Below are 56557 nucleotides of genomic sequence, written 5' to 3'. Positions count from 1 at the left end.
TCGATACGCTCGATCCCGATGCGCGCAAGAAGAAGGTCGCTTCGCTGAAGCGCGCCGCTGGGCGCGCCCCGATCCTGCTTTCGGCCGTTACCCGCGAGGGCATCGAAGAGACGCTGCGCGCACTGATGAGCATCGTCGAGGAAGCGCGCCAAGCAAGCGGCGACGTCGCCCCCTCCGACGCACGCTGGACGAAGTAGGCCTAGAAATGACGATCCCTTCGCTGCGGACCTACAAGCGCATCACCGTCAAGATCGGCTCGGCGTTGCTGGTCGACCGATCGAGCGGCCTCAAGCGCGAATGGCTGGCCTCGATGGCCGACGACATCGCGACGCTGACCGAGGCCGGAGCCGACGTGCTCGTCGTCTCGTCGGGCGCCATCGCGCTCGGTCGTACCATTCTGGGGCTTGGCAAGCGGGCGCTGAAGCTCGAGGAGAGCCAGGCGGCTGCGGCCGTCGGGCAGATCGAGCTTGCCGGCGCCTGGTCGGACGCGCTCGGGCGCAAGGGGCTGAAGTCGGGCCAGATCCTGGTGACGCTCGGCGATACCGAGGAGCGCCGGCGCTACCTCAATGCGCGGGCGACGATCTCGACTTTGCTCAAGATGAATGCCGTGCCCGTCATCAACGAGAACGACACGGTCGCCACCACCGAAATCCGCTATGGCGACAACGACCGCCTGGCGGCCCGCGTCGCAACGATGATGGGCGCCGACCTTCTGGTGCTGCTCTCCGACATCGACGGGCTCTACACCGCACCTCCCGCACATGACCCGAACGCCAAGTTCATTCCGGTCGTCGATCGTATCACGCCCGACATCGAGGCGATGGCGGGGGCTGCCGCTTCCGAGCTGTCGCGCGGCGGCATGCGCACCAAGCTCGATGCCGGCAAGATCGCCACCGCCGCGGGCACCGCGATGATCATCACCGCCGGCACGCGGCTGTCGCCGCTGATGGCGATCGAACGTGGCGAGCGTGCCACCTATTTCCGCCCGAGCGGCAATCCGGTGAAGGGCTACAAGACCTGGATCGCCGGCCAGCTCGACCCGGCCGGCCGATTGACCGTCGATGCCGGTGCAGTGGGCGCCCTGTTGCAGGGCAAGTCGTTGCTGCCCGCCGGGGTGAAGCTGGTCAGCGGCAACTTTTCGCGCGGCGACACGGTGGCGATCCTGTCGCCAGAAGGCCGCGAGATCGCGCGTGGACTGGTTGCCTATGACGCTGCGGATGCCGTAAGGATCGCTGGGCTGAAATCGACCGAGATCGAGACCGTGCTCGGCTACGAGGCGCGGTCGGCGATGATCCACCGCGATGATCTGGTGGTCAGCCATGCGGACGCGGTGGTGCAGGCGGAAGGGTGAGGACATGCTGAAGGCGCACGAGAGCCAGGATACGGCGCGGCTGATGGCCGAGATCGGCCACAAGGCCCGGACTGCAGCGCGCCCACTCGCCGTTGCCAGCGCCGAGCGCAAACATGCCGCGCTCATCGGCATGGCCGATGCCATCCTCCGCCGCCAGGACGAAATTCTCGACGCCAACGCCACCGACGTGAAGAACGGCGAGGAAGCCGGCATCAGCGGTTCGTTCATGGACCGCCTGAGGCTGACGCCGGGCCGCATCCGCGACATGGCTGACGGTATCCGGGCGATTGCCGATCTCAGGGATCCTGTCGGTGAAATCATCGCCGAATGGGATCGCCCCAACGGCCTGCATATCGAGCGCGTGCGCACGCCGCTTGGCGTCATCGGCGTGATCTATGAAAGCCGCCCCAATGTGACGGCGGATGCCGGCGCGCTGTGCCTCAAGGCCGGCAACGCGGTGATCCTTCGTGGCGGTTCGGATTCGCTCAATTCGTCGCTGGCGATCCATGCCTGTCTCGTCGAGGGCCTGAAGTCGGCCAACCTGCCCGAGGATGCGATCCAGCTGGTGCCTGTGGCCGACCGCGCCGCCGTCGGCGAAATGCTCAAGGGCCTGTCGGGCAACATCGACGTGATCGTGCCGCGCGGCGGCAAGAGCCTTGTCGAGCGCGTGCAGACGGAGGCGCGGGTACCTGTATTCGCCCATCTCGAGGGCATCTGCCATCTCTACATCGACAAGTCGGCCAAGCTCGACATGGCGGTGGCGATCGCAGTCAACGCCAAGATGCGCCGCACAGGCATCTGCGGTGCTGCCGAGACGCTGCTGGTCGACCGCGCGGTCGCCTCGACCCACCTGGTGCCAGTGCTGGAAGCGCTGCGGGCGGCAGGTTGCGAAATCCACGCCGACGAAGACGTGCTCGCCGCTTTTGCCGACGCACAGGCTGCGACCGATGCCGACTGGTCGACGGAATATCTCGACGCCATCATCTCGGCCAAGCTGGTCGACGGCATCTCGGGCGCCATCGAGCATATCGAGACATTCTCCTCGCACCACACCGAGGCAATCGTCGCCGAGGATGCCAAGGTAGTGGAGCGCTTCTTCAACGAGATCGACTCGGCGATCCTGCTGCACAACGCCTCGACCCAGTTCGCCGACGGCGGTGAGTTCGGTATGGGCGCCGAGATCGGCATCGCCACTGGCAAGATGCACGCCCGTGGCCCGGTCGGAGTGGAGCAGTTGACCTCTTTCAAGTATCGCGTGCGCGGCAACGGACAGCTCAGGCCGTGATCAGGCATATCGGGCTGGTGTGACGGCTTTGCGCGCAATCACCCCCCTCTGCCCTGCCGGGCATCTCCCCCTCAAGGGAGGAGATTTGTTGACATACCTGCTTTCGCCAAACTTTGGCGTGGATGTTGCTGAGGTAACAGCCACGCTGCCGGCAGAGGGGGGCGCCTAGCACCATGCTCTCCCCACTGGATTCGCCAATTTCCCAAAAATACCTCCGTATGCCGCATGCCATGAAAGGCATGCAGGTCGGGCTGTTCGGCGGGTCGTTCAATCCGCCTCACGCTGGCCATGGGCTCGTTGCCGAGATCGCCATGCGCCGCCTGCAGCTCGACCAGCTGTGGTGGATGGTCACGCCAGGCAATCCGTTGAAGAGCACGCGCGAGCTGGCGCCTCTGGCCAGGCGCATCGAGCTGTCCGAGGCGGTTGCCAAGGACCCGCGCATCAAGGTGACCGCTTTCGAGGCGAGTTATAATGTGCGCTACACCGCCGACACGCTGGCGCTGATCAAGGCGCGCAATCCGGGTGTCGATTTCGTCTGGATCATGGGGGCAGACAATCTCCGCGATTTCCATCGCTGGCAGCGCTGGCGGCAGATCGTCATGACCTTCCCGATTGCCGTCATCGACCGGCCGGGGGCGACGCTGTCGTTCCTGTCGTCGGTGGTTGCCAAGACCTTCGACTATGCGCGGGTGGATGAGGGCGATGCGCCGTTGCTGGCGCGGATGAAGGCCCCTGCCTGGACCTTCATCCACGGGCCGCGTTCCCTGCTGTCGTCCACGGCGCTCAGGAACGGGACCGCCAAGGACAAGTCCTAGAGGTTCATGCAACTCCAGGCGGATGGTGCGATGCACTTTTCCCGGACTGACTTAGCTCTTGATCGGGATCCAGATTTCGTAGCCGCCATAGCCTGTCGCCGCGTCAAAGCTCTCCGGATAGAATTCAAAATTGGGGCCGTCGGCGGCTTCGTGCCCGGAAGCCGGCAGCCACTTGCACCACACCGTGTGGATGATGCGCCGGATCATCGAAATATGGTCGGTGGTGGCGAATACGGCATAGCGCTGTGGCGGTATGCGAAGACGCGTGAATTCTGGCGTCAGATCCGCAAAACTCTCAACCTCGACGCCCGCGATGTATTCGAAACTGTCGTCGTCGAAATTGCAGCAAACACCATATCCGAAACAGTTCTTCTGGCCCGGCACGCTGCCGAAATGAGGGCCGAAGCGCTGCCAGAGCGATGGAATCGCGAGACTGGTCTCGCTTGTGTAGCGATCGCCGAAGCCGGCGATGAGCAAGGGGCCGCCATCGACAAAGCGCGGCGGGGCCAGGTTTTCGACGAAGGTGTCGTCCATCTTGAGAAGCTCCAGGCATCGGGTCTGTGAAACGGAGCCATTGGCACGCACCTCCTCGGGGGTCTGCCCGAAGCGGTCGCGAAAGGCCCTGGTGAATGCCTCATGCGAGCCGTAGCCGGAGTCGATGGCGACAGCGAGGATGTCAGGTGCGCCTTTGGCCAGCGCGTGCGCCGCATCCATCAGGCGACGGGCCCTGATATAGCCCATGACCGAATGGCCGGTGGCGGCGGCGAAGGCGCGTGACATGTGGAAACGCGAGACCCCGCCAGCCGTGGCGATGTCGTCGAGCCCTATGTCCTTGAAGTAGTGGCTCTCGATGTACCAGATGGCTTTCTGAACAGGGGTCATCGTTGTTTCCGGCATGAGGACGCTCCCGATATGCCTGCTTGCGGGACGGCCCATTTGATCGCGCTTGCTGCCGGGGCGGTGTTTCGCACGAAAAGCCATGCCCGGAAATGCATCGGCCGCGCGTTTGAGCCAGCGCGGGCAATTTGGCAATCCAGCACGGTACATGTCGCAATTGCAGCCGTGGAAAAGCTCCGATCTGGCGACACTGGCGCATGAACAAGCGAGACGATGCGGCAGCAGCAGGCGACGAGGGCGAGCGAACGCCGGCGATCGCCGTCGCCGGCGTGATCCTGGCCATGGCGCTGGTCGCCGTCGGCAACGGCCTGATGTTTGGTTACATCCCCGTCAGCCTCGGTGCGTCCGGCTATGCGCCGGCCTGGGCGGGCACGATGCTGACCGGCCTTTCGGCCGGCGGACTAGCCGGCTGTCTGCTCACCGGAATGCTGGTCCGCCGGGTCGGCCATGCGCGCGCCTACATGGTGTTTTCCGCCCTCATCGTGCTCTCGAACGTCGCGGTTGCGGCCGGCACCTTCCCGCTCATCTGGATCGCGGCGCGTGTGCTCTATGGCTTCGCCATCTGCGGTCTGTTCATCGTTTCCCAAAGCTGGCTCAACGATGCGGTGGGCAACGACATCCGCGGCCGGGTCATGGCGATCTTCTACGTCGCCTATGTCGTCGGCCTCGGCGTCGGGTCGTTTCTCCTCCGTTTCGTCGACATCGCAACTGCGCAGGCCCCACTGCTCTGCGTCGCCTTCGCCGCCATCTCCATCCTGCCCGTAGGCCTGACCCGCCTGCGCCAGCCGTTGCCGCCGCTGGCCGCGTCGGTGGCGTTGGTGCGTGCGTGGCGCATCTCGCCTGTCGGCGTCGCCGGCATGCTCGCCGTCGGCGGCCTGTCGATGATGATCGCCGGCTTTGCCCCGATCCATGCGACGGCTAGCGGCTTCACCCAGCAGCAGGTTGCAACGCTCTTGTTTGCAATGCCGCTCGGCACGCTTCTGTTCCAGATTCCGTTTGGCTGGATTTCCGATCGTACCGACCGGCGATATGTGCTTGTGGCGGCAGGGTTACTCGTGGTCGTTGCCGGCCTTGCTGCCGGCCGGTTCGACGGCAGTGCGCTGCCGATCATGGTTGCGATCTATGTCGTGTGGAGCGGGGCAAGCGAGTCGATCTATTCGCTGTCGAGCGCGCATGCCAGCGACCGCGCTCACAAGGACGATCTCGTCGCCTTGTCGAGCAGCATGCTGTTTGCCTGGTCGCTGTCCGGCTTCATCGTTCCCGGACTCGGCACCATACTGACGGCCATCTACGGCACCCAGGCCTTCATGTATGTTGCAATCGTCATTGCCGCCGCCTACACGCTGTTCGTACTCTGGCGGTTGCGCAGGGTTCGGGCTGTTCCGGCTGATGAGACCGGGGCATTCTCGCCGAGGGCGGCACAGGTTCCGCCGTCGATCGAACCCTAGCCGGCGCAGCAATAAGCCGCCATTGGCAGGTGTTTGGCGGGCCTTGTCTTGAAACTGTCGCCCAACTCTGCCTATCTAAATGATGTCACCCGAGTCCTGGGTGATTTGGTTGTTCTTGTCGGAAAGGAAAGACACTGAGAACAGCACTACGGAAGAAGGCGGAAGTCATGCCTTCGCCGGCCGGGATAGGCGAATTCGACGCCGTTGCCCGCGCCCTCAAGACGGTCCTTGCCAGTCTGGAAGACTCCAAGGCCGAAGAAATCGTCTCCATCGACATCAGGGGCAAATCGAGCCTGGGCGACCACATGGTCATCGCCTCGGGTCGTTCGCATCGTCATGTCGCAGCGGTTGCCGATCATCTCCTCAAGGCGCTGAAGGATGCCGGTCTCGGCAATGCCCGCGTCGAGGGGCTGTCGGGCGCCGACTGGGTGCTGATCGATTCAGGCGATATCATCGTCCACGTCTTCCGCCCCGAAATCCGCGAGTTCTACAACATCGAGAAGATGTGGCAGACACCGGATCTCGAGGAAGAAACGGTTCACTGAACCGTTCGACCTAGAGGATGAAGGTCTGGATACATGCCGTGGGCCGGATGAAATCCGGCCCCGAGAAGGAACTTGCCGACCGCTATCTCGACCGTTTCGCCAAGAGCGGAGGGCCGTTGGGGCTGGACTTCGGCGGCGTTACCGAGATTGCCGAAAGTCGCGCCCGCGATGTCGATGAGCGGCGGCGCGAGGAAGGGGACAGGCTGAGGGCGCAGCTCGCGCCCGGCACGGCGCTCATCCTGCTCGACGAACGCGGCAAGAACCTTTCCTCCCAACAGTTTTCCGACAAGGTCGCCGCAATGCGCGATGGTGGCCAGCGTGGGCTGATGATCGCCATCGGCGGTCCTGACGGCCATGACGAGGCACTGCGCAACGAGGCTCAGCTGCTGATCTCTTTCGGTGCCGCCACCTGGCCGCACCAGATGGTCCGCATCATGCTGGGCGAGCAGCTCTATCGCGCTTCGACGATCCTTTCGGGGCATCCCTACCATCGGGCATGACATCGGGCGCTGCCGCAGCGGAAGGGCCGCGCGGCCCGAAATTCGACAAAAAGGCGCAGCACCGACGATCCGGGCGGCCCTCGCGACGGCACTATGGTTGATGGTTCGTTAACGATGCCGCCGCTAAGGTCGCCGATGCACAACGGGCGCTGCCGCAGCGGAAGGGCCGCGCGGCCCGAAATTCGACAAAAAGGCGCAGCACCGACGATCCGGGCGGCCCTCGCGACGGCACTATGGTTGATGGTTCGTTAACGATGCCGCCGCTAAGGTCGCCGATGCACAACCGGATCATCTGATGGCGCACATCTCCCCCCTGAAGGCGTGGCTTTGGCCATGCCGCGGCATAGCCGCGGCGGGTCTGCTTGCGCTTGCCTGCGGGGGCGCGCTGGCCCAGGAAACGCAGCCGACGCCCGATCCGGAACTGACACAATCCGAATACGAGACCGTCGCCCGCGATATCCAGGTTTCGGCCGAGCGCCGTGAGCGCCTCGCCGCTGACATCGCCCAAGTGAAGAAGGATCATGCCTCGATCACTGCGGCGCTGATCCAGTCGGCCAAGACCGAGCGCAAGCTCGCCCAGGACATCGAGGACATCGCCGGCAAGCTCGAAGGGCTGAAGGAACAGGAATCAGGCATCCGCAGTTCTCTCGCCATGCGCCGAGGCGTCTTGGCGGAGGTGCTGGGCGCGCTCCAGCGCATGGGGCTCAATCCGCCGCCGGCGATCCTGGTCAAGCCCGAGGACGCATTGTCATCGGTGCGCAGTGCCATCCTGCTCGGGGCGGTGGTGCCGGAACTGCGTTCGGAAACCGAGATCCTGATGACCGATCTCAAGGAACTGACGCGGGTTGTCACCTCCATCGAGACCGAGCGCGACCGGCTGAAGGCGGCCGTTACCGAGCAAGCCACGGAGAAGGAACGGCTGAACCTTCTGCTCGCTGCCAAGGACAGGCTGCGCACGGAATCCGAGACAGCGCTTGCCGACGAAACCAAGCGGGCGGCCGAACTTGCGGCGCGCGCCGAAAGTCTCAAAGATTTGATCGCCTCGCTCGACAGGCAGGCGGCGAAGAAAGCAGCGGACGAACAGGCCGCCCGAAAGGCTGCGGAAGCCGCAGCCAGGCAGGCCGACGAGCCGGTCGTCGCAGCGGTTCCAGAAGCCAACCAACTCATTGCTTCCGCTCCGTTTTCGCTGCTCCAGGGGCAGGTCGCGCTGCCGGTGGCCGGCCGTATCAAGCGCCAGTACGGCACCGCCGATGGCAATGGCGGCACCATGCTCGGGGACATGGTTGCGACACAATCGGGAGCCATCGTCACCGCTCCGGCGGATGGAAGTGTTCTTTATGCGGGGCCTTTCCGCTCCTATGGTCAACTCTTGATCCTCAACGCAGGCGACGGCTATCATGTCGTCTTGGCGGGGATGAGTAGAATCAGCGTCGCGCCGGGGCAGTCCGTGCTTGCAGGGGAGCCGATCGGTGCGATGGGAGAGGCCAGGGTGGCGAGCACCACGGCTTCGGAAAATGCAAATTCGACGCCGGAACTTTATGTAGAGTTCCGCAAGGATGGAAAACCCGTCGATCCGGCCCCGTGGTGGGCGGACCGCACCTCTGGAAGGACATAAATGATGCGTAAACTGTCGCTTCTGCTTGCCGGGGCGCTGATGGGCGCCTCCGCAATGAGCCTTGTGTATGGCGCACCGGGTTCGGCGGCGAATGCGGCAGGTTCGGAAACCTATCGCCAGCTGGCCATTTTCGGAGACATCTTCGAGCGTGTGCGCGGCCAGTATGTGACCCCGCCGGATGAGAAGTCGCTGATCGAGAATGCCATCAACGGCATGCTGACCTCGCTCGATCCGCACTCGTCCTATCTCAACGCGGAAGCCGCCAAGGACATGCGCGTCCAGACCAAGGGTGAGTTCGGCGGCCTCGGCATCGAGGTGACGATGGAGAACGAACTGGTCAAGGTCATCACCCCGATCGACGACACGCCCGCTGCCAAGGCCGGCGTTCTGGCCGGCGATTACATCTCCAAGATCGATGGCGACGAAGTTCGCGGCATGACGTTGAACGACGCGGTCGAGAAGATGCGCGGCCTGGTCAATACGCCGATCAAGCTGACCATTCTGCGCAAAGGCGCCGACAAGCCGATCGACCTGACCATCACGCGCGACGTCATCAAGGTCAAGGCGGTGAAGTACCGGGTCGAAAACGACGTCGGCTACATGAAGATCACCTCGTTCACCGAGAAGACCTATGACGACCTGCATGACGCGATCCTGCAGATCAAGAAGCAGATCCCCAAGGACAAGCTCAAGGGCTTCGTACTCGACCTGCGTCTCAATCCGGGTGGTCTGCTCGACCAGGCAGTGAGCGTGTCCGACACGTTCCTGGATCGCGGCGAGGTCGTGTCGACCCGTGGCCGCGACCCCAAGGACATCACCCGCTTCGACGCCCGTCCGGGCGACGAGATCGACGGCGATCCGCTGATCGTGCTGATCAACGGCGGTTCGGCGAGCGCGTCGGAAATCGTGGCCGGTGCGCTGCAGGATCACCGCCGTGCGACGGTGGTGGGCACGCAGTCCTTCGGCAAGGGCTCGGTGCAGACGATCATCCCGCTGGCCGAGAACGGCGCGCTGCGGCTGACGACGGCGCTCTATTACACGCCGTCGGGCAAGTCGATCCAGGGCAAGGGCATCACACCCGACATCAAGGTCGACCAGCCGCTGCCTGCCGATCTCCAGGGGCGCGATGTCACCCGGGGCGAGTCCGAGCTCAAGGGCCACATCAAGGGCGCGGAAGAGAACGACCAGGGGTCGGGTTCGTCGGCCTACGTGCCGCCGGAGCCGAAGGACGATATCCAGTTGCAGTATGCGCTGGAACTGCTCCGCGGCACCAAGACCGATCCGGCGTTCCCGCCGAATCCTGACAAGGCGGTGATGAACAACCAGTAAGGCCGGCAACGCTGGTCTGAAGGACAAGGCAATGCAATGCTGCCGGGACCGCAAGGTTCCGGCAGTTTGATTCGGGGATTGGCGTGGAGCGCGGTGCGTCCTGCAGGACGCACAAGAGCAGGGCACGGCTTGGTGCAGATCGACAAGGAAATCGACCGCCCGCTCGGGCAGCCGCCTCGCCGCAAAGGCGGCGGCAAGCCGTCATGGCTGAGCAAGAGGGCGGTGCTGGCAGGCCTTTGCGTGCTCGCAGTGGTTGGCGGCTCTGCGGCGATTGCCTTGCGTGACAAGCCGTTTCGCGTGCCGGAAGTGCCTGTCGTCACCAAACCCGAAGTGGTGGCCGAAGCGCCGGTTCAAGCTGCGCCCAAGCCTAAACCTGCGACGACTCAAAATGGCGGTCCGTCGATCATCCGCGTCAATCCGCCGACCGATGGCAGCGGCGTGGTGGTGATCCGCGACCCCTCGGCAGTTGGCCAGAACGAGCGTATCGCCCATCTTCCCGAGACGGCTTTGATCGAAGACAGCGCCGATGGACCGCTGCCTGCCCGTTCCGCCGACGGGCGCCGGCCGTTCGACGTCTATGCCCGCGCCTGGTCGGGTGCGCGTGGCGCGCGCGTGGCGGTTGTTATCGGCGGCCTCGGCATCTCGCAGACCGGTACGCAGGCGGCGATCGCAAAGCTGCCGCCCGAAATCACACTCGGCTTTGCGCCGCAGGGCAACAGCCTTGGCCGCTGGATGCAGGCGGCGCGGCGCGAGGGCCACGAAATCGTCATGCAGGTGCCGCTCGAGCCGTTCGATTTTCCGAACGTCAACCCCGGCCGCAACACGCTGACCATCGACGCCGGCGACAAGAACCTCGACAGGTTGCGCTGGGTGCTGTCGCGGACGACCAACTACACTGCCGTGATGAACTACATGGGTGCGCGCTTCTCGGCCGATCCGGAGGCGATGGGCGTACTCATGACGGAACTCGGCAAGCGCGGCCTCGGCTATGTCGATGACGGTTCCTCGGCCCGAAGCGTGGCGCCGGAACTGGCGCTGAAGAACGGTGTGCCCTTTGCTGCGGCCGACGCGGCGATCGACGCCGTGCAGGATCGCGGCGCCATTCTCGACAAGCTGGACGAACTGGAACGCACTGCGCGCGCCAAGGGATTTGCCATCGGCACCGGCAATGCCTTCGACGTGACCGTCGATGCGGTGGCAGCATGGGCAAGCGAAGCGCGCAAGCGCGGCATCGAGATCGTGCCGATCTCGGCCGTCGCGAGCGACCCCGAAAGAGGATAACGGTCGATGTCGAAAAAGAAGATCGCAGCAGAGGATCTGCCCTACCGCCCCTGCGTCGGCATCATGGTGCTGAACGCGAAAGGACTGGTCTGGGCCGGCCGCCGCATTGCCGAACCTGACAGCGAGCTGTCCAACACCGACAAGCTCTGGCAGATGCCGCAGGGCGGCATCGACAAGGGCGAGGAGCCCTATCCGGCGGCCATGCGCGAGCTCTACGAAGAGACCGGCATGCGCAGCGTATCGCTGCTGGCGGAGGCGCCTCAATGGATCAACTACGATTTGCCGGAGCATCTCATCGGCGTCGCGCTCAAGGGCAAGTATCGCGGTCAGACGCAAAAATGGTTCGCCTTCCGCTTCGACGGCGACGAGAACGAGATCGCCATCGACCCGCCTCCCGGCGGTCATTCGGCCGAGTTCGATCGCTGGGCCTGGAAGCCGATGAGCGAGCTGCCGGAGCTGATCGTGCCGTTCAAGCGCTCGGTGTATGAGGAGGTCGTCTCGGCCTTCCTGCATCTCGCGCCTTGATGGCTGGCGCGCTCTCCATTTGCGTAACTGCCTGACAGAAAATCACAATTTCTCCTGCCTGGGGTGGCGACCAAGCGCCGCCCTTGACAAGCAGCGCCGCGTCGGCAACCCTCTGGCGATGTGCAATTTCGCTCACATCGGCAGCTTTGCCCTGTTTCGGGTCTGCCCCATCGCGGGATCCTAGCCCCGGCTCGGTCGCCATGCGACTGCCGAGCCCCTGGGGCCCATTCTCCAACGCATAAGATCATGAGCACCGGGCCGCTTTGCGGTTCGGCTTAATACAAGCACGCATCCGCCTTGGCGGATGACCGGTGGCGCGCATCCCGCGGGGAGCGCTGGCCGGACGAATTTCATGGGGTCTGCATTGCGCCAGAACATCAAGCAGCGCCGCGAGCACAACATCGTGGTGAGCGAAAACGACTACGCCAGGCTGACCGGCCTCGCCGAGTCCAGCCTAGACAGGATGCCCGAGATTGCCGAGGAACTGCTGTCCGAGATGGACCGCGCCAAGGTTGCGCCGCTGAGCCGCATGCCTGCCACGGTTATCCGCATGGGCTCGAAGGTTACATTCCGCAGCGGCGACGGTGAGGTCAAGACGGTGACGCTGGTCTATCCCGGCAAGGCCGACATCGCCGAGGGCAAGGTGTCTATCCTGACGCCTGTTGGCGCTGCCCTGATCGGCCTGCGCGAAGGCCAGTCTGTTGCCTGGACCTCGCGTGACGGCCGCCGTCTCGAATTCGAGATCGTCGCCGTCGAGGCGCCGCTCGAAGGCGCCAACTGAAGCAAAGTTAGTTCATCAAGCCAGATGTCGACCGTGCCGGTGCCGGGCAGAGGCCCGCGCCCGTGGAGTTTTGCCATGACCAAATGTCAGCTGACGACCAAGGACTTCGCCATAGTCAAGACGATGCTTGACCGCCTGGCCTGGTCGGGTGGTCCGCTCGTCGAACTTTTGCGCTGCAAGCTTGCTTCGGCGCAGGTGGTGTTTTCGAACGAAGCCGATCCCGATGTGGTGACGCTGAACAGCCGTGTGGTCTTCTCGGTCGACGGCGGCTCGGCCCACACCCGGGTTGTCACGCAGGGCCCGATGGACAGCATGGTGGGGCTCACCATCCCGATCACGGTGCCGCGCGGCCTTGCGCTGCTCGGCCTGCGCAAAGGCCAGTCGATGTCGGTCGACCGCGGCCGTGGTACAACGGAGGTCATTCGCGTCGACGATATCCTCTATCAGCCCGAGGCGTCGCGACCGGGAATCACTGAGGCCGAGCCCGTTGCGGAGATGGCGGGACGCCGCTTTCCGGTGCTGGTGTTCAGCGCTGACGAGCCGAGGCCACTTGGCGTTCGGCCAAAAATCCGGCACACCTCGGACAGCGGCGACGATCCCGGGCCTTCGGCTGCCTGAGGCAGCGCCATCTGCGGTGTCCCGCATTTGCTGGGCTGTTGCAGGGATTTGAGCTTGTGCGCGAGCTTTCTAAGGACCGCGTACCTGGGGGCGAAATGAGGGTTGTGGTTGTCGGCGGCGGCGTGATCGGGATCACGACCGCCTATTATCTCGCCGAAGCCGGGCATGAGGTGGTCGTTTACGACCGCCAGAAAGGCCCGGCCCAGGAGACGAGCTATGCCAATGCCGGGGAGATTTCTTCCGGCTATGCCTCGCCCCTGGCCGCACCGGGCGCCCCGCTCAGGGCGCTCAAATGGATGTTGCGCAAGGACAGCCCGTTCGTCTTCAAGCCGAACCTCGATCCCATTTTCTGGCGCTGGCTGGCGCAGCTTCTGCGCAACTGCACGGCCGAGCGTTATCAGGCCAACAAGGCGCTGATGATGCCGCTCGCCGAATATAGCCGTGACATGCTGAGGGTGCTGCGGCAGGCGACCGGCATCAGCTACGACGAAGGCAGCCATGGCACGCTGCAGCTCTTCCGCAGCCAGGAACAGCTCGACCGTGCCGCTGCCGATACGTCCGTGCTCGACCGGTTCCAGGTGCCCTACGAAATCCTCGATGCTGCAGGTTGCATCAACGCCGAGCCGGGGCTGGCCGCTGCCCGCGACAGGATTTCAGGCGGGTTGCGCCTGCCCGACGACGAGACCGGAGATTGCCGGCTGTTCACCGAGCGGTTGGCCGACTTGTGCGCCAGCCGCGGCGTGGTTTTCAAATACAACACAAGGGTTCATGCCTTTCCGCATTGGAAAGGCAAGGTTCATCGCATCGTGACATCGGAGGGCGTGACCGAGGGTGACGCTTTCGTTCTTGCGGCGGGCCCCTATTCGGAGCGCTTCATGCGCAAGCTCCACCAGCGCGTGCCGGTCTATCCGCTGAAGGGTTACTCGCTGACGCTTCCAGTTGCCGACGGGCAGGCAGCACCAGTGTCGACCGTCATCGACGAGACGAACAAGGTTGCCATCACGAGGCTCGGCGACCGTATCCGCATTGGTGGCACGCTCGAGATGTCTGGTTTCGACGTGACCTTGCGCGAAGAGCGTCGTGACTTGCTCGAACGGTCGCTGCGCGAGCTCTTTCCGGGTGTCGACAATCTGCGCGACGCCAGTTTCTGGTGCGGGCTCAGGCCGATGACATCAGATGGCCCACCCATTGTCGGCAGGACCAAGCTGCCGAACCTGTTCGTCAACACCGGCCACGGCATGTTCGGCTGGACCATGGCCTGCGGCTCGGCAAAAATCCTGGCCGACACGATCTCCGGCCGGCAGCCGGAGATCGAGGCTGACGGCCTAGGGCCGCAGCGCTACTGGGCTTGAGGTCAGGCCACATTCTTCAGCGAACGCGGCGCTTCCGCCGACTGGTACATCGAAATCACGTGGCCGTCGGGGTCGGCGAACTCGGATGACCAGCCTCCCGGTGCGTGACTAACCGGGGTGACGATGGTCACGCCTTGCCCGGCCAGAGACGACACCAGGTCGTCGATGCCGCCGTCGGCGATCTCGAAGACGATGATCGGCGAGTTGCCGGGGCGCGATTCCATCTTGAAAAAGATCAGGTCGACACCGTTGACGGTGCTGGCGATGAGCCAGTCGCCGCCTGTCTCGCCGTCGCCTTCCATGCGCTGGACATCCAATCCCATGACGACACGATAGAAAGCCTCGGTCTTGTCGATGTCCGAGACATAGTAGCAGATGTTGCCCAGCTTGCTCTTGCCAAACATTTGGTCACTCCGTGGTTTTGGTTGCACGTAGCCTTAGTTGCCGCGCACCCGGATTTTGTGAGGTGCCGATCACGAAAAGATGCCCGTCGGGATCGTGGCTCGCGAGCAGTGCCCCTTGCTGCCTGGCCGCTTCAAGCAGTGAGCGTCTGATGCGCCCGAAGGCGAGGGGGCCTGAAAGTCCGGGCAGATCCTCGATCGTGCCGCCGTCGAAGGCGCGCCAGCGTCGCCTGATCTCGCTGATGCGCTGGCGCAGTGCGGCATCGGCAATGCGCTGAAGCCAGGCGATCTCCTGGCGTGTGTGGCCGGTCAACGCCAGCAATGCCGTCGTGCGGAGACCTGCGGGGAGGGCGTTGACGAAGCGTAGCGGCAGCGCCTGCCTGTCAGCGGGCTCGCAGGCCGTGACCGCGAAAGGCTGCTCGCGCTGACGTCGCCGTATTGCGGACCGGGCGTCGAAAGCGGCGCGATGCCGTATTGCCCCTTCCAGCCAGCGGCGGTTCTCGGGCTTCGACAGGTCGGTCTTGCCGGCCTCCACCGCGGCAACGAGTGCGGTCTGCAGCAGGTCTTCGGCCTCGTCGGCACGTCTGGAGGCGCGCCTCGCATGACGCAACAGTTCGGCATAGGGACGCGATAGCAAGCCAAACTCCTCACATCGGCGTACCACGTTAGCGGATGTGAGAGATTGTCGGAAGCCGTCAGGTGAACAGCGTTCGCTCGCGTTCGACCGCCTTGGTGATGAAGCTCGCCACGGTCTGGATGCGCCGGAGGGGACGGACCGACTCGTGATAGACCAGCCAATAGGCGCGGCGGATCGAAGGCACCGATGTCACCGGCACGATGTCGGCAATGGTGCGGGCGATGAAGGTATGCAGGATGCCGATGCCGGCGCCCGAGCGCACCGCCTCGACCTGACCCAATGCCGAGGAGATCGAAAAGGCCGATTCCCACAAGGGGCTGAACTCGGTGGCGTAGTCGAGCGATGGGCTAACCACCAGGTCGGGCACATAGCCGATCAGCCGATGCGCTGACAGGTCGCCACGCGTATCGGGCAGCCCGTTCTGCTCGACATAGGCACGCGAAGCGAACAGCCCGAGCGAATAATCGACCAGCTTGGCGGCAACCAGCCGGCCCTCGCGTGGCCGCTCGGTGGTGATAGCAATGTCGGCCTCGCGGCGCGACAGGGAGAATGTGCGCGGCACTGGCACCAGCTGGATCTTGAGGTCGGGATGCAGGGCCGTCAGTTCGCCGAGACGCTGCGCCAGGAATGCGACGCCGAAGCCGTCAGGCGCACCGATGCGTACAGTTCCGGCGACCTCGTCACCCTCGCCTGAAATCTCGGCGCGCGCAGTCAGCATGTCCGCTTCCATGCGCTCGGCGATTTCAAGGAAGCGTTCGCCTGACGGCGTCAGCTCGCTGCCAGTCGTCAGTCGCCTGAACAGCTTTGTCTTGAGTGCCTCTTCGAGGGCTGCGACGCGACGCGAAACAGTTGCGTGGTTGAGCTCTAGTCTCCGTGCTGCGCCGAGGATCTGGCCGGTGCGCGCAACGGCGAGGAAGATGCGGACGTCGTCCCAGTTCATGGCTTTTGCCTCCCCGCGCGGGGGCGCATAGAGGGCAGGTGGCGTCCGGGCAGATTGGCCATGTCGAGCTTCGTCATCCGTTCAGCCTACTATGCATGAAATCACATTCAATCCAAGTTTGATCTACGATTTTTGCACAACGGGTGCTTTTGTCGTCACGTTGCATTGGCGCGCGTTAAGCGGGACAATGGGCCATCAACAAAGAATTGGGAGAGAAGCAATGGTCGACTACGGTCATTTCATCGGCGGCAAGCATGTCGCCGGAACCAGCGGGCGCAAGCAGGACGTGCTGCAGCCGATGGATGGTACGGTCCGTGCCACGGTGGCACTGGCCTCGGCGCAGGAACTGCGCGCTGCCGTCGAAAACGCCAAGGCGGCACAGCCGGCCTGGGCCGCGACCAACCCGCAGCGCCGCGTGCGCGTGCTGATGCGCTTCCTCGAACTGGTCAACAAGGAATATGACTCGCTGGCCGAACTGCTGGCCCGCGAGCACGGCAAGACCATCGCCGACGCCAGGGGCGACATCCAGCGCGGCCTCGAGGTCGTCGAAGTCTGCATCGGCGCCCCGCACATGATGAAGGGCGAGTTCACCGATGGTGCCGGCCCCGGCATTGACGTCTACTCGATGCGCCAGCCGCTCGGCGTCGTCGCCGGCATCACTCCATTCAACTTCCCGGCGATGATCCCGCTCTGGAAGATCGCGCCGGCGATTGCCTGCGGCAATGCCTTCATCCTGAAGCCGTCCGAGCGCGACCCGGGCGTGCCGCTGCGCATTGCCGAACTGTTCCTCGAAGCAGGCCTGCCTGCCGGCATCCTCAATGTCGTGAACGGCGACAAGACGGTTGTCGACGCGATCCTCGACGATCCCGACATCAAGGCCGTCGGCTTTGTCGGCTCTACCCCGATCGCCCAGTACATCTACAGCCGCGGCTGCGCCAACGGTAAGCGCGTGCAGTGCTTCGGCGGTGCCAAGAACCATATGATCATCATGCCGGATGCCGACATGGATCAGACCGTCGACGCGCTGATCGGCGCCGGCTACGGTTCGGCCGGCGAACGCTGCATGGCGATTTCGGTTGCCGTTCCTGTCGGTCACGACACGGCCGAGCGGCTGATGGAAAAGCTGGTCCCGCGTGTCGAGAGCCTGAAGGTCGGCCCGTCGACCGACTCGTCGGCCGACTTCGGCCCGGTCGTCACCCGCGAGGCGTTGGAGCGCATCAAGGGTTACGTCGACATCGGCGTGAAGGAAGGTGCCAAGCTCGTCGTCGATGGCCGCGGCTTCAAGATGCAGGGTTACGAAAACGGTTTCTACATGGGTGGCTGCCTGTTCGACAACGTCACATCAGACATGCGCATCTACAAGGAAGAGATTTTCGGGCCGGTCCTGTCGGTGGTGCGTGCACCTACCTACGAGAACGCCATCAAGCTCGCCAATGACCATGAGATGGGCAACGGCGTCGCCATCTTTACCCGTGACGGCGATGCGGCCCGCGATTTCGCCTCGCGCGTGCAGGTCGGCATGGTCGGCATCAACGTGCCGATCCCGGTGCCGATCGCCTACTACACCTTTGGCGGGTGGAAGGCCTCGTCGTTCGGCGACCTCAATCAGCACGGCCCGGATGCGTTCCGCTTCTACACCAAGACCAAGACGGTTACCTCGCGCTGGCCGTCGGGCGTCAAGGACGGTGCGGAGTTTGTCATCCCGACGATGAACTAAGCCCGATGGCTCCTTGTTTTGCGCGTCCTCGCCGCGATGCGGCTGCGGGCGCGCGGCTGGGCGTCAAGGACGGTGCGGAGTTCATCATCCCGACGATGAACTGATCCATCACTGAGACGGAAATGAAGCGGGCGCCCAGTAGGCGCCCGTTTTACGTTTCGTCTTCTTCTTCCTCGCCCGGCTGGTATTCCAGCAGGTCGCCCGGCTGGCACTCGAGCTCGGCGCAGATGCGCGCCAACGTCGAGAAGCGAACGCCCTTCACCTTGCCCGATTTGAGCAATGACAGGTTCTGTTCGGTGATGCCGACCTTGGCGGCGAGCTCCTTGGAGCGCATCTTGCGGCGCGCCAGCATGACATCGAGATTGACGACGATGGGCATGTCAGACGAACCGTTTATTGTCGTCGTCGATCTCTGCGGCCACGGCCAGCAGGTGGCCGAAGACGATGAGTATGCCTGACACCATCAGCGCGAGCAGCTCCGGTGTGCCGATGCTGATGGCGAGGAACCTCTGTCCGGCCGGCATATCCAGGCTGACGATCAGCGAGACGACAGGCGGGGCAAGCAGCATGGCCACGGCGTTGGCCAGGAAGGCCACGCCCGACAGGCGCATCAGTCGTGCGCCTTCCGAGCTGACGATGTCATGCTGTCCGATCTCGCGGAAGGCGCCGCGAAGCGTTTGAAGCGCCCAGATCATCAAGCCTGCCTGTGCCAGCAAGGTGATCGACAGCAGCAGGATGGCGGAGGACGAAAATGCCTGAGGCACTGGCAGCGCCATGTTCTGGAGCAGAATTCTGCCCAGCCAGGACGGATCCGTCCACGCAACCCATAGGCCGCAACCGACAAGCAGGATGACCACGCCCATCAACACGGCAATCAGAAGTTCCATCCTGCGGCCCAACAGCCGGGCACGTTCGCGTGCGGCCTTCATTCCCAACCTCTTCAAATTCCACTTGTATAAATTATCGTAAAACAATAATTCAGCGCTGTCAAACAACCATATGGAGACGGTATGACCATTCATATACGTTCGATTGTGGCGCTGTCCGGGCTGATCGCCTTGACCGCCTGCGCTTCACTCAGCCCGATGGCGCTGACCAAGCTTGTCGGCCTCAATCCGCTTGACATCGCACCTGAGCAGATGAGTGTCGCGGCCGTCATGCCGGTTCCGCTCAAGTTGCGCACCGGCGATGTCGTGCTGCATTTCGCCATGGACGCGCCGGCGCCCTATGGCCCCGTCAACGAGACGTTGCCGCTCGAGATCGTTGCCGGTGACAATGCACCGGGCGTGTCAGCCAGCCCTTCCTTCGAACGAATCCAGGTCGCTCGCATTGCTCAAGCCGATGTAGCGCGGCTGGCTGCTGCGCAGGCCAAGGCACGCGCCTTCCAGGCGACAGGCAGGAAGGACGGGCATGGCAGCATATCCGTGACGATCAGCGGCGGGTGCCGCGACGGCGCCATCAATCCCGGTGCGCTGGTTGCCGAACTCTACATGCGCAGCAAACCGGACGAGGACTATTTCCGGATGTCGTCGGTGAATCTGAGGAAGCTGCTGCCGGCGGACGCTATCGCCAAACTGCCGATGTGTTGAGCTGGCGAATTCGAGCCGAACGAGCGCCCAGCGTAGATGCAGGCTGGGCTGCTTGTGTGTGGGCGGGGGCGTCCCCATATCGAATCCAGGAGAACCTCGACAGGTTCCCCTGCGACAGACCGGAAACCAGAAAGGAGCGACGCGATGAAGACGTCGAAGCCGGCCTGGATCGTTCCGGCGCGCTGAGGCGGCACATGTGCCTCCATTGCCGGAACGCGAAGGCAAAGGAGGTGCCACATGGCACGCTATTTTTCGTTTCGATGGGTAAGGATGGCCGCGCTTGGCGCGGCACTGGCGATGCCGGCGCAGGCGCAGCAGCTCTGCGGCGTCCACAACGATCTCGTGGAGAGGCTGTCGGCGGCGTTTCAGGAGCGGCGCGTTGGCTACGGCGTGATCGGCAGCGAGGCGGTGATCGAGGTCTTCGTCTCTGCTGGCGGCACCTGGACGATGCTGATGACCGACGTGAAAGGCCGCAGCTGCATTGTCGCGTCCGGCGACGGCTGGGAAAACACGCTGGCCGTCATCGCCGCCGGCTAGCGTGTCGCCGTCGCTTCGGCGTGGACGCGCAGCATGGTCATCAGCCGATCGGCATCTGCCGCTGCGGCGTCCTCGTCATTGTCGAGAACCGAACGGATCAGAGCAACGCGATGTTCGGCGAGTGCGGCGAGGTCCGTCTCGCGCCGGTAGCGGAACCAGAAGCGGCGGCCATGTGCCTGCAAAGGTGCTGCGAGCCGCGACGCGAACTGGTTGTCTGCGGCGACCGCCAGTGCCGCGTCGAGCGCCTTGTCGGCGGCAAGGAAGGCCTGGACGTCATTGGCGATCACGGCCTTCTGCACGGCCAGTGCCGCGTCATGGAAATGGTCGACAGCATCGCGGGTGACGAAGCGGGCGGCCGAACGCGCCAGGAGAGTCTCGACGCCGCGGCGTGCATCGATGACGCGGAGCCAGTCACCGGCGTGCAGCGATGCGATTGCGAGCCCCGCGCGCGGCCTGATCTCGACCAGACCCTCCCATGCCAGTCGCTGGATCGCCTCGCGCACCGGAGTGCGGCCGAGGCTCAGCAGTTCGATCAGCGAGCCTTCGGTGGCGATGCTGCCCGGTGCAAGTTCGAGCGTCACGATCAGCCGCTCCAGCTCGTGATAAGCCCGCATTGCTGCCGGTTCCAGTTTCTCAGCTGGCATGACCGAATCCATTGAAAACGTGATGATATATAGTTGATATATCAGGTCAGATTGCAAACGAAAAGCCGCGCGGAACTTCCAGTATATATCTCTGATATATCAACTGCGGCATTCGGTGAATGGGTCACCGATGCGTTCCCGACCCTGGTGGCGGCATCCGGCGAGGGGTACCCGGATCGCCCTCCGCCTGCCTCGCTGCGATTGAGGCCGATGGGTGGCGTCACCCTCCCGCACATAGTCCAATAGTCTGATAACGCAGGGTCAATGCTGCCAATATGTCTAGACAATCTGGCAGCCGAGATCGATAGAGCAGCGCAAGGAACTGTTGCAGCTTGGCAATTTGGCGCTACATTCTTCGATCAAGGCGCGCAATATGGCCGGAATCGGCAAAGACATTGCGTTGAGCCAATGCTAGGTTTCGCGATGGTCCAGGGCCTGGACACCATAAGAACAGAGGTTGCCGCAACGGCAGTCCGACAAGCGGCGACGGGATGGAAAAATCACGTTGCAATCCAGGCTCGAAACTTTAGGACTAGGGGAAATATGAAAAGGAATGCGCGCTTGGCGCGACGTTCCAGGGGAGCCGCATCCATATGCAATATTTCGTCCAGCAGCTGGTCAATGGGCTGACGCTGGGGTCCATCTATGGCCTGATCGCGATCGGCTATACGATGGTCTACGGCATCATTGGCATGATCAATTTCGCGCATGGCGACATCTTCATGCTCGGGGCGTTTACCGCTCTGATCGTGTTCCTGATCCTCACGTCGTTCTTCGTTTCGGTACCTGTGGTCATCGCGCTGCTTGTCATGATGGTCGTGGCGATGCTGCTGACCAGCCTCTACAACTGGACGATCGAGAAGGTGGCTTACCGGCCGCTACGCGGGTCGTTCCGTCTGGCGCCGCTGATCACCGCCATCGGCATGTCGATCGCGCTGTCCAACTTCGTCCAGGTTACTCAGGGTCCGCGCAACAAGCCGATCCCGCCGATGGTCAGTCAGGTCTACAACGTTGGCGGCATCTCGATCTCGCTGAAGCAGATCATCATCGTCGTCGTCACCGTCGCGTTGCTGGCGCTGTTCTGGTACCTCGTCAACAAGACCGCCCTCGGCCGCGCCCAGCGCGCCTGCGAGCAGGACCGCAAGATGGCGGCGCTGCTCGGCATCGACGTCGATCGCACCATCTCCATCACTTTCATCATGGGTGCAGCCCTTGCTGCAGTCGCCGGAACGCTGTTCCTGATGTATTACGGCGTCGTCGCCTTCTCGGACGGGTTCGTGCCAGGCGTCAAAGCCTTCACGGCGGCAGTGCTCGGCGGCATCGGCTCGCTGCCCGGTGCGATGCTCGGCGGCCTGATGATCGGCTTCATCGAGAGCATGTGGTCAGCCTATTTCTCGATCGACTACAAGGACGTCGCGGCGTTCTCGATCCTCGCCATCGTGCTCATCTTCCTGCCCTCCGGCATCCTCGGCCGGCCCGAAGTCGAGAAGGTCTGACAACATGGTCAATATCGCCCAAGCCTCACACGAAGAGACCGCCTCCCCGATACAGCGTGGCCTCCGTGAGGCGCTCTATGCCGGTGCCATCTCCTTCGGCCTGTTCTTCCTGTTCATCGGCCTCAGGACCGATCAGAACATCCGCAACGAACTGATCCTGGTTCCTCGCTGGCGTCTGCTCATCATCGTTGTCGCCCTGGTCATGATTGGCCGCTTCGTGATGACGGCTTTCATTCAGCCGGCTATCGACCGCCGCAAGGCCGAGCGAGCCAGGGCTGCACCGATTGCCGAGGAAGAGGGCTTTGTCCGCAAGAACTTCACCAAGATCGCGATCGGCGTGCTGTTCATCTACCCGGTGCTGATGGTCCTGCTTTTTGGCTTCCAGGGCTCGCTCAAGTGGGTCGACAATTTCGGCATCCAGATCCTGATCTATGTGATGCTGGCCTGGGGCCTGAACATCGTCGTCGGCCTGGCCGGTCTGCTCGACCTTGGTTATGTCGCCTTCTATGCCGTCGGCGCTTATGCCTATGCGCTTCTGGCCACGCATCTGGGCTGGTCGTTCTGGATCCTGCTGCCGGTCGCCGGCATCATGGCTGCCTTCTGGGGCGTCATGCTCGGCTTCCCGGTGCTGCGCCTGCGCGGCGATTACCTGGCGATCGTTACGCTGGCCTTCGGTGAGATCATCCGTCTCGTGCTGATCAACTGGCGCGAAGTCACCAACGGTGCAGCCGGCATCTCGGGCATTCCAAAGGTCAGCTTCTTCGGGCTGATGTCGTTCAACGTTTCCGATCCGAACTACATCGCCAAGGTGCTTGGAATCGCGCAGTCCGGCGCCTACTACAAGATCTTCCTCTATTATCTGATCCTGCTGATGGCGCTGCTGACGGCCTTCGTCACCATCCGCCTGCGGCGCATGCCGATCGGCCGCGCCTGGGAAGCACTGCGCGAGGACGAGATCGCCTGCCGCTCGCTCGGCATCAACACCACCACGACCAAGCTGACGGCCTTTGCCACGGGTGCGATGTTCGGCGGTTTCGCCGGCTCGTTCTTCGCCGCGCGCCAGGGCTTCGTGTCGCCGGAGTCCTTCGTCTTCATCGAATCGGCCATCATCCTTGCCATCGTCGTTCTCGGCGGCATGGGGTCGCTGGTGGGTATCGCGGTGGCTGCGGTCGTGATGATCGGCGGTACGGAAATCCTGCGCGAAATGGAGTTCTTGAAGCTGGTGTTCGGGAACGACTTCACGCCTGAACTCTACCGCATGCTGCTGTTCGGCATGGCCATGGTGATCGTCATGCTGTGGAAGCCCCGAGGTTTCGTCGGCAGTCGAGAGCCCACCGCATTCCTGAACGTGCGCAAGGCCGTCTCCAGCGCCTTCACCAAGGAAGGACACGGCTGATGAATGCGAGTGCTTCCATGAACAAACCGATCCTTCAGGTCGAGCATCTGTCGATGAAGTTCGGAGGCCTGGTCGCCATCGGCGATCTGTCCTTCGAGGTCAGGCGCGGCGAGATCACCGCGCTCATCGGTCCGAACGGTGCTGGCAAGACCACAGTCTTCAACTGCATCACCGGCTTCTACAAGCCGACCGAAGGCATGATCCGGTTCAACGGCCGCGAGGGTGGGGAATTCCTGCTCGAGCGCATGCCCGACTTCCAGATCACGGCCAAGGCCAAGGTGGCGCGTACGTTCCAGAACATCCGGCTGTTTTCGGGCATGACGTTGCTCGAGAACCTGCTGGTGGCGCAGCACAACAAGCTGATGAAGGCCTCGGGCTACACCATCATGGGTTTGCTCGGGCTGGGCGGCTACCGGGCGGCTTCGGCCGAGTCGGTCGAGATCGCCAAGCATTGGCTGGAAAAGGCCGAGCTTATCGATCGTGCCGACGATCCGGCCGGCGATCTGCCCTATGGTGCGCAACGCCGCCTCGAGATTGCACGCGCCATGTGCACCGGTCCGGAGCTGCTGTGCCTCGATGAGCCTGCCGCCGGTCTCAATCCGAAGGAGTCGCTTGCGCTCAACACGCTGCTCATGGACATCAAGAACAATACCGGCACGTCGATCCTGCTCATCGAGCACGACATGTCGGTGGTCATGCAGATTTCCGACCACGTCGTGGTTCTGGAATATGGCCGCAAGATTTCCGACGGCGATCCACTTTCGGTCAGGACCGATCCGAAGGTCATCGCCGCCTATCTCGGCGTCGACGACGAAGAGGTCGGCGAGGTGCTGACAGAGGTGGGCGACGAGCAGGTCATCGAGGAACTCGAGGGTGTGCCGGATCCGGCCCATGGTCCCAGCACTTCGGCTTCGATGATGGCTGGGCCTATCACCGATACCATCAGCCACAGTGACGGGCATGGCGAGACGGTGCCGGTCTCGAAAGCTGCCTCCAAGGCGGCTCAGGTCGAGGCGCTGGCCACTCGTTCGGCGAAGCCCGCCGCAACGAAGCCTGCTGTCGCCAAGGTGCCGGCGGCCAAAACGACCCCGGCGCCTAAGGCCGCGGTCAAGGCTCCTGCGCTCACCACGCCGGCTGCCAAACCGGTAGCGGCAAAGGCGGATGCCAAAGCTCCTGCAAAGCCGGCAGCAAAGGCCACGGTAGCTGCGCCGGCAACGAAGCCGGTTACGGCGCCGGCCAAGGCGTCCGCCGCCAAGTCCGCAGTGTCCAAGCCCGCCGCCAAGACAGTTGCCCCCAAGGCAATTGCCAACGTGCTTGCAGCCCCACGCGGGGGCGTGGCTGACCGGCTCGTCAGCATCAAGGGCATCGGGCCGGTCAACGAGCAGAAGCTCAACGAGCACGGCATCTTCCATCTCGACCAGATTGCGTCGTGGACGAAGGCCGATGTTGCCGCTGCCGAGGCGTATCTCGCCTTCGAGGGTCGCATCGGACGGGAAGACTGGGTAGGGCAGGCCAAAACGCTGGTGCGTGACGCGGCCAAGGCGGCGAAAGCCAAGCGCGGAGGTGGCAAGTGACCGCTAAGACGTTGCTCGATATCAGGGGTGTCGAGACCTACTACGGCAACATCCGTGCGTTGAACGGGGTCAATGTCTCGGTCAACGAGGGCGAGATCGTTGCGCTGATCGGCGCAAACGGTGCCGGCAAGTCGACGTTGATGATGACCATTTTCGGCAGCCCGCGGGCCCGCCGCGGCACCATCAACTTCGCCGGCACCGACATCACCGAAATGCCGACGCACGAGATCGCCAGGATGCGCATTGCGCAGTCACCCGAGGGGCGGCGCATCTTCCCGCGCATGACGGTGATGGAAAACCTGCAGATGGGCGCGAGCCTCGACAACCTCAAGCATTACGATGAGGACGTCGAAAAGGTGTTTGCGCTGTTCCCACGCCTCAAGGAACGCATCAGCCAGCGCGGCGGTACGCTGTCGGGTGGTGAGCAGCAGATGCTGTCGATCGGCCGTGCGCTGATGGCGCGGCCCAAGCTGCTTTTGCTCGACGAGCCGTCTCTTGGTCTTGCGCCGCTGATCGTCAAGCAGATTTTCGATGCCATCCGCGAGCTCAACCGCACCCAGGGCCTGACTGTGTTCCTGGTCGAGCAGAATGCCTTTGGCGCGCTCAAGCTCGCCACGCGCGGTTATGTCATGGTCAACGGCGTCGTCACCATGAGTGGCACCGGCAAGGACCTGCTCGCCAATCCCGAGGTTCGGGCGGCCTATCTCGAAGGCGGCCGCCACTAGGAGATACGATCATGCACGGCATTCTCTACGAGGAAGCCTCGGTCTGGCAGTTCATTTTCGTCAGCTGCCTGCTGGGCGGATGGGCAGCCTGGATGACGGGGCGTGCCTGCGCCCAGACCTGGCGCAGCTACGGCAAGCTCGTGCTCTACATCCTCGGTCTGGGGGTGGGCATACGCTTCATCCACCACGCCCTGTTCGATGGCACGATGTTCACGCTGCAGTTCTACATTGTCGACACTATCGTTCTGCTCGTGTTTGCAACGCTTGGCTATAAATACACGCGCACCAACCAGATGGTGAATCAATACCATTGGCTCTATGAAAAGGCATCGCCTCTTTCTTGGCGCCCAAAGTCTTGAGGGGTTTCTACCGGCGCCTATTCGCCAATGAATCGGCGTGACAACTGCCGGAAAATCGGCAAACTCACCTTTCTGCGATATGGGTGGGCATCGCATGAAAGAACATCCACGCCCGCTCAAATAATGGGAGTGTTTCAATGAAAAAGTCACTTTTGTCGGCTGTTGCACTGACCGCGCTCGTGGCGTTCAGCGGCAGCGCATGGGCCGACGTACTTGTCGCTGTGGCAGGTCCGATCACCGGCCCCAACGCCGCTTTCGGAGCCCAGCTCCAGAAGGGCGCTGAGCAGGCCGCTGCCGACATCAACGCTGCTGGCGGCATCAATGGCGAGCAGATCAAGGTTGTGGTCGGCGACGACGTCTCCGATCCGAAGCAGGGCATCTCGGTCGCCAACAAGTTTGTCGCCGATGGCGTGAAGTTCGTGGTTGGCCACTTCAACTCGGGCGTCTCGATCCCGGCCTCGGAAGTCTATGCTGAGAACGGCATCCTCGAAGTCACGCCTGCGGCCACCAACCCGAAGTTCACCGAGCGCGGCCTGTGGAACACCTTCCGCACCTGCGGCCGTGACGACCAGCAGGGCGGCATTGCCGGCGCCTATCTCGCTTCGAAGTTCAAGGATGCCAAGATCGCCGTCATCCATGACAAGACGCCTTACGGCCAGGGCCTCGCTGACGAAACCAAGAAGGCGATGAACGCCGCCGGCGTCACCGAAGTCATGTACGAAGGCGTCAATGTCGGCGACAAGGACTTCTCGGCCCTCATCGCCAAGATGAAGGAAGCCGGCGTCTCGATCATCTATTGGGGCGGCCTGCACACCGAAGCCGGCCTGATCATCCGCCAGTCGGCTGACCAGGGCCTCAAGGCAACGCTGGTGTCGGGTGACGGCATCGTCTCGAACGAACTCGCCTCGATCGCCGGCGACGCAGTTGCCGGTACCCTCAACACCTTCGGTCCCGATCCGCGCCTGATCCCCGAGAACAAGGATCTGGTCGAGAAGTTCCGCGCCCAGGGCTTCGAGCCTGAAGCCTACACGCTCTACGCCTATGCCGCGATGCAGGTGATCGCCGACGCCGCCAAGGCGGCCGGCTCGGTCGATCCGCAGGAAGTGGCCAAGGCCATGAAGGCGAAGGGTCCGTTCAAGACCGCTCTGGGCGACCTCGCCTTCGACGAAAAGGGCGATCCGAAGCTGCCCGGCTACGTCATGTACGAGTGGCAGAAGGGCGCCGACGGCAAGTACACCTACGTGCAGCAGAAGTAATCTTCGCTGCTTCGATTACGACAATGCCCGGCGCTCAGCGCCGGGCATTTTTCGTTTGCCGGCAGGCATAATCAGGCTTTCTGACCCAACGGAATTTAAATCGGTTTAAGGGTGCGCATTTTTGGTTGCGCTGCAACATAATCGCGCTAATCATTCGCCGCCCCTGAAATTCCGGAGCCTGGAGAGTTTACGTGCCGATCAGCAAGATCCTCGTCGCCAACCGATCCGAAATCGCCATCCGCGTCTTCCGCGCGGCCAATGAGCTGGGGCTCAAAACCGTGGCGATCTGGGCGGAAGAGGATAAATACTCGCTGCATCGATTCAAGGCCGACGAGAGTTATCAGGTCGGCCGCGGTCCCTGGCTCGCCAAGGACATGGGGCCGATCGAGAGCTACCTGTCGATCGACGAGATCATGCGCGTCGCCAAGCTGTCCGGCGCCGACGCCATCCACCCCGGTTACGGCCTGCTTTCGGAGAGCCCGGAGTTCGCCGAGGCCTGTGCCGAGAACGGCATCACCTTTATCGGCCCCAAGCCGGAGACGATGCGCCGCCTCGGCAACAAGGTCGCCGCGCGCAATCTCGCCATCGAGGTCGGCGTGCCGGTGGTGCCCGCCACCGACCCGCTTCCGGACGACATGGACGAGGTCAAGAAGCTTGCTGCCCAGATCGGCTATCCGGTCATGCTCAAGGCGTCATGGGGCGGTGGCGGCCGCGGCATGCGCGCCATCCGTTCCGAGGCCGATCTGGCCCGCGAGGTGACGGAGGGCAAGCGCGAGGCCAAGGCCGCCTTCGGCAAGGACGAGGTCTATCTCGAAAAGCTGGTCGAGCGCGCCCGTCACGTCGAGGTACAGGTTCTGGGCGACACCCACGGCAACGCCGTGCACCTGTTCGAGCGCGACTGCTCGATCCAGCGCCGTAACCAGAAGGTAGTCGAACGCGCGCCGGCACCTTACCTGTCCGCTCAACTGCGGCAGGAGCTGTGCAGCTATGCGCTCAAGATCGCGCGCGAAACCAGCTACATCGGCGCCGGCACCGTCGAGTTCCTCCAGGACGCCGACACCGGCAAGTTCTACTTCATCGAGGTCAATCCGCGCATCCAGGTCGAGCATACCGTCACCGAGCAGGTGACGGGCATCGACATCGTCAAGGCGCAGATCCATATCCTCGACGGCTTTGCCATCGGCACGCCGGAATCGGGCGTGCCTGCCCAAGCCGACATCCGCCTCAACGGCCACGCGCTTCAGTGCCGCATCACCACAGAGGATCCCGAGCACAATTTCATCCCCGACTATGGCCGTATCACCGCCTATCGCGGTGCCACCGGCTTCGGCATCCGGCTCGACGGCGGTACAGCCTATTCCGGTGCGGTCATCACCCGGTTCTACGATCCGTTGCTGGAGAAGGTGACCGCCTGGGCGCCGACGTCGGACGAGGCGATATCGCGAATGCACCGGGCGCTGCGCGAGTTCCGCATCCGTGGCGTGGCGACGAACCTGACCTTCCTCGAAGCGATCATCACTCACCCGGCCTTCCACGATAACTCCTATACGACCAGGTTCATCGACTCGACGCCCGAGCTGTTCGCCCAGGTCAAGCGACAGGACCGCGCCACCAAACTTTTGAACTATCTCGCCGACGTCACGGTCAACGGCCATCCCGAAACGCGCGGCCGTGCTGCGCCCAATCCGGAGGCTGCCGCGCCTGTCGTACCGTGGTTCACCGGCCCGGTTCCCGACGGCACCCGGCAGATGCTCGACGAGCTCGGCCCGGAAAAATTCGCCGCCTGGATGCGTGCGCAGAAGCGGGTGCTGGTCACCGACACGACTATGCGCGACGGCCACCAGTCGCTGCTAGCGACCCGCGTCCGCACCCACGACATCGCCAAGATCGCCGGCACCTATGCGCGCGCCCTGCCGCAGCTGCTGTCGCTTGAATGCTGGGGTGGTGCGACCTTCGATGTCGCCATGCGCTTCCTCACCGAGGATCCTTGGGAGCGGCTGGACAAGGTACGCAAGGCAGCTCCAAACATCCTGCTGCAAATGCTCCTGCGTGGCGCCAACGGCGTTGGCTACACCAACTACCCTGACAATGTCGTGCAGCACTTTGTGCGCCAGGCTGCATCGGGCGGCGTCGACCTGTTCCGCGTCTTCGACTGCCTGAACTGGGTCGACAACATGCGTGTGTCGATGGATGCGATCGGCGCAGAGGGCAAGCTGTGCGAGGCGGCCATCTGCTACACCGGCGACGTCCTCGACCCGAACAGGGCGAAGTATGACCTGAAATACTATGTCGGACTCGCCAAGGAACTGGAAGCTGCCGGCGCCCACATCATCGCGCTCAAGGACATGGCCGGCCTGCTCAAGCCGGCGGCGGCGCGGGTGCTGTTCAAGGCGCTGCGCGAAGCGACCGACCTGCCGATCCACTTCCACACCCACGACACCTCGGGCCTGTCGGCGGCAACGGTGCTGGCGGCGGTCGAGAGCGGCGTCGACGCCATCGATGCGGCAATGGACGCCTTCTCGGGCAACACTTCGCAGCCGTGCCTGGGCTCGATCGTCGAGGCGCTACGCGGTTCGGATCGCGATCCCGGCCTGGCGCCGGAATGGATCCGCCGCATTTCCTTCTACTGGGAAGCGGTACGCAATCAGTATGCCGCCTTCGAGAGCGACCTGAAGGGGCCGGCCTCGGAGGTCTATCTGCACGAGATGCCCGGCGGGCAGTTCACCAATCTCAAGGAGCAGGCCCGCTCGCTCGGGCTCGAGACCCGCTGGCACGAGGTGGCGCAGGCCTATCACGACGTCAACCTGATGTTCGGCGACATCGTCAAGGTGACGCCGTCGTCAAAGGTGGTCGGCGACATGGCGCTGATGATGGTGAGCCAGGATCTCAGCGTCTCTGATGTCGAGAACCCGGCCAAGGACATCGCCTTCCCCGAATCCGTCGTGTCGATGCTGCGCGGCGATCTCGGACAGTCGCCTGGCGGTTGGCCGGCTGCGCTCCAGAAGAAGGCGCTGAAGGGCGAGACGCCGATCACCGTCCGTCCCGGTTCGCTGCTCAAGCCGGCTGACCTCAAGGCCAGCCGCAAGGACATCGAAGGCAAGCTCGGCCGCAAGCTGTCGGAAAACGAGTTCGCCTCGTGGCTGATGTATCCGAAGGTGTTCTCGGACTTCGCACACGCCCAGGAGACCTACGGGCCGGTGAGTGTCTTGCCGACGCCGACCTATTTCTACGGCATGCAGCCGGAGGACGAGGTTTTCGTCGACATCGAAAAGGGCAAGACGCTTGTCATCCGCTGCCTTGCCGTCGGCGATGTCGATGAAAAGGGCATGGTCACCGTGTTCTTCGAACTCAACGGTCAGCCACGGCGCGTCAAGGTGCCCGACAGGGCGCATGGCGCGGGCGCCTCGAAGATGCGCCGCAAGGCCGAGGCCGGCAATGACGCCCATGTCGGGGCACCGATGCCGGGCGTGGTCTCGACGCTGGCCGTGGCCGCCGGCCAGCCGGTCAAGGCCGGCGACGTGCTGTTGTCCATCGAGGCGATGAAAATGGAGACCGCACTGCACGCCGAGCGCGATGGCACCATCACCGAAGTGCTCGTGCGCGCCGGCGACCAGATCGACGCCAAGGACCTTCTGGTGGTCTACGGTTGATCCTAGAGAGTTTCCGCTTTTCTTCGAATCGCGGAATCTCTCTATCTCTTTGTTTTTGCGCAATTCCGGACGGAAAACCGCTGCGCACTTTTCCTGGAATTGCTCTATCCTGCCGGGCGCCCTCAGGGGCTCCCGGCTTGCTTCCGATCCACGAGGCTTAGAAAAGTCCCTGGCCTGCGGCCGCTTCTTCGGCTGCGCCGCGGCGGATGAAGCTCTTGTAGACGTAGCCGCGCTGGCCCTTGTAGACGACGGTGCACCAGCCGCAGTCGGCCTCGGCATCGATGTCGGCATTGGCTGGTACGACCGTCAGCACCTGCGCCTCATCGGCCGGCCCATCGCGCAGATTGACGTATTTGGTCACCTTGGCCGGCTTGAGGTCGGGCTGGCTGACGGCTGCGAGCTTGGTGTCGGGGGCAGCGCTCGGAGTGACCGGCTGGATGCTTGCCGGCTCAGGCACCTGGTCCAGCATGCCGGTGGCCGCCTCAAGCTTGGCGACATCCGCCTCGGTCTCGGCCACCTGTACGTTCGATGCGCCTCGCTGCGGGACGATCGAGGCGGTGCCCGAGGCGTCGGGCACGTCCGCCTGCATCGTTGCCCGTGCGGTGTTGCGCTCGTCCGGTCCTGGCGTCAGCTGGCCATCGGCCACTGCAGGCTTGGCCGGTTCGATCAGATGGGTGTTGTTGGTCGCGACTGGCGCCCGCATCGGGGCACTTTCCGTTGGCTTCTGCAGCGGCGGGATGACCTTGGCCGTCTGGGGCAGCACCAGGCGAGGGGGCAGGACTGCTGCGGTTTCCATCGTGTCAGGCGCCTGGTTGCCGACAAATCCGAAGCCGACAATGGCGAGCGCCACTGCGCCGGCCGCACCGAGCAATGCGACGTCAGGCTTCGACAGCCGCGGACGAGGCAAACGGGCGGCCAAGCCGCTCGAAATCCCGGCGAACCGGAGAATGGGGGTATTCATGGTACAAGACTCCACACTGGTACAGCCTCGGCGACAATGCCGGAGCCGACCCCCAACCCGATTTGGCATGCAAGGCGTCGAAACAATTGCGAAATCGGGGTGTGTTGCCTGTCCCGCCGCAGTTTCTCGACTGTCCGCCTAGCCGAGCTATTCGACGGAATTCGGGCAGCCGTTAACCTTTGTTACCAGGCTGGCCCAACACTTCGCATCCAAAGCGCCTTGACGGCGTATTAAATCGATTTAATTATCCTTGCACGCAAGCGAAGAAGTGCGCCGTCCGGCGGGGCGACGTCCGGTAACATTTTGAATCCGAGCCCTTCGATCCCCTGAAATCGATTTCGGCAGCAGGGTTCCTGTGCTAGGAGCGGCACTCGATGGACGCCAAGAATGCCATGAACACAAGCCTCATCGCCAAGCGCGGCCGCTGGGCCGTGGCTGCAGCCTTCTTCACCAATGGCTTTGTCACCGGAAGCTGGGCGCCGCAGATCCCGCTGCTGCTCGGCCGCCTCGAGATCAGCGAATTCGTGCTCGGCCTGCTCATCCTGGTGTTCGGTCTGGGTGCGCTGACGGCCATGCCGTTCTCGGGCTATCTGATGTCCAAGCGCGGCTCGCGTCCGGTCGTCATCGGCTTTGCCTGGATCGTCGTCTTTGCGCTGCTTTTGGTGGCGCTGGCGCCCAATGTTTGGGTCGCGGCACTCACCATGTTCATCTTCGGCGGTTCCATCGGCGCCATGGATGTCGCCATGAACGCCAATGCGGTGGCCGTCGAAAAGAAGCTGTCGCGCGCCATCATGTCGTCGTCGCACGGCTTCTGGAGCCTCGGCGGCTTTGCCGGTGGCGGGCTGGGTGGCATCATCATCCTCAACTATGGCCATCTCGCCCATGCCGGCTTCGTCACGGTCGCCGCAGGCCTCATGGCTGCGTTCGCCCTGCGCCACCTGGTCACCGAGGACAAGCCGGTCGCGCATGAACACCATCACTTCCGCCTGCCGCGTCTGCCTGTCATCTATCTCGTCGGCATCATGGCGCTGTTTTCGATGATACCAGAGGGGGCGGTGCTCGACTGGGCCGCGCTCTATCTCAAGCAGGAACTGGGTGCGGACATCGCCACTGCCGGCTTCGCCTTTGCTGCCTTCTCCGGCATCATGGCGCTGATGCGGTTCCTCGGCGATGGGGTGCGCAACCGCTTCGGCGCCGTCAACACGCTGCGGGTTTCGGCACTGATCGCCGCCAGCGGCATGCTTGCGGCCGGTCTCGCACCCAATCCATGGGTCGCCATCGTCGCCTTCGCCCTGTGCGGCATGGGCGTCGCCAACATGGTGCCGATCGCGTTCTCCGCCGCCGGCAACCAGCCGGGCGTGGTTCCCAATGTCGGCATGAGCGTGGTCACCACCATGGGCTATTCCGGTATTCTGGTGGCGCCGTCGGCGATCGGTTTCGTTGCCGGGCACATCGGCTTCTCCACGGTCTTCATCGTGCTGTCAGGCTTCCTCGTGGTCGTCTGCACGATGGCGGGGCTCGCCCGCCATGCCGACTTCCGTGCAGTGCCTCAGGCAGCGCCTGCCGAATAGGCCTTCAGGCTGTCGTGAAGAAAATCCGCGACGCGGCGGATGCGGACGCTGGCGCGCACGTCGCGGTGCATGGCGAGCCAGACAGGCAGAACAGGCAAAGGCAGGTCGGCCAACACCACCTCCAGCCGCGGCTCATGGTGGATGAGCGGCTCCTGGCCGATGCCAATGCCGTTGCCAGATCGCACGGCCTGCCAGAGCACGATGTGGTTGTCGCTGCGCAGGCGGAACCCATGCCTATCGATGCCGGGGACGAAATGCTCGAAGCCCCGCACCATCTCGTCGCTGCGGTCGAAGCCGATCAGGTCGTGATCGCCGAGTTCGTGCGGTTTAGCCGGGCGGCCGCGGCGCTCCAGATAGTCTGAGGTGGCGCAGAAACGCAGCTGGATATCGGTCACCTTGCGTGCCACCAGTTCGTTCTGCGCCGGCCGCACCATACGGATGGCAATGTCGGCGTCGCGGCGCAGCAGGTTCTCGACCTGGTTCGAGGCAACGATCTCAATCTCGATGCCGGGCTCGTCGATCCCCAGCCGGGCCAGCATCGACGGCAGAACATGGGCGGCCACCATCTCGCTGGCGGCAATGCGAACGGTGCCTTCTATGGCCTCGACCGAGCCAAGCGCCAGACGGGAGAAAGCGGTTGCCTCGGCGCTGACGGCGCGGCCACGCTCGAACAACAGGCTGCCTGCTTCGGTCAGCACGTAACCCTGTCGTCCGCGCCGGAACAGCGTCACGTCAAGCGCCTGTTCCAATTCGGCGATATGCCGACCCAGCGTCGGTTGGCTGGCTGCGAGCTTGCGGGCTGCGGCTGACAGGCTGCCGCTCTCTGCGACCGCCACGAAGCTGCGAATGAGGTTCCAGTCGATCTCGGACATCTATTCAATAATGAATGACAGAGTTCCAAAATCAAGCAATTTCAATTCGCCAGCGCATGACGAGAATGAGGTCATAGCCATCCAACTGGAGTGACCGAAATGACCAGGATTGCAATTCTGGGTGCCCGTGGCCGGCTTGGCCGCGCAGTCGCCAAGGCATTTCTTGAGGCCGGATATGAGGTGCGGGCAATCACCCGCGACGGTAAACTGCCGTACGAACTGAGGGACGCCGAAGGCATCGCAGCCGACGCGCTCGACCGAGCCCGGCTTATCGACGCCACAGCCGGCGTCGACATCGTCTTCAACGGCTTGAGCCCAGTCTATTCGGACTGGAGTTCGGTCCTGCCCATGGCGGAAAACGTCATGGCTGCCTGCCATGCGAATGGCGCGCAGCATCTGGTGGCAGGCACCGTCTACAATTTTGGCTCGCCCATGCCCGCAATCATCACCGAGGATACGCCGCAGCGCCCGACGACCGAGAAGGGGCGCATCAGGGCCGAGCAGGAACAGCTCTACCGCCGCGAGGCAGAGGCAGGGCGGGTCCGCACGATTCTGCTTCGGGCGGGCGACTTCTTCGGCGGCAGGGGAACCGGGTCGTGGTTCGACCTGGTGATCGCGTCCAAGCTGGCCAAGGGCGTCTACACTGCACCGGGGCCGGTCGAACTTGTCCATGCCTGGGCCTATCTGCCCGACCTCGCCAGGGCCTTCGTGGCGCTCGCCGACAAGCGCAGGCAGCTTGGTGCCTATGAAAGCTTCAATTTCCCCGGCCATTCGCTCACCGATCTGGAGATCAAGGCATCGATGGAAAGGATCGTCGGCCACAAGCTCAAGCTCGCCAGTATGCCCTGGTGGGTGCTGCGCGCCGGCAGCCCGTTCGTGCCGATGTGGAAAGCGATCGTGTCGATGGCCTATCTGCGCTTCGAGCCGCATCGTCTCGTCTCGTCACGGCTGGAGGCGACAATCGGTGAAATCCCCCACACGCCTCTCGATGCCGCGGTGGCAGGGGCGCTGGCAGACCTCGGCCTGCTGTCGACCGAGGCCGGGCGCAAGGCGGCCTGACACGGCTGTCAGATCCGGCCCATAAGCAACAGCACCAGAACTACGATGAGCAGGATGCCGACGATGCCTGATGGTCCGTAGCCCCAGGAGCGTGAGTGCGGCCAGGCCGGCACTGCGCCGATCAGGATCAGAATCAGGATGATGAGGAGCAGGGTGATCATTTCACGGCCTCGTCTGTCGATTGCGACAAAGGCTGAACGCAAAAGGCCGCCCGGGTGTTCCGGGCGGCCTTTTCAGTCAGATGACCTGTTGCCTATTCGGCGGCCTTCGGGAAGACAGCTCCAGCCTCGCCGGCATCTGCCGCCGGAACGCCGGCTTCCACCTTGGTCTTGCCGCGGCGGAAGAGGCGACCGAACCAGCCGCGCTCGCCCTGTTTGCGCTTGTCGCGGGTGAACACCATCAGCATCGCAGGGGTCACCACCAGCGTCAGCACCGTCGCGAACGACAGGCCGAAGACGATGGCCGAGGAGAGCGCGATCCACCACTGTGTCGACGGCGCATTTATCGTCGTTTCATGGTGGAAGATCTCGAGGCCGAGGCCGAAGGCGATCGGCATGACGCCGAGGATGGCCGAGAGTGCGGTCAGCACCACGGGACGTGCGCGCTCGCGGCACGTCTGCAGCACTGCGTCGCGCTTGCTCCAACCTTCTTCGCGCAGCCGGTCATAGGTGTCGATCAGCACGATGTTGTTGTTCACCACCACGCCGGCCAGTGCGATGAAGCCGATGCCGGACATGACGATGACGAAGGTCTGCCCGGTCAACAGCATGCCGAGCAGCGCCCCGATCACCGCCATGACAACGCAGGACAAGACCAGGAACACGCTGGTGAACTTGTTGAACTGCGCCAGCAGCACGATGAAGATCAGGAAGATCGCCGCACCGAAGGCGTTGCTGAGGAAGGCAGCAGCTTCCGCGCTGTCTTCGTTCGAACCCGCAAGCTTCCAGTCGACGCCAGGCTTGGCCATGTCGCCGACGGTCTTGGCAACCGCCGCCTGCACTTCGGCGACCTGGAAGCCGCCTGCCACGTTTGCCTGGACCGTGATGGTGCGCTTTCCGTCGATGCGCTTGAGGACACCGACTGTCGGTTCCGGCTTGCGCGAGACGAAATTGGAGATCGGCACGGAACCCTGTGCGGTCTCGATGCGCAGCTCGTCGAGCGCCGACAGCGTGCGGCGGTCTTCCGGCAAACGCAGCCGGATGTCCACGGCATCGTCGGTGCCCGCAGGGCGGTAGTCGGTCAGCTTCAGGCCAGTCGTCACCAACTGGACGGCGGTGCCGACTGCCATCGGGCTGACGCCGAACTGCGCAGCCTTGGAGCGGTCGACCTGGAGAGCCCAGTCGACGCCGGGGGGCGGCAGGCCATCGGAGACGTCGATGACACCAGGCACCTTGGCCACGGCGGCCGCGACATCCCTGGCATAGTCGTTCAGCCCGGCCGGATCCGTCGCCGAGAGCTGCACCTGAATGGCCTTGCCGGTCGGCGGGCCAGCGTCAGGAACGCGCACTTCGACGTCGACGCCCGGAATGCCGGCCATCGCGACACGCAGGTCGTCGAGGATCTTGTGAGCCGACTGGCGCTCGCGCCAATCGATGAACTCGTAGTTGATGACGCCGACGACGTCTTCCGGAATGTCCTCGCCACCGCGCGTCTTGCCGACCTTGGTCAGCACCGACTTGATGCCCGGCCAGCCGATGATCCGCTGCTCGGCAATACGGGTCGCAGCATCCATCTCTTCAAGCGAGAGGTTGCCGCGGGCATGTACGTAGAGCAGGCCATAGTCCGGCTCCACCGACGGGAAGAACTCGACGCCGTTGCCGAACTTCACATAGGAGTACAGTCCCCCGCCAAGCAGCATCATCGTCAGCGCGATGGCGGTGATCGGATAGGCCACCGCCTTCTTGACGACCGCCATATAGACGCCGTCGCGATTTTCCTCTTCGCCGTGCAGCGGCGCCTTGCCGATGATCGCGCCGATCGCCGGAGCGAAGATCAGCGCGTAGGCCATCGATGCGGCAAGAGTGACAATCAGCGTGATCGGCAGGTACTTCATGAAGTCGCCGACGATGCCGGGCCAGAACAGCAGCGGCGAGAAGGCCGCGATGCGGGTCAGGGTCGCCGCGATGACCGGTCCGGCCATGCGCTTGGCAGCTTCCTCGAAGGCCTGTTCCTTGGGCATGCCTTCCGACATGCGGCGCTCGGCATATTCGGTGACGATGATCGCGTCGTCGACGAGCATGCCGACTGCCAGGATGAGCGAGAACAGCACGATCATGTTGATCGTGTAGCCCATCAGGGCGAGCAGCAGGATGCCGATCAGGAACGAGGACGGGATCGCCAGTCCGATCAGCATCGAGGCGCGCCCTGACAGCGCGTAGAGAATGACGATGAAGACCAGGATGACGGCAATCATCACGTGGTTCTGCAGGTCATTGAGCAGCTGGTTGACGAAGACCGACTTGTCCTGGGTGTAGGTCACCTGCAGGTCGGGCAGCGCCTGCTTGCTCTTTGCCACGAACTCTTCGGCGATCTTCTTCGAGCCCTCGATGGTCTCGACGACGTTGGCGCCGATGCGCTTCTTGACCGCAAGCGTGATGGCCGGCCTGCCGTCGATGCGGGCGATCGTCTCGGCGTCCTTGAAGGTCGAACGCACGGTGGCGAGGTCGCGAACCCTGACGACGGCGTTGGGGCCGGCGACGACCGGGAGGTTTGCGACATCTTCAGGCGTTTCGATCAGCGACGGCACCTTGACTGCGTATTTGCCTTCCGAACCCTCGATGGCGCCGGCGGCGACAAGGCTGTTCGATGCACCGACGCCCTGGATCATCTGGTCGAGCTGCAGGCCGTAGGAGGACAGCTTCACCGGATCGATGATCGCCTCGACGAGCTCGTCACGCGAGCCCTGGATCTCGGCCTCGAGCACGCCGGGCACCTCTTCGATGCGGTCGCGCAGCTCTTTGGCGGCGGCGGTCAGCGTGCGTTCCGGAATATCGCCGGAAAGCGTGATGAACACGACCGGGAATTCGGAGAGGTTCACCTCGTTGACGGTCGGTTCTTCCACGCCGGCGGGCAGGTCGCGCTTGGCGTCCTGCACCTTGTTGCGTGTATCGATCAGCGCGTCGCCGAGGTTCACCGACGGGTCGAACTCGACGATGACGTTGGCGCCGCCCTGATAGGCGTTCGACTTCATCTCCTTGAGCCCCTTGAGGCTCTTGAGCTGGGATTCGACCGGTCTGAGGAGCAGGCGCTCGGCGTCCTCGGGCGAGATGCCTTGATAGACAAGGCTGACATACATGATCGGAATCGCGACGTCCGGCTCTGCCTCCTTGGGCACGGCGCGGTAGGCAAGCGCCCCCGCGATGACCAGGAAGAGCAGGACCGAAAGGGTCAGTCGCGCATTGCGGATCGCAAGGCTGACGATATCCATTGTTACTGTGTCCCAGCCGCGCTTTCAGCGAGTTTCTTGAGGGCCGCCTCGTCGGCGGCCTGGGCCTTCACTTCATCGCCTTCCTTGACCAGGTCCTGGCCGGCGATGATGATCCTGGCGTCAGCGGGAATGCCGCCGAGCACGAGGCCGTTCTGGGTATCGTCGACCAGATCGATCGGGAAGAAGACGACCTTCGACGCTGCGTTGACGGCGCGGATGCCGAGGTCGCCATTCTGGCTCAGCGTCACCACCGAACGGGGCAGCACCACCGCATCGGTCGGATTGGCGCGCACAGTGATTTCAGCGGTCATGCCGGCCGGGATGGCGTTGTCCTTGTTCGGGACGGCGATCTCGATCGGAAAGGTACGGGTCTTGGCTGTGGCGTCGCGGCTGATGTAGCGGACCGTGCCCTTGACCTCTTCGCCGTTGATCAGGCGCACGTCGGCCTCGTCGCCGATCTTGACGTAGCGCAGGTCGCGTTCGCTGATCTCGCCCTTGGCGAGGATCGGGTCGAGGCTGAGCATCGTGGCCACTTCGCCGCCCTGCGTCACCGAGGAGCCAAGCTCCACTGCAACGCGATCGACGACGCCGTTGAACGGAGCCTTGACCTGGTTGCGCGACAATTCGGCTTCGGACGCCTGGAGCTGCGACTGCGCGGTCTGGAAATTGGACCAGGCGATGTCGGCGGTCAGCTTGGCAGCCGATCCGGCCTTCGTCAGCTTCTGGGCTGCTTCCCATTCGGCCTTGCGCTGCGACAGCACGGCATTGGCGGTATCCACCGCGGCTGCCTTTTCTTCGGCGTCGAGCATCAGGATCAGGTCGCCCTGCTTGATGTGGTCGCCCTGTTTGACCGGCAGTTCGGCAATGATGCCTGCGGCGCGGGTGGCAAGGGTTGCGCGCTTTTCGGCCTCGGTCTGGCCGGAAATGCGAATGGCGCGGGCGTGTTCGGTGCGCGGCGGCACGACGACGGCGACCGTGCGTGCCGGCGCCTTGGGCGTTTCGGCCACGGCCGGTTTTTCTTCGGGGGTCGTCTGGGCGCTGCCTACCGAGGAGAATTCGCCGGTGCCCATCCAGGCGGCGAAACCGACGAGCACGACCAAGGCTGCAAGCTTGTGGAACCTAATCTTCGACATGTCGTTATCCGTTAAAGACGGTTACGGCTTCACCGCCAACTTGCTTGGCGCGTCGGCCCGATATGGGAGCGCGCAATGCCGTGTTCAATCCGCCGTGGGGGCAAAATGGCGGAAGGGCGTCTTCTACATCAAATGTGAAGCACGAAATAGTGATAAAAAGTAATGGAAATATCATCCTGACAAAATGGCAGCAGTTGTCAGGTAATGTGCTTCCAATCCCGCTTTCGGCGGCTTTTCGCGACAGCTAGCCGTGCTGGCGCACCGCTGAAGGTCTGGTTCTGGTCGCTAGGAATTCGCGGACGCGGCGCCCTGTCGCCGGGCCTCGCATCGGTTTGAAGCCGTCGTCCAACTCGCCCGAAAGGTCGAGCGTTGCAACCTTGCCCACCGAATCAAAATTGTCTTCCAGCCAGTCGCTCGCTGCAGTCCGACCGAGATCGCGCAAGTATTCGAGGAAGGCCCACTCGGCGTTTATCTTCGAGGATGCCGACAGATCCTTGAAGGCTTCGTCGGCGTCGATGCGATGCATGCGGATGTCACGGTATTCGCCATGCGGCAGGCGCCCGGCCGCGATAAGCTCCTTGATGAAGGCGATGGCACGGAACTCGCGCAACAGCCCGGCATTGAAGGTGATCTCGTCGATGCGGTTCTGGATTTCGTTGGCCGTCCTCGGCGTCTCCTCGCGCACCACCGGATTGATCTGCACCAGCAGCACGTCCTCGGTGTCGTTGGCCTTGAAGAACGGATAGATCGCCGGATTGCCGCCGTAGCCGCCGTCCCAATAAGGTACGCCCTTGATCTCCACTGCCTGAAATATCTGCGGCAGGCAAGCCGAGGCCATCACCGTATTCAGGTCGATCTCGCCATCGCTGAAGACGCGCAATTGGCCGGTCTCGACATTGGTCGCCGAGATGAAGAGGTCGATGTCGGTGCAGGCCCTGACATTGGCGAAGTCGATCTGTTCGGCAACGACATCGCGCAGCGGATTGAGGTTCAGCGGATTGGCGAGGTAGGGCGAGAACACCCGCGACATGGTGTCGAACCAGATGTAGCCGGGCGTGTTTTCGATCGACCAGTTACCCCATGCCATGTCCCAGGGCGAACGTTGCACGGGGCTGAAGCGACCCTTGCGCGCCACCGCTCGCCAGAAGTCGTCCAGCTTGGCGCGGGCACCGTCGCGGCCGCCGCGCACCCAGCCGTCGGCAAGCGCAACGGCATTCATCGCACCCGCACTGGTGCCCGACACGGCCTTGAAGTCGAGCCGGCCGTCCTCGAGCAGCCGGTCGAGTACGCCCCAGGAGAAGGCTCCGTGCGAGCCTCCACCCTGGAGCGCGATGTTTATGGGTTTCGTCTCCTCCGCCTTGCCGTTTCCAGTCATGGCGTCTTCCGATCCGATGCTTCTTGTTTACTGGGCGGTCCAGCCGCCATCGACGGAGATATGGGTGCCGTTGATCTGGGCTGCCGCCGGCGAGGCGAGGAAGACAGCGGTCGCCGCCACCTGTTGGACGGTGACGAACTCCTTGGTCGGCTGGCGATCGAGCATGACCTCGCGGATCACCGTGTCGCGGTCCATGTTGTGGGCCTTCATCTGGTCGGGGATCTGGGCTTCGACCAGCGGGGTCAGCACATAGCCGGGGCAAATGGCATTGCAGGTGATGTTCTGCTGCGCGACCTCAAGTGCCACCGTCTTGGTCAGTCCCATGATGCCGTGCTTGGCCGAGACATAAGCCGACTTGTAGGCCGAGGCGACCAGCCCGTGAGCGGAGGCGATGTTGATGATGCGCCCACCGCCGGCCTTCTTCATCAAGGGCAGTGCCGCCGCAATCGTGTGGAACGCCGAGGTCAGGTTGATGGCGATGATCGCGTCCCACTTGTCGATGGGGAACTCGTCGACCGGGGCGACATGCTGGATGCCGGCATTGTTGACCAAGATATCGGCCGATCCGAAGCGTTCTGCCGCCCTGGTCACCAGAGCGCGGCAGTCCGCGCCCTTCGACATGTCTGCCTGTACGTAGATCGCCTCGACGCCATGCCTGCCGGCGATGCCTTCGGCGATGGCGTGGTCGGCCGGTGTGTCCGAGAAGGAGTTGACGACGACATTGCAGCCTTCGGCGGCAAATGCCTCGGCGATTGCGAGGCCGATGCCCGAGGTCGAGCCGGTGACAATGGCGGTTCTGCGCGTGCTCATTCTGAATCCTGCGGTGTCGGTTTCATGTTGCGATGCAACATATACGTCCTGAATGGCGCAATAAAAGCGCCGTGTCCGCACGGTTTCGTGAAATTGCCGCGCGAGCGGGCGATTTTCCTGCCGGCGACGCTACACTCGTCGTCCGGCAGGCATGACAATGGAGCCACTTGTCGTTGCAGGCCAGCTTCGCCCTTGGCGGGCGCGACTACCTGCGATATTGACATCGCGTGCCGAGCGCTCCACCTCAGGCGCGGATACCTCGAGCTTAAAGGCCGTCCATGTCCGGCTACTTCTCCTCTCCATTTCCTCGCCGCCATTCCGTCGGCGTCGATGTCGGCGGCGTGATCGTCGGTGGCTCGGCACCTGTCGTCGTCCAGTCGATGACCAACACCGACACGGCCGACATCGACAAGACGGTCGCCCAGGTGGCCGCACTGCATCGCGCCGGCTCCGAGATCGTGCGTATCACCGTCGACCGCGACGAGAGTGCGGCCGCCGTGCCGCATATCCGCGATCGGCTGGCCCGTCTCGGCGTCAACGTGCCGCTGGTCGGCGATTTCCATTACATCGGCCACAAGCTGCTCGCCGATCATCCGGCCTGCGCCGAAGCCTTGGCGAAATATCGCATCAATCCGGGCAATGTCGGCTTCAAGGACAAGAAGGACAAGCAGTTCGGCGATATCGTCGAGATGGCGATCCGCCATGACAAGCCGGTGCGCATCGGCGTCAACTGGGGGTCGCTCGACCAGGACCTGCTGACCCGTCTCATGGACGAGAACCAGGAAAACGGCTCGCCGCTCACCGCCAACCAGGTGATGCGCGAGGCGATAGTCCAGTCGGCGCTGATCTCGGCCGACCTGGCCGAGGAAATCGGTTTGCCGCGCGACAAGATCATCCTGTCGGCCAAGGTCAGCCAGGTGCAGGACCTGATCGCGGTCTACACCATGCTTGCCAGCCGCTCCGACCATGCGCTGCATCTCGGACTGACCGAGGCCGGCATGGGCTCCAAGGGCATCGTCGCCTCGTCGGCGGCCATGGGCATCCTTCTGCAGCAGGGCATCGGCGACACCATCCGCATCTCGCTGACGCCGGAGCCGAACGGCGATCGCACCCGCGAAGTGCAGGTGTCGCAGGAACTGCTCCAGACCATGGGCTTCCGCCAGTTCGTGCCGATCGTCGCTGCCTGCCCAGGCTGCGGCCGTACCACCTCGACCGTCTTCCAGGAACTGGCCCAGACCATCCAGGAAGACCTGCGCAAGAACATGCCGGTGTGGCGCGAGAAGTATCCCGGTGTCGAGGAGCTGAAGGTTGCTGTCATGGGTTGCATCGTCAACGGCCCGGGCGAATCCAAGCATGCCGACATCGGCATCTCGCTGCCCGGTACCGGCGAAACGCCGTCCGCTCCCGTCTTCGTCGACGGCAAGAAGGCCGCCACCTTGCGTGGTCCCGCCATCGCCGCCGACTTCGAGAAGATGGTCGCCGACTACATCGAGCAGCGGTTCGGGCGCGGCGGCAGGGCCGCAGCCGAGTAGCGATGCAGCGCCTGGCGAGGGCAGCGCTGGCTTGCCTCGTCGCGCTGGCGATTGCCGGGCCTGCGCTCGCGGACCCGCCGCGGTCGCGCAAGAAGGATCACGTCGCCCGTGTCTGCGACCTGATCGACATCCATGCCAGGCAGGAGGGGCTGCCCAGCGAGTTCTTCGCGCGGCTGATCTGGAAGGAGAGCCGCTTCGACCCCAATGCGGTCAGCCCGGCGGGCGCCGAGGGCATCGCCCAGTTCATGCCCGGAACTGCCGCGATGCGCGGGCTAACCGATCCTTTCGACATGGAACAGGCGATCCCGGCCTCGGCGCGCTATCTCGGCGAACTCAAGCGCGGTTTCGGCAATCTCGGCCTTGCGGCTGCAGCCTACAATGCCGGTGAAAACAGGGTGACGCGCTGGCTGTCGTCTGGCGGGTTCCTGCCGCTCGAGACCGAGGACTATGTGCTCGACATCATGGGCGAGCCGGCCGACAGCTTCTCCGACAAGGCCTATGCCGGCACCAACCGTCCGCTCGATGCCGCGACGCCGTTCCTCGACGCCTGCCGCAACCTGCCGGTCATCATGTCGGCCACGATCCCGATGGCGACGGTCCATGTGAAGCCCTGGGGTATCCAGGTCGCCGGCAATTTCCGGCGCGGGGTGGCAATCGGCCAATGGCAGCGGATGAGGGCGCGGTTCCCGGCACTGCTTGCGTCGCATGATCCAGTCGTCAGTCGCATCAGGACCCCGATGGGGCGGCGCGGCGTCTATGCGGTCAGGATCGGGGCCGATGATCGCGCCGAGGCCGATACGATCTGCCAGAGCCTGCACAAGGCGGGCGGCTCCTGCATCGTGCTCCGCAACCGCTGATCCCTAGGCTAGCGCGGCGTGCCTGCCTTCGGCGAGCACGCCGTGCAGGCTTTCCGCGTCCGCTGCGCCGCGCAGCCTTGCAACCGCAGTCTCGTCGCGCAGCAGCCGCGCGATCTTGGCCAACACGTTAAGGTGCTCCTGCGGCGAGGCCTCCGGCATCAGCAGCAGGACCGCGATGTCGACATCCTGGCCGTCGATGGCTTCGAACGGGCAGCGCGCTTGCAGTCTGGCAAGCAGGCCGAACGGTCGCTGCAATCCATGCATCTTGGCGTGGGGAATGGCGACGCCGAGGCCCAGGCCGGTCGAGCCAAGCTTTTCGCGGGTTGAGAGTACCGAGACGATCTCGCCGGCCTGAACGCCGATACGCCGGGAGGCGAGCACGGACAGCTCCTTGAGCAGCCGCGTCTTGCCCTCCGGCCTGAGGTCGAGGACGACGTCCTCGACCGAAATCACGTCGCATATGTCCATGGTCAGTTGGAGAGCATGCCGGCGAGCGCCAGTCCGCCCAGAACGATGCCGGTGACGACAAAAAGCCGGGTGAACATGAAAGGGTCGGTCTGGGGCACCGAAGCATGGTCGTTCGCAGCCTTTCGCGCAGGGCGGACGGCAGCGTCGGATTTGTCGGCACCGGCCATCCGGTGCGTCAGGTGAGCGCGCAGCATCGCAGTCTTCCTTTGTTGTGCGCCGGGCGGCTGTGGCCGCATCCGGTCGCGTCAGGAAGCTAGAGATGGCCGCATCAGGATTCGAGACAGGACCGACAGCGAAGAAATAAGGAAGTCATAAAGGCGCAGCGCTTGAAACGAGAAGCGGCGCCCTGGGACGCCGCGTGATCGTTGCATAGCTGGACGCCTGGTGTCGTTCGTCAGGCCGATTGAACCAATTCGGCGCTCTCGCTCAGCCAGGTGCCGATCTTGGTGCCGAGCTTGTCGGGCGACACCGGCTTGGGCAGGTAGTCGTCCATGCCGGCATCCAGGCATTTCTCGCGGTCACCCTTCAGCGCATGCGCCGTTACTCCGATGATGGGCGTGCGGGTGCCGTTGGCTTCTTCCTCGGCGCGAATGGCGCGTGTCGCTTCGTAACCGTTCATCTCGGGCATCGAGACGTCCATCAGGATCAGCTTGGGCCTGAAGGTGCGGTACATCTCGACTGCCGTGCGGCCGTTGCCGGCGATGCGGTGGCTGAGCCCCAGGCCCGACAGGATCTGGCCGAAGACCAGCTGGTTGACCTCGTTGTCCTCGGCTACCAGAACGTCGAGCGCTCCGCCTTGTAATGGGCCTGGTTCGGGCTGGGCGAGCGGCGCTTGCGCCGGGCCACGAATGACGGTGAAGGCCGGCTGCTGGGTCTGCCTGACCGGTTCGCGGACGAACTGCGTCCGTCCGGCCTGGGAGCGCGCCTTCTGCACAGCGGCAATCACGGTGCCGAGCAGCACCGCCGAACGGGCCGGCTTGGTCAGGTGCGCGGCGATGCCGAAATCGAGCACCATGCGGCTGAAGTCGATCTGGTCGACCGAGGTCAGCAGCACGACGGGGATCGATGACGTGCGGCTGTCGGCGGCGATGGCCTTGGCAACGTCGGCGCCATTCATGCCCGGCATCTGGTAATCGAGGATGACGCAATCGACGCTGGCACCGAGCTGGGCAGCGCGGTCGAGGAAGGCGAGCCCGATGGCGCCGCTTTCGGCCGCGGCGCAGTCGAAGCCCCAGCTCTTGAGTTGCTCCAGAAGGATCTCGCGGTTGACCGGATTGTCGTCGATGACCAGCACGCGCGCCCCGGTCACGTCGACGGGAACGCCGGTACCGGTGTCTTGTGCCTCATAGGCGGGCAGCATGGCGGTGAACCAGAACACCGAACCCTTGCCGAGCTCGCTTTCGACGCCGATATGGCCGCTCATCAGGTCGACCAGGCGGGCGGCGATGGCGAGGCCAAGGCCAGTGCCTTCATGACGGCGGGTCGAGCTGCCGTCGACCTGGGCGAACTTCTCGAAGACGCTCTGCAGCTTGTCTGCGGGGATGCCGATGCCGGTGTCCTCGACGCGCACCTTCAGCGCCACCGTGTCGTCGACCGGCTCGCCTGTCACGTCGACCAGCACGTGGCCGCGCTCGGTGAACTTCACGGCGTTGCCGAGCATGTTGGTGATGATCTGGCGGAAGCGACCGACGTCGCCGATTACATGGCTGGGCAGGCGCGGATCGACGCGGACGATGAGTTCGAGATTCTTTTCGGCGACGCGTGCCGAGATCAGGGTCGCCACGTCCTCGACCGCTTCGCCGAGATGGAACGGGGCTGGGTCGAGGGTCAACTGGCCGGCGTTGATCTTGGAGAAGTCGAGCACGTCGTTGATGATGGTCAAAAGCGCGTTGCCCGATTTCACGATGACATCGGTGAAGGTCTTCTGGCGCGGGGTTAGGTCCGTGCGGGCGAGAAGCTCGGCCATGCCGAGCACGCCGTTCATCGGCGTGCGAATCTCATGGCTCATATTGGCGAGGAATTCCGATTTGGCGCGGTCGGCCGCCTCGGCCTTCGACAATGATTCTGCGGTCTCGGCAAAGGCACGGCGGATGGCATTTTCCATCGGGCGGAAGACCCAGAAGGCGACGCCGCCGATGACAAGCATCAAAAGCACGCTTGCCATCATCAGCAGGTTGTCGCTGCGTGCTTCCGCGACGCGGCGTTCCTCTTCCATAACGTTGCGTGCCCGCACTAGCATCGGCTGGGCAAACAGGTCGTTCTGGTTGCGGATCTCGCGATAGCTCCACTCGCTGGCGTTCTGGGCGGTGGCGAGGGCACTGAGATTGCGCGCCATATCGCGCGCCGACCAGAACAGGTCGCCATTGACCGCGGCACTGTCCAGCTCGCGTTGCGACTTGGTCGACAGGTCTGGGCGCACCGCGTCGATTGCGGTGCTCAGTTCGGTGATGCCGCCTTCGATGCGGGCAGCGTGATTGCGTGCGGCAGAGGCGAGCGCCTCGCGCGTCTCCGGGCGCCAGGCCGTCGTCGTGGTTTCGGCGAAGCTCGTGGCGTTTCGCAATTCACGTGTGAAGGACTGCAGATGCGAGGCGATGTCGTCGACATCGCGGCGGAAGGCATTGCCCTGGTTGAAGGCGGCCATGACCGCGGCTGACGTCGCGGCGAAGATCAGGAGACCCGACAGGTATCTGATCCGTATCGAACGGATGAAGGACGAGTGCTCCGGCATGCGCAACCCCAAACACATACGCACAATTTTATGGAGCTGGAATAGACACTATTAACATTAAGAGATTCTGACCCGCACCAAGCCTGGCGCAGGCACGAATCTACTGGCTGTCAGGCCGGATCAGCTGTTGCGCTCGGCCACGAAGCTTGCGGCCGCCTTGAGCATCGCACCGCCTTCGCCGAAGGGCTCGAGCAGGGCATGCGCCTGGGTCACCAGACCGGCGAGCTGGGCGCGGGCCCAGTTGGCGCCATGGAGAGAAACCAGCGTCGCCTTGCCGGCGGCCGCATCCTTGCCCGTCGCCTTGCCCATGGTCTTGGCGTCCGCCGTGAGGTCGAGCAGATCGTCGGCAAGCTGAAAGGCGAGGCCGATGGCCGAGCCGAATTCGGCGAGCGTTTCGCGCTCGGCGGTAGAGGCGCCGGCGATGATGGCGCCGGCCTCGCAGGCAAAGCGGATCAGCGCGCCTGTCTTCATCGCTTGCAGACGGATGATACCAGCCTCGTCGGGCTTGTTGCGTTCGGCGTCGAGGTCGAGCGCCTGGCCGCCGACCATGCCGCCGGGGCCGGCGGCGCGGGCAAGCGCCAGGACCAGGGCTGCGCGACGCTCGGCCGGCAGATGGGTGGCCTCGTCGGCGATAATGTCGAAGGCAAAGGTCAAGAGGCCGTCGCCGGCCAGGATCGCAGTCGCCTCGTCGAACGCCTTGTGGACGGTCGGTTGGCCGCGGCGCAGGTCGTCATCGTCCATCGCCGGCAGGTCGTCATGGATGAGCGAATAGCAATGTACGCATTCGAGTGCGGTAGCGACACGCAGCGCAGCCTCGCCGTCGGCGTCAAAGAGCGCGGCGCTTTCCAGCACCAGGAACGGGCGCAGCCGCTTGCCGCCGTTCAGCGCACCATGGCGCATCGCCGCCATCAGGTGACCGGGCCGCGATATCTCGCCCGACAGCATATGGTCGCTGAGCAGGTGACCGAGTTGGGTCTCGACGGCGTCGGCGCGCAGTCTCAAGGCGGTTTCGAACATGATATCGCTGTCGATCGTCATGGTGGCGAGCGGTAGCGGACACACAGACGTTGCGCAAGAAGCCAAGCGCCTTTATGCCGAAAGGCTGACAGGCAAGGGCAGGCGGGTTGGCGGAACCGATCATAGAGCCGGAAACCGAAGGGCTGGACATGGCTGCAGCGCGACGCGGGATCCTCTCGCGCGGAAGCCTGCGCCGCTGGGTGCGGCTCGGGGCGCTTGCGGCTGCGGCCTTGATCGCTCTGCCGGTCGTGCTGACCATTCTCTATATGCCACCCTTCGTGCGGCCGATCTCCACCCTTATGGTCAAGGACATCGTCACCTTGCAGGGCTACGACCGGCAATGGGTGGCGCTCGACGATATCGCCCCGGTGCTCGCCCATTCCGTCATCATGTCCGAGGACGGGCAGTTCTGTTCGCACCGGGGCGTCGATCTCGGCGAGCTTCGTGGCGTCATCAGCGATGCGCTGGATGGCGAATCGACCCGCGGTGCCTCGACCATCCCGATGCAGACGGTGAAGAACCTCTATCTCTGGAACGGCCGCTCATTCATCCGGAAGGCGGCGGAGCTGCCGCTGGCGATCTATTTCGATGCGCTGATGTCCAAGCGGCGGATCATGGAGATTTATCTCAACATCGCCGAGTGGGGCCCGAACATCTACGGCATCGAGGCGGCCTCGCAGCACTATTTTGGCAAGCCCGCAAGCCAGCTCAGTCGGCGGCAGGCAGCACTCCTGGCGGTAACGCTGCCGAACCCCGCCGCACGCAACCCGGCCAAGCCGGGTGCCGGGCTCAGGCGGCTTGCTTCGGTGATCGAGCGCCGTGCCTCAAGGGCAGGCGCTTATGTCCAGTGTCTGGACTAGCGCCGGCATTGTGCGTCGGCTGAAAAAAGAGTCGGTTCGGGCTGGTCAAGCTTGGCCTCGCCGTGTATAGGCTCCCCGACTTCTTCATATTCCGGCCTTGGATGCGGCCCTTTCACGAGGGCGGACAGGGTCACTTGACCGATTAGTGGAGTGTATCCATGGCTGTTCCAAAACGAAAAACCTCCCCGTCCAAGCGCGGCATGCGCCGTTCGGCTGACGCCCTCAAGTCCCCGACCTATGTCGAGGACAAGAACTCGGGCGAAATGCGCCGTCCGCACCACATCGACCTGAAGACCGGCATGTATCGCGGTCGCCAGGTTCTGACGCCGAAGGAAAGCTGAGAAGCTTCTTCCGGACGGGCTTAGATCAGAAAGGACCGGCTTTGCCGGTCCTTTCTTTTTGTGCGTCGGTGATCGGGTGAAGCCACGAAGTCCTTGACCGAAGCGGCCGGGCCCCTTCTACAAGGGCGAGCAAAACGCGGAGTAGCTTTATGCTTGCCGGCATCCCCCTTCTGATCGTGCCCTTCATTCTCTACAACGCCGGCCTTGCCGGGTTGTTCGGCAGCGGCCCCGCGGGGGATCCGTGGCAGACCACGGTCGTCTCGCTCGGCATGATGTCGGGCGGCGTCTTCACGCTCACCCTCGGCGACCTGCTGATCGTCGTTGCGCTGCTTCTGTTCTTCGTCGAGATCGTCAAGGCGACCCGCACGGGCAGCGCCTCTGTCATCGACCACCTGCTGTCGACCTTCGTCTTCGTGGCGTTCCTGGTCGAGTTCCTGCTGATGCGCGGCGCCACCAGCTCGGTCTTCTTCATCCTGGTGGTAATCGCCCTGCTCGACGTCCTGGCTGGCTTCTCGGTCTCGATCCGATCGGCCAACCGCGACGTCACCTTCGGCCGCGACTAGAGCGTCGCCGCGATTCCCTCGAATCGCGAAAACGCGCTCTTTGGTTTGATGCGGTTTCCGACGGAAAGCCGCGTCATGCCTTGTCTGGGATCGCCTCAGACCTTGGCAACGAAGCCGGCCGCCTCGATGCCGGCCATTGCCGCCAGCTCGTCATTGTCAGACGTGTCGCCGGAAATGCCGACGGCACCCAGCACATCGCCGTCCTTGTTGCGGATCAGCACGCCGCCGGGGACCGGCACGATCTTGCCGCCCGATACCGCCGACAGTCCCTGGAAGAAATGTGGACGCTCTACGGCTGCAACTCCGAGCGCACGCGAGCTGGTGCCCACGGCGAGCGCGCCATAGGCCTTGCCCGAGGCAACCTCGGCGCGGATGAAGGGCGCGCGGTCCTGGCGCTGGAATGCCAGGAGATGGCCGCCGGCATCGAGCACGGCAACGCCCAGCGGCTTGAAGTCCTGCTGGGCGCCCAGTTCGAATGCGGTGGTAATGATGGCGTTGGCCTTGGCCAGCGTCAGTTCGGTCATGATGGGGTTCCTCCGATGTTGCGCGCCTAGAAAACACGCTCGGTGAGCAGAGCAAAACCCTGCGTCAGGTTGAAAATCTCTCGCCTGAAAGGGTAGGGCAGGGTGGCGTACGGTTGGCTTTGGCGCTGGCGCCGGAGTGAGAAGCCGTCGGGCTTAGATGATGAGTTGCGCTGCCCCAGTGGGGGGCTGAACCCGACAGCTCCCCGGCGTTCTCAAACAAAAAGCCCCAGCCCTTCGCTGTCGCTCCGGGCGTTCGGCACTCAAAAAGCCAAGCAGTTGGCTTTTTGAGTGCGCTCTGGGCCGACCGTGCCTCACCCCATAGAATCGATCTTGCGCTGCATTGCAGCGAGCTGTTCCTTCAGCTCCTTGAGATCGTCGGGCTTCTCGGCTGCTTCCTTCCGTGCCGGCTCGGCCGGCGCGCTGCCCGAAGCGGCCGGGAAGGGCGTGAACATGCGCATGGCGTTCTGGAACAGCTCCATGTTGCGCCGGGTCTGCTCTTCCAGCGCCTTCATCGGCGTGGCGCCCTTCATCATATCCATAGGCGCCTTGCCGAAGGTCGACTTCATCTGCTCGCGGAAGCGTTCCTGTTCCTTGGCAAAGGCGATCATCGACTGCTCGAGGAAGCTCGGCACCACCATCTGCATCTGGTCGCCATAGAACGAAATCAACTGGCGCAGGAACGGGATCGGCAGCATGTTCTGCCCGTCCTTGTTCTCCAGCTCGAAGATGATCTGGGTCAGCACCGGATGGGTGATGTCCTCGCCGGACTTGGCATCCTGCACGGTGAATTCTTCGCCCTTCTTGACCATTTCGGCCAAGTCCTCGAGCGTCACATAAGTGCTCGTGCCGGTATTGTAGAGCCGCCGGTTGGCGTATTTCTTGATCACCACCGGCTCGTCTTTTGCAGGCATCAGCATCCTCCCCCGGAAGACCGGATTGCCGTGTAAGCAGCCGGTAACATTGCGCCTCGGGGGCAGGATACGCGCAAAGCAACTGCAAATCCAAGCGCTTTGTGCAGTGCAAGAACGAGAAGCCCGGACATGCCGGCAAAAAAATGCTGCGCAGCATTGCTGCACTGCAAGCGCAGCATGAGCCGCTAGCCGATTTTCCGGTTTGACTCGGGTCCTGGAACGGGCAAGAAAAGTCGTGAGCGCCAATTTCTTCGACGCACAACAAACCTTCTCGTTTCACCAAGTCTGGAGAGAAACATGTCCGCCTCCACCTCCATCGTCGTCGCCAGTGCGGCACGCACGCCGGTCGGTTCGTTCAACGGCGCCTTCGCCAACACGCCGGCGCATGAGCTGGGTGCGATCGCGGTCAGGGAGGCGCTGGCGCGTGCCGGCGTCGATGCCAAGGAAGTCGACGAGGTCATCCTCGGCCAGATCTTGACGGCAGGTGCGGGGCAGAACCCAGCGCGCCAGGCGGCCATGGCTGCCGGCATCCCGCAGGAGGCGACTGCCTGGGGCCTCAACCAGCTCTGCGGTTCGGGCCTGCGCACCATCGCCATCGGCATGCAGCAGATCGCCATCGGCGACGCCAAGATCATCGTCGCCGGCGGCCAGGAATCGATGTCCATGGCGCCGCACTGCCAGCACCTGCGCGGCGGCGTGAAGATGGGCGACTTCAAGATGATCGACACGATGATCAAGGACGGCCTGACAGACGCCTTCTACGGCTACCACATGGGCAACACCGCCGAGAACGTCGCCCGCCAATGGCAGCTGACCCGCGAGGAGCAGGACCGCTTTGCTGTTGCCTCGCAGAACAAGGCCGAAGCTGCCCAGGTTGCCGGCCGTTTCAAGGACGAGATCGTGCCGGTCACGATCAAGGGCAAGAAGGGCGATACCATCGTCGACCAGGACGAATACATCCGTGCCGGCACGACCATGGATGCGCTGGCCAAGCTGCGTCCGGCCTTCGACAAGGAAGGCACCGTCACCGCTGGCAACGCATCCGGCATCAATGACGGCGCGGCCGCCGTGGTGCTGATGAGCGAGGCGGAAGCGGTGCGACGCGGCCTGACGCCGCTCGTGCGCATCGTTTCGTGGGCAACCGCTGGAGTCGATCCGCAGATCATGGGCACCGGCCCGATCCCGGCCTCGCGCAAGGCGCTCGAGAAGGCTGGCTGGTCGGTCGGCGATCTCGACCTAGTCGAGGCCAATGAAGCCTTTGCGGCGCAGGCCTGCGCGGTCAACAAGGACATGGGCTGGAACCCTGACATCGTCAACGTCAATGGCGGCGCGATTGCCATCGGCCATCCGGTCGGCGCGTCGGGCGCCCGCGTCTTCAACACGCTGGTCTACGAGATGCGGCGGCGTGGAGCCAAAAAGGGTCTGGCGACCCTGTGCATCGGCGGCGGCATGGGCGTCGCGATGTGTGTCGAGGCGATGTAAATCGAAATGCGAGAGGGCGGCCTAAGTGCCGCCCTCTTCGTCTTTAAATGCCTGTCATAAGGGCAAGTCATCCAAGCAGCAGAAAAGGGGAAACGAATGGGTAAGGTCGCACTCGTCACCGGCGGATCGCGCGGCATTGGTGCCGCTATTTCGATCGCGCTGAAAAACGCGGGCTACTCGGTCGCTGCCAACTATGCCGGCAACGACGAGGCCGCGCAGAAGTTCAAGGCAGAGACGGGTATTCCGGTCTACAAATGGTCGGTCGCCGACTATGACGCCTGCGAGGCCGGCATCAGGCAGGTGGAGGCCGATCTTGGCCCGGTTGCGGTGCTGGTCAACAACGCCGGCATCACCCGCGACTCGATGTTCCACAAGATGACGCGCGAGCAGTGGAAGGAAGTCATCGACACCAACCTGCATGGCGTCTTCAACATGACCCACCCGCTGTGGAGCGGTATGCGCGACCGCAAGTTCGGCCGCGTCATCACCATCTCCTCGATCAACGGCCAAAAGGGCCAGGCGGGCCAGGCCAACTATTCGGCGTCGAAGGCCGGCGACATCGGCTTCACCAAGGCGCTGGCGCAGGAGGGCGCACGCGCCGGCATCACGGTCAACGTCATCTGCCCCGGCTACATCGCCACCGAAATGGTGATGGCAGTTCCCGAGAAGGTGCGCGAATCGATCATCGCCCAGATTCCGGTCGGCCGTCTCGGCGAGCCCGAGGAAATTGCGCGCTGCGTGGTGTTCCTGGCCTCCGACGAGTCGGGCTTTGTCACCGGCGCGACGCTGACCGCCAATGGCGGGCAGTATTTCGTCTGACCGCCCGTCAGCATTTCAACAGTGGAAAACGGCGCCTTTCGGCGCCGTTTTTTTCTTGGCAAGGAAGTCGGGTTTGTTCACTCGCTCTCGAACAGCGCCTTGTGCGTGATGCCAGCCAGGATGGCGCCGACGATCGGCGCGACCCAGAACAACCACAGTTGCTGCAGGGCGATGCCGCCGACGAACAGCGCCGGTCCGGTCGAACGCGCTGGGTTGACCGACGTGTTGGTGACCGGGATCGAGATCAGGTGGATCAGGGTCAGCGCCAGGCCGATGGCGATGGGGGCGAAGCCCTTGGGCACACGGCCATGGGTCGAGCCGAGGATGATCATCAGGAACATGAAGGTCAGCACGACCTCGATGACCAGTGCGGACGTCATGCCGTATTTGCCGGGCGATGCATCGCCATAGCCGTTGGTGGCGAAGCCGCCGATGCCGGCAAAGTCGGCCTTGCCGCTGACGATCACATAGAGCACCGCCGAGGCGACGACGGCGCCCAACACTTGGGCGATCACATAGGGGATCAGGTCCTTGGCGTCGAAGCGGCCGCCGACCAGCAGGCCGACCGAAACGGCCGGGTTGAAGTGGCCGCCGGAAATGCCGCCGACAGCATAGGCCATGGTGAGAACGGTCAGGCCGAACGCAAACGCAACGCCGAGAAAGCCGATGCCGAGATCGGGGTATGCCGCCGCAAGGACGGCGCTGCCGCAGCCGCCGAAGACGAGCCAGAATGTGCCGAAGAACTCGGCGAACAGTCGTTTCATGTTGGTCCCTCCAGTGTCGTGCGCCTGCGCGGTGCGCCGCATTTTCCGGAGGCCCTGTCCAGGCAACCCCGCCGCACAGACTCAACCTGGCCATGGAGACACGCGTCGGCGTTGTACACAACCAGCGAGTATGACCTAACGGAATGCAATCACAGATATTTTCGCTACAGGCTGTTCGTGCCGGAATGGCACGCAAAGGTTAACGGCGGTTGTGGGCTTTCGCATGCGAACTTGCACCGGACTTGCCTCGAATCCGCCCGAGGAGATCAAGCGGCACAACATCTAGCGGTGAACAAACCGGGAAACAGGTACGGTCACCGATTCGTCGCCAGTTCGTTCCGCATTTGGTTCAAGTCTTAATCAAATCGCGGTTGCAGGCCTCGCTGCTGTTAACGCCTGAGTAGGAAACATCAATAATTTCATTATTTTGCGTGCGGCTTCACCCTGCTGGGCGCGACCTTGCCGGCAAAGGTTAACGGCAACGGCGCGGAATCGGGAACTGGCCACTTTAGTGAGTCTGCATGTGGTGCCGCTTGCCAGCTGTTCTTCAATATGTTGGGGTGAACAAAACCTGAATCGTCCAGAGTCAGTGATTCGTCGCTGATTCGTTCCAGACTCGTTCCAACTCTTAAACCGGAACATTCCGCTTTCGCTTTGGCGCGCAAATCCCTATGTGTCCACTCGGCGTCCGAAGGCGCCGCAACGCCGGTCCCGACCGGCGCCGAGGGTGGTTTCTTGAAATGAATGTTCACTCCAGGCAGAACGACCCGCTGATCCTGTCAGGGCGCGACGTCACGGCCGTGCTCGGCCCGACCAATACCGGAAAGACCCATCTCGCCATCGAGCGCATGGTGGCGCATGAAAGCGGCGTCATCGGCCTGCCGCTCAGGCTGTTGGCCCGCGAGGTCTACGGGCGGCTGTGCGAGAAGGTCGGTGCTCACAAGGTCGCGTTGATCACCGGCGAGGAGAAGATCCAGCCTGCCGGCGCCAGATATTCCGTCTGCACCGTCGAAGCCATGCCGCGCCAGACCGATGCAGCCTTCGTCGCCATCGACGAGGTCCAGCTCGCCGGCGACCTCGAGCGCGGCCACATCTTCACCGACCGCATCCTGCATCTGCGCGGCCGCCAAGAAACGCTGCTGCTCGGCGCCCACACCATGCGCGGCATTCTCGAGAAGCTGCTCAAGGGCGTGTCTGTGGTTACCCGTCCGAGGCTGTCG

At 63.6% G+C, this 56557-nt stretch carries 55 protein-coding genes (2 of these 55 running past the window's edge); 34 read left to right on the top strand and 21 right to left on the bottom strand.

Annotation, left to right across the window (positions count from 1 at the left end; all coding sequences use genetic code 11):
- From obgE to B015_RS0122960, 4 genes are all read left to right on the top strand, one after another.
- A protein-coding gene (gene obgE, locus B015_RS0122980; protein ID WP_018430096.1) for a GTPase ObgE crosses the window boundary here: on the top strand, positions 1-197 show its 3' end. 841 nt of this gene lie to the left of the window's left edge; 197 of the gene's 1038 nt are visible here — the last part of the coding sequence; the start codon falls outside the window, past its left edge; it ends in the stop codon at positions 195-197.
- A 14-nt stretch (positions 198-211) separates the two neighbouring features.
- On the top strand, positions 212-1351 hold the full coding sequence (gene proB / locus B015_RS0122975; protein WP_085941132.1) for a glutamate 5-kinase: 1140 nt from the start codon (positions 212-214) through the stop codon (positions 1349-1351).
- A gap of 4 nt (positions 1352-1355) precedes the next feature.
- Positions 1356-2636, top strand: coding sequence for a glutamate-5-semialdehyde dehydrogenase (locus B015_RS0122970; RefSeq protein ID WP_018430094.1), 1281 nt, complete (start codon positions 1356-1358; stop codon positions 2634-2636).
- A gap of 218 nt (positions 2637-2854) precedes the next feature.
- Entirely contained in the window at positions 2855-3451 is a 597-nt protein-coding gene (locus B015_RS0122960) for a nicotinate-nucleotide adenylyltransferase (protein ID WP_018430093.1), read from the top strand.
- A 51-nt stretch (positions 3452-3502) separates the two neighbouring features.
- Here B015_RS0122960 and B015_RS0122955 read toward each other — a convergent pair whose 3' ends face one another.
- Entirely contained in the window at positions 3503-4333 is an 831-nt protein-coding gene (locus tag B015_RS0122955) for an AraC family transcriptional regulator (RefSeq protein WP_026227622.1), read from the bottom strand.
- A gap of 212 nt (positions 4334-4545) precedes the next feature.
- Between B015_RS0122955 and B015_RS0122950 the strand changes: the two genes are divergently transcribed.
- The 10 genes from B015_RS0122950 to B015_RS0122905 all read left to right on the top strand — a co-directional run bounded on the left by B015_RS0122950 (position 4546) and on the right by B015_RS0122905 (position 14342).
- Positions 4546-5796, top strand: coding sequence for an MFS transporter (locus B015_RS0122950; protein ID WP_018430091.1), 1251 nt, complete (start codon positions 4546-4548; stop codon positions 5794-5796).
- A 167-nt stretch (positions 5797-5963) separates the two neighbouring features.
- Entirely contained in the window at positions 5964-6341 is a 378-nt protein-coding gene (rsfS, locus tag B015_RS0122945) for a ribosome silencing factor (RefSeq protein ID WP_018430090.1), read from the top strand.
- Positions 6342-6358: 17 nt separating this feature from the next.
- Positions 6359-6841, top strand: a complete 483-nt coding sequence (gene rlmH, locus B015_RS0122940; RefSeq protein WP_018430089.1) for a 23S rRNA (pseudouridine(1915)-N(3))-methyltransferase RlmH — start codon at positions 6359-6361, stop codon at positions 6839-6841.
- Between the two features lie 295 nt (positions 6842-7136).
- A complete protein-coding gene (locus B015_RS0122935) occupies positions 7137-8456 on the top strand; it encodes a murein hydrolase activator EnvC (RefSeq protein WP_018430088.1) in 1320 nt (439 codons plus the stop codon).
- Positions 8457-9785: a S41 family peptidase gene (locus tag B015_RS0122930; protein ID WP_018430087.1), complete on the top strand. Its 1329-nt coding sequence runs from the start codon at positions 8457-8459 to the stop codon at positions 9783-9785.
- Positions 9786-9914: 129 nt separating this feature from the next.
- Positions 9915-11066, top strand: coding sequence for a divergent polysaccharide deacetylase family protein (locus tag B015_RS0122925; protein WP_157632814.1), 1152 nt, complete (start codon positions 9915-9917; stop codon positions 11064-11066).
- A 6-nt stretch (positions 11067-11072) separates the two neighbouring features.
- Positions 11073-11591, top strand: coding sequence for an RNA pyrophosphohydrolase (locus B015_RS0122920; protein WP_018430085.1), 519 nt, complete (start codon positions 11073-11075; stop codon positions 11589-11591).
- A gap of 352 nt (positions 11592-11943) precedes the next feature.
- Positions 11944-12372 (top strand): nucleoside diphosphate kinase regulator, encoded by a 429-nt coding sequence (rnk, locus tag B015_RS0122915; RefSeq protein WP_040456356.1) that lies wholly within the window; start codon positions 11944-11946, stop codon positions 12370-12372.
- 75 nt (positions 12373-12447) lie between these two features.
- The gene (locus B015_RS0122910) at positions 12448-12990 is read left to right on the top strand and encodes a hypothetical protein (protein ID WP_018430083.1); all 543 of its coding nucleotides are present in this window, start codon (positions 12448-12450) and stop codon (positions 12988-12990) included.
- Positions 12987-14342: a D-amino acid dehydrogenase gene (locus B015_RS0122905; protein WP_343123003.1), complete on the top strand. Its 1356-nt coding sequence runs from the start codon at positions 12987-12989 to the stop codon at positions 14340-14342. The genes B015_RS0122910 and B015_RS0122905 overlap by 4 nt, the downstream gene beginning before the upstream one ends.
- 2 nt (positions 14343-14344) lie before the next feature.
- Here the strand turns inward: B015_RS0122905 and B015_RS0122900 are convergent, their stop codons facing one another.
- From B015_RS0122900 to B015_RS0122890, 3 genes are read right to left on the bottom strand one after another with little or no spacing between them, the layout of a single operon-like run.
- Positions 14345-14746 (bottom strand): VOC family protein, encoded by a 402-nt coding sequence (locus tag B015_RS0122900; RefSeq protein ID WP_018430081.1) that lies wholly within the window; start codon positions 14744-14746, stop codon positions 14345-14347.
- A 4-nt stretch (positions 14747-14750) separates the two neighbouring features.
- Entirely contained in the window at positions 14751-15380 is a 630-nt protein-coding gene (locus B015_RS0122895; protein WP_018430080.1) for a sigma factor, read from the bottom strand.
- Positions 15381-15438: 58 nt separating this feature from the next.
- Positions 15439-16320, bottom strand: coding sequence for a LysR family transcriptional regulator (locus tag B015_RS0122890; protein WP_018430079.1), 882 nt, complete (start codon positions 16318-16320; stop codon positions 15439-15441).
- Between the two features lie 220 nt (positions 16321-16540).
- On the opposite strand from B015_RS0122890, the gene B015_RS0122885 reads away from it, so the two are divergent.
- On the top strand, positions 16541-18037 hold the full coding sequence (locus B015_RS0122885) for a CoA-acylating methylmalonate-semialdehyde dehydrogenase (protein ID WP_018430078.1): 1497 nt from the start codon (positions 16541-16543) through the stop codon (positions 18035-18037).
- A gap of 151 nt (positions 18038-18188) precedes the next feature.
- Here the strand turns inward: B015_RS0122885 and B015_RS0122880 are convergent, their stop codons facing one another.
- A complete protein-coding gene (locus B015_RS0122880) occupies positions 18189-18416 on the bottom strand; it encodes a helix-turn-helix transcriptional regulator (RefSeq protein WP_018430077.1) in 228 nt (75 codons plus the stop codon).
- 1 nt (position 18417) lies between these two features.
- A complete protein-coding gene (locus tag B015_RS0122875; RefSeq protein ID WP_157632813.1) occupies positions 18418-19059 on the bottom strand; it encodes a hypothetical protein in 642 nt (213 codons plus the stop codon).
- On the opposite strand from B015_RS0122875, the gene B015_RS0122870 reads away from it, so the two are divergent.
- Both B015_RS0122870 and B015_RS0122865 read left to right on the top strand, forming a co-directional pair.
- Positions 19048-19626 carry a hypothetical protein gene (locus B015_RS0122870; protein WP_018430075.1) on the top strand — a complete coding sequence of 193 codons (579 nt, stop codon included), beginning with the start codon at positions 19048-19050 and terminating at the stop codon, positions 19624-19626. The genes B015_RS0122875 and B015_RS0122870 overlap by 12 nt on opposite strands.
- Before the next feature lie 237 nt (positions 19627-19863).
- Positions 19864-20163, top strand: coding sequence for a hypothetical protein (locus B015_RS0122865; RefSeq protein ID WP_040456354.1), 300 nt, complete (start codon positions 19864-19866; stop codon positions 20161-20163).
- On the opposite strand, the gene B015_RS0122860 is transcribed toward B015_RS0122865, so the two are convergent.
- Positions 20160-20807, bottom strand: coding sequence for a GntR family transcriptional regulator (locus B015_RS0122860; RefSeq protein WP_245262250.1), 648 nt, complete (start codon positions 20805-20807; stop codon positions 20160-20162). The genes B015_RS0122865 and B015_RS0122860 overlap by 4 nt on opposite strands.
- Before the next feature lie 593 nt (positions 20808-21400).
- Here B015_RS0122860 and B015_RS0122855 point away from each other — a divergent pair.
- The 7 genes from B015_RS0122855 (at position 21401) to pyc (ending at position 31263) form a co-directional block, all read left to right on the top strand.
- Positions 21401-22303, top strand: a complete 903-nt coding sequence (locus B015_RS0122855; protein WP_018430072.1) for a branched-chain amino acid ABC transporter permease — start codon at positions 21401-21403, stop codon at positions 22301-22303.
- A 4-nt stretch (positions 22304-22307) separates the two neighbouring features.
- On the top strand, positions 22308-23699 hold the full coding sequence (gene livM / locus B015_RS0122850) for a high-affinity branched-chain amino acid ABC transporter permease LivM (RefSeq protein ID WP_018430071.1): 1392 nt from the start codon (positions 22308-22310) through the stop codon (positions 23697-23699).
- Positions 23699-25273, top strand: coding sequence for an ATP-binding cassette domain-containing protein (locus B015_RS0122845; protein ID WP_018430070.1), 1575 nt, complete (start codon positions 23699-23701; stop codon positions 25271-25273). The genes livM and B015_RS0122845 overlap by 1 nt, the downstream gene beginning before the upstream one ends.
- Positions 25270-25998 (top strand): ABC transporter ATP-binding protein, encoded by a 729-nt coding sequence (locus B015_RS0122840; RefSeq protein ID WP_026227619.1) that lies wholly within the window; start codon positions 25270-25272, stop codon positions 25996-25998. The genes B015_RS0122845 and B015_RS0122840 overlap by 4 nt, the downstream gene beginning before the upstream one ends.
- 11 nt (positions 25999-26009) lie before the next feature.
- Positions 26010-26357, top strand: coding sequence for a DUF6867 family protein (locus tag B015_RS0122835; RefSeq protein ID WP_018430068.1), 348 nt, complete (start codon positions 26010-26012; stop codon positions 26355-26357).
- Between the two features lie 137 nt (positions 26358-26494).
- Positions 26495-27613 (top strand): branched-chain amino acid ABC transporter substrate-binding protein, encoded by a 1119-nt coding sequence (locus B015_RS0122830; RefSeq protein ID WP_018430067.1) that lies wholly within the window; start codon positions 26495-26497, stop codon positions 27611-27613.
- A 191-nt stretch (positions 27614-27804) separates the two neighbouring features.
- On the top strand, positions 27805-31263 hold the full coding sequence (pyc, locus tag B015_RS0122825; protein WP_018430066.1) for a pyruvate carboxylase: 3459 nt from the start codon (positions 27805-27807) through the stop codon (positions 31261-31263).
- Between the two features lie 157 nt (positions 31264-31420).
- On the opposite strand, the gene B015_RS0122820 is transcribed toward pyc, so the two are convergent.
- Positions 31421-32224 carry an SH3 domain-containing protein gene (locus tag B015_RS0122820; RefSeq protein WP_026227618.1) on the bottom strand — a complete coding sequence of 268 codons (804 nt, stop codon included), beginning with the start codon at positions 32222-32224 and terminating at the stop codon, positions 31421-31423.
- A 374-nt stretch (positions 32225-32598) separates the two neighbouring features.
- Between B015_RS0122820 and B015_RS0122815 the strand changes: the two genes are divergently transcribed.
- Positions 32599-33795, top strand: coding sequence for an MFS transporter (locus B015_RS0122815; RefSeq protein ID WP_018430064.1), 1197 nt, complete (start codon positions 32599-32601; stop codon positions 33793-33795).
- Here the strand turns inward: B015_RS0122815 and B015_RS0122810 are convergent.
- Positions 33774-34667, bottom strand: coding sequence for a LysR family transcriptional regulator (locus B015_RS0122810; RefSeq protein WP_018430063.1), 894 nt, complete (start codon positions 34665-34667; stop codon positions 33774-33776). The genes B015_RS0122815 and B015_RS0122810 overlap by 22 nt on opposite strands.
- 99 nt (positions 34668-34766) lie before the next feature.
- Here B015_RS0122810 and B015_RS0122805 point away from each other — a divergent pair, with 99 nt between their 5' ends.
- Positions 34767-35726, top strand: coding sequence for an NAD-dependent epimerase/dehydratase family protein (locus B015_RS0122805; protein WP_018430062.1), 960 nt, complete (start codon positions 34767-34769; stop codon positions 35724-35726).
- Between the two features lie 8 nt (positions 35727-35734).
- Here the strand turns inward: B015_RS0122805 and B015_RS32765 are convergent, their stop codons facing one another.
- From B015_RS32765 to B015_RS0122780, 5 genes are all read right to left on the bottom strand, one after another.
- A complete protein-coding gene (locus tag B015_RS32765) occupies positions 35735-35887 on the bottom strand; it encodes a DUF3309 family protein (protein WP_018430061.1) in 153 nt (50 codons plus the stop codon).
- Positions 35888-35979: 92 nt separating this feature from the next.
- Positions 35980-39153 carry an efflux RND transporter permease subunit gene (locus tag B015_RS0122795; protein ID WP_018430060.1) on the bottom strand — a complete coding sequence of 1058 codons (3174 nt, stop codon included), beginning with the start codon at positions 39151-39153 and terminating at the stop codon, positions 35980-35982.
- Positions 39154-39155: 2 nt separating this feature from the next.
- Positions 39156-40286, bottom strand: a complete 1131-nt coding sequence (locus B015_RS0122790) for an efflux RND transporter periplasmic adaptor subunit (protein ID WP_018430059.1) — start codon at positions 40284-40286, stop codon at positions 39156-39158.
- Positions 40287-40530: 244 nt separating this feature from the next.
- Positions 40531-41661 carry a patatin-like phospholipase family protein gene (locus tag B015_RS0122785; protein ID WP_018430058.1) on the bottom strand — a complete coding sequence of 377 codons (1131 nt, stop codon included), beginning with the start codon at positions 41659-41661 and terminating at the stop codon, positions 40531-40533.
- Positions 41662-41688: 27 nt separating this feature from the next.
- Entirely contained in the window at positions 41689-42471 is a 783-nt protein-coding gene (locus B015_RS0122780; protein ID WP_018430057.1) for a 3-hydroxybutyrate dehydrogenase, read from the bottom strand.
- A gap of 278 nt (positions 42472-42749) precedes the next feature.
- Here B015_RS0122780 and ispG point away from each other — a divergent pair, with 278 nt between their 5' ends.
- Positions 42750-44003 (top strand): flavodoxin-dependent (E)-4-hydroxy-3-methylbut-2-enyl-diphosphate synthase, encoded by a 1254-nt coding sequence (gene ispG / locus B015_RS0122775; RefSeq protein WP_018430056.1) that lies wholly within the window; start codon positions 42750-42752, stop codon positions 44001-44003.
- Positions 44004-44005: 2 nt separating this feature from the next.
- Positions 44006-44860, top strand: coding sequence for a lytic transglycosylase domain-containing protein (locus B015_RS0122770; protein ID WP_018430055.1), 855 nt, complete (start codon positions 44006-44008; stop codon positions 44858-44860).
- A 3-nt stretch (positions 44861-44863) separates the two neighbouring features.
- Here B015_RS0122770 and B015_RS0122765 read toward each other — a convergent pair whose 3' ends face one another.
- The 4 genes from B015_RS0122765 to B015_RS0122750 form a co-directional block, all read right to left on the bottom strand.
- Positions 44864-45328, bottom strand: coding sequence for a PTS sugar transporter subunit IIA (locus B015_RS0122765; RefSeq protein ID WP_018430054.1), 465 nt, complete (start codon positions 45326-45328; stop codon positions 44864-44866).
- Positions 45329-45330: 2 nt separating this feature from the next.
- Positions 45331-45522 (bottom strand): hypothetical protein, encoded by a 192-nt coding sequence (locus B015_RS33405; RefSeq protein WP_157632812.1) that lies wholly within the window; start codon positions 45520-45522, stop codon positions 45331-45333.
- Positions 45523-45722: 200 nt separating this feature from the next.
- Positions 45723-48056, bottom strand: a complete 2334-nt coding sequence (locus tag B015_RS0122755; protein ID WP_018430052.1) for a response regulator — start codon at positions 48054-48056, stop codon at positions 45723-45725.
- A gap of 120 nt (positions 48057-48176) precedes the next feature.
- Positions 48177-49094, bottom strand: coding sequence for a polyprenyl synthetase family protein (locus tag B015_RS0122750; protein ID WP_026227617.1), 918 nt, complete (start codon positions 49092-49094; stop codon positions 48177-48179).
- A 128-nt stretch (positions 49095-49222) separates the two neighbouring features.
- Between B015_RS0122750 and mtgA the strand changes: the two genes are divergently transcribed.
- The 3 genes from mtgA (at position 49223) to B015_RS0122735 (ending at position 50837) form a co-directional block, all read left to right on the top strand.
- Positions 49223-49933, top strand: coding sequence for a monofunctional biosynthetic peptidoglycan transglycosylase (gene mtgA, locus B015_RS0122745; protein WP_051091992.1), 711 nt, complete (start codon positions 49223-49225; stop codon positions 49931-49933).
- 158 nt (positions 49934-50091) lie between these two features.
- The gene (rpmF, locus tag B015_RS0122740) at positions 50092-50274 is read left to right on the top strand and encodes a 50S ribosomal protein L32 (RefSeq protein ID WP_026227616.1); all 183 of its coding nucleotides are present in this window, start codon (positions 50092-50094) and stop codon (positions 50272-50274) included.
- Between the two features lie 149 nt (positions 50275-50423).
- Positions 50424-50837 carry a hypothetical protein gene (locus B015_RS0122735; protein ID WP_018430048.1) on the top strand — a complete coding sequence of 138 codons (414 nt, stop codon included), beginning with the start codon at positions 50424-50426 and terminating at the stop codon, positions 50835-50837.
- A 95-nt stretch (positions 50838-50932) separates the two neighbouring features.
- Here the strand turns inward: B015_RS0122735 and B015_RS0122730 are convergent, their stop codons facing one another.
- Both B015_RS0122730 and phaR read right to left on the bottom strand, forming a co-directional pair.
- Positions 50933-51361, bottom strand: coding sequence for a heme-binding protein (locus B015_RS0122730; protein ID WP_018430047.1), 429 nt, complete (start codon positions 51359-51361; stop codon positions 50933-50935).
- A gap of 311 nt (positions 51362-51672) precedes the next feature.
- Entirely contained in the window at positions 51673-52272 is a 600-nt protein-coding gene (gene phaR, locus B015_RS0122725) for a polyhydroxyalkanoate synthesis repressor PhaR (protein ID WP_026227615.1), read from the bottom strand.
- Between the two features lie 297 nt (positions 52273-52569).
- Here phaR and B015_RS0122720 point away from each other — a divergent pair, with 297 nt between their 5' ends.
- Together B015_RS0122720 and B015_RS0122715 are read left to right on the top strand one after the other, a co-directional pair.
- Positions 52570-53754 carry an acetyl-CoA C-acetyltransferase gene (locus B015_RS0122720; RefSeq protein WP_018430045.1) on the top strand — a complete coding sequence of 395 codons (1185 nt, stop codon included), beginning with the start codon at positions 52570-52572 and terminating at the stop codon, positions 53752-53754.
- A gap of 96 nt (positions 53755-53850) precedes the next feature.
- On the top strand, positions 53851-54573 hold the full coding sequence (locus B015_RS0122715; RefSeq protein ID WP_018430044.1) for a beta-ketoacyl-ACP reductase: 723 nt from the start codon (positions 53851-53853) through the stop codon (positions 54571-54573).
- 77 nt (positions 54574-54650) lie between these two features.
- On the opposite strand, the gene aqpZ is transcribed toward B015_RS0122715, so the two are convergent.
- Positions 54651-55337: an aquaporin Z gene (gene aqpZ, locus B015_RS0122710; protein WP_026227614.1), complete on the bottom strand. Its 687-nt coding sequence runs from the start codon at positions 55335-55337 to the stop codon at positions 54651-54653.
- A 740-nt stretch (positions 55338-56077) separates the two neighbouring features.
- Here aqpZ and B015_RS0122705 point away from each other — a divergent pair.
- On the top strand, positions 56078-56557 hold the beginning of the coding sequence (locus B015_RS0122705) for a helicase-related protein (RefSeq protein WP_018430042.1). Its footprint extends 2694 nt past the window's final position; only the first 480 of its 3174 coding nucleotides appear in the window; the start codon lies at positions 56078-56080; its stop codon lies beyond the right edge, outside the window.

This window comes from Hoeflea sp. 108, assembly GCF_000372965.1.
GTDB lineage: Bacteria > Pseudomonadota > Alphaproteobacteria > Rhizobiales > Rhizobiaceae > Aminobacter.
This window is presented reverse-complemented; position numbering and strand designations above follow the sequence as displayed.

Coding starts and splice junctions, on each gene's coding strand:
- B015_RS0122970 (WP_018430094.1), top strand. CDS start 1,356: ATGCTGAAGGCGCACGAGAGCCAGGATACGGCGCGGCTGATGGCCGAG.
- B015_RS0122960 (WP_018430093.1), top strand. CDS start 2,855: ATGCCGCATGCCATGAAAGGCATGCAGGTCGGGCTGTTCGGCGGGTCG.
- B015_RS0122955 (WP_026227622.1), bottom strand. CDS start 4,333: ATGACCCCTGTTCAGAAAGCCATCTGGTACATCGAGAGCCACTACTTC.
- B015_RS0122950 (WP_018430091.1), top strand. CDS start 4,546: ATGAACAAGCGAGACGATGCGGCAGCAGCAGGCGACGAGGGCGAGCGA.
- rsfS (WP_018430090.1), top strand. CDS start 5,964: ATGCCTTCGCCGGCCGGGATAGGCGAATTCGACGCCGTTGCCCGCGCC.
- rlmH (WP_018430089.1), top strand. CDS start 6,359: ATGAAGGTCTGGATACATGCCGTGGGCCGGATGAAATCCGGCCCCGAG.
- B015_RS0122935 (WP_018430088.1), top strand. CDS start 7,137: ATGGCGCACATCTCCCCCCTGAAGGCGTGGCTTTGGCCATGCCGCGGC.
- B015_RS0122930 (WP_018430087.1), top strand. CDS start 8,457: ATGATGCGTAAACTGTCGCTTCTGCTTGCCGGGGCGCTGATGGGCGCC.
- B015_RS0122920 (WP_018430085.1), top strand. CDS start 11,073: ATGTCGAAAAAGAAGATCGCAGCAGAGGATCTGCCCTACCGCCCCTGC.
- rnk (WP_040456356.1), top strand. CDS start 11,944: ATGGGGTCTGCATTGCGCCAGAACATCAAGCAGCGCCGCGAGCACAAC.
- B015_RS0122910 (WP_018430083.1), top strand. CDS start 12,448: ATGACCAAATGTCAGCTGACGACCAAGGACTTCGCCATAGTCAAGACG.
- B015_RS0122900 (WP_018430081.1), bottom strand. CDS start 14,746: ATGTTTGGCAAGAGCAAGCTGGGCAACATCTGCTACTATGTCTCGGAC.
- B015_RS0122890 (WP_018430079.1), bottom strand. CDS start 16,320: ATGAACTGGGACGACGTCCGCATCTTCCTCGCCGTTGCGCGCACCGGC.
- B015_RS0122885 (WP_018430078.1), top strand. CDS start 16,541: ATGGTCGACTACGGTCATTTCATCGGCGGCAAGCATGTCGCCGGAACC.
- B015_RS0122880 (WP_018430077.1), bottom strand. CDS start 18,416: ATGCCCATCGTCGTCAATCTCGATGTCATGCTGGCGCGCCGCAAGATG.
- B015_RS0122870 (WP_018430075.1), top strand. CDS start 19,048: ATGACCATTCATATACGTTCGATTGTGGCGCTGTCCGGGCTGATCGCC.
- B015_RS0122875 (WP_157632813.1), bottom strand. CDS start 19,059: ATGAATGGTCATACCGTCTCCATATGGTTGTTTGACAGCGCTGAATTA.
- B015_RS0122865 (WP_040456354.1), top strand. CDS start 19,864: ATGGCACGCTATTTTTCGTTTCGATGGGTAAGGATGGCCGCGCTTGGC.
- B015_RS0122860 (WP_245262250.1), bottom strand. CDS start 20,807: ATGCCAGCTGAGAAACTGGAACCGGCAGCAATGCGGGCTTATCACGAG.
- B015_RS0122855 (WP_018430072.1), top strand. CDS start 21,401: ATGCAATATTTCGTCCAGCAGCTGGTCAATGGGCTGACGCTGGGGTCC.
- livM (WP_018430071.1), top strand. CDS start 22,308: ATGGTCAATATCGCCCAAGCCTCACACGAAGAGACCGCCTCCCCGATA.
- B015_RS0122845 (WP_018430070.1), top strand. CDS start 23,699: ATGAATGCGAGTGCTTCCATGAACAAACCGATCCTTCAGGTCGAGCAT.
- B015_RS0122835 (WP_018430068.1), top strand. CDS start 26,010: ATGCACGGCATTCTCTACGAGGAAGCCTCGGTCTGGCAGTTCATTTTC.
- B015_RS0122830 (WP_018430067.1), top strand. CDS start 26,495: ATGAAAAAGTCACTTTTGTCGGCTGTTGCACTGACCGCGCTCGTGGCG.
- B015_RS0122820 (WP_026227618.1), bottom strand. CDS start 32,224: ATGAATACCCCCATTCTCCGGTTCGCCGGGATTTCGAGCGGCTTGGCC.
- B015_RS0122815 (WP_018430064.1), top strand. CDS start 32,599: ATGGACGCCAAGAATGCCATGAACACAAGCCTCATCGCCAAGCGCGGC.
- B015_RS0122810 (WP_018430063.1), bottom strand. CDS start 34,667: ATGTCCGAGATCGACTGGAACCTCATTCGCAGCTTCGTGGCGGTCGCA.
- B015_RS0122805 (WP_018430062.1), top strand. CDS start 34,767: ATGACCAGGATTGCAATTCTGGGTGCCCGTGGCCGGCTTGGCCGCGCA.
- B015_RS32765 (WP_018430061.1), bottom strand. CDS start 35,887: ATGATCACCCTGCTCCTCATCATCCTGATTCTGATCCTGATCGGCGCA.
- B015_RS0122795 (WP_018430060.1), bottom strand. CDS start 39,153: ATGGATATCGTCAGCCTTGCGATCCGCAATGCGCGACTGACCCTTTCG.
- B015_RS0122790 (WP_018430059.1), bottom strand. CDS start 40,286: ATGTCGAAGATTAGGTTCCACAAGCTTGCAGCCTTGGTCGTGCTCGTC.
- B015_RS0122785 (WP_018430058.1), bottom strand. CDS start 41,661: ATGACTGGAAACGGCAAGGCGGAGGAGACGAAACCCATAAACATCGCG.
- B015_RS0122780 (WP_018430057.1), bottom strand. CDS start 42,471: ATGAGCACGCGCAGAACCGCCATTGTCACCGGCTCGACCTCGGGCATC.
- ispG (WP_018430056.1), top strand. CDS start 42,750: ATGTCCGGCTACTTCTCCTCTCCATTTCCTCGCCGCCATTCCGTCGGC.
- B015_RS0122770 (WP_018430055.1), top strand. CDS start 44,006: ATGCAGCGCCTGGCGAGGGCAGCGCTGGCTTGCCTCGTCGCGCTGGCG.
- B015_RS0122765 (WP_018430054.1), bottom strand. CDS start 45,328: ATGGACATATGCGACGTGATTTCGGTCGAGGACGTCGTCCTCGACCTC.
- B015_RS33405 (WP_157632812.1), bottom strand. CDS start 45,522: ATGCTGCGCGCTCACCTGACGCACCGGATGGCCGGTGCCGACAAATCC.
- B015_RS0122755 (WP_018430052.1), bottom strand. CDS start 48,056: ATGCCGGAGCACTCGTCCTTCATCCGTTCGATACGGATCAGATACCTG.
- B015_RS0122750 (WP_026227617.1), bottom strand. CDS start 49,094: ATGACGATCGACAGCGATATCATGTTCGAAACCGCCTTGAGACTGCGC.
- mtgA (WP_051091992.1), top strand. CDS start 49,223: ATGGCTGCAGCGCGACGCGGGATCCTCTCGCGCGGAAGCCTGCGCCGC.
- rpmF (WP_026227616.1), top strand. CDS start 50,092: ATGGCTGTTCCAAAACGAAAAACCTCCCCGTCCAAGCGCGGCATGCGC.
- B015_RS0122735 (WP_018430048.1), top strand. CDS start 50,424: ATGCTTGCCGGCATCCCCCTTCTGATCGTGCCCTTCATTCTCTACAAC.
- B015_RS0122730 (WP_018430047.1), bottom strand. CDS start 51,361: ATGACCGAACTGACGCTGGCCAAGGCCAACGCCATCATTACCACCGCA.
- phaR (WP_026227615.1), bottom strand. CDS start 52,272: ATGCCTGCAAAAGACGAGCCGGTGGTGATCAAGAAATACGCCAACCGG.
- B015_RS0122720 (WP_018430045.1), top strand. CDS start 52,570: ATGTCCGCCTCCACCTCCATCGTCGTCGCCAGTGCGGCACGCACGCCG.
- B015_RS0122715 (WP_018430044.1), top strand. CDS start 53,851: ATGGGTAAGGTCGCACTCGTCACCGGCGGATCGCGCGGCATTGGTGCC.
- aqpZ (WP_026227614.1), bottom strand. CDS start 55,337: ATGAAACGACTGTTCGCCGAGTTCTTCGGCACATTCTGGCTCGTCTTC.